Source organism: Sorangium sp. So ce834, from assembly GCF_051521425.1.
GTDB classification, from domain to species: domain Bacteria; phylum Myxococcota_A; class Polyangia; order Polyangiales; family Polyangiaceae; genus Sorangium; species Sorangium cellulosum_D.
In genome coordinates this window covers 3,343,732-3,401,402 of the sequence record NZ_CP150351.1, presented here as the reverse complement: position 1 = coordinate 3,401,402, position 57,671 = coordinate 3,343,732, and the positions used below count along the sequence as shown (strand labels likewise).

The window sequence follows — 57,671 nt, the reverse complement described above, 5'->3', positions numbered from 1 at the left end:
TGCACTTCCCTCCGCAACGCATCCAGCTCCGCCTCCAGCGCCACGGTCTTCTGCTGCTCGCTCATCGCCTCCCGGGGGATTTTATCCCAGATCCGTACTGCGGTGGATCACAATTTTCCTCGAAGCACAGAGTTTCGCGAGCAGCGCTGGCGCGCACGGCGCACAGTCTGGGGAAATTCAATCGTTGCTGAGACATCGATCCCATCGATCCCATCGATCACATCGATCACATCGATCACATCGATCACATCGATTCCCAACTGCGCGACCTGCCCGGGGCTGGCAGAGCCTCATTTCGGATCGAGGAAGTCGCACGCGGTGAGATTGCGCCCGTGGGTCCAGCGAAAGCTCGCCATCCATCCGTCGAGCACACCGCGCGCATAGGGATCGCCGTAGGCCTGGATGAACACGATCGATCCCGTACCGGCGCAGATGGGGATGAGCACGAGCCGGAGCTCCACCCACGTACCGCTGACCCGCCACGTCCGCTCGATGCCCGCGCCGAGCGCCGTCGTCACCGGGCCGCCGCCGAGCGCCTCGACGCGCATGGAGAGCGCGGCGACCTCGCGGGCGAACGACTCCTGCACCTCGCCGAAGGTCTTCTCGTTCTCGACGTCGCTGGTGATGCGCGTGGACACCGACATTCCGCCGCGCACCAGCGTGCCGGGCCGCTCGATCACGAAGTCGACATCGCCGCCCAGGCGGCCGAGCATCCCCGGCGGCACGCGGCCGACGACGTCGAGCCATTCGTTGCGGTACACGTCGCCGTCGAGGCGACCCGGCTCCGGCTCGGGGAGGCGGACGCGCGGCGGGATCGGGAGATCGGCGAGCGGCGTGGGGACCGGCTCCGGCCCGGCGAGCGTGAAGAGGTGCGACGCGAGCGCGGCCTCGGCGCGCTCGGGAACGCCGCGCACGAAGGCGACGAGCTTGCCCCGACGGCGGACGGCGATGTTGGCGCCGATGGTGTAGTCGCCGCGCTCGAGGCCGAGCGCGTTCTCCCGCCAGCAGGCCGCGCTCCGGCCGAGCGTGGCCTCGAGCTCCTCCGCGTCCTTCTCGGTGTCCCACGCGCTGATCCACGCCGTCGCGAGGCGCCGATCCGGCCCGACGAACACGCCGAAGCGATCGCCCGCCCAGCCGGCGGCCGCGCGCTCGGCGACGTCCGGGTCGACGCAGCGCTCGAGGAGGACGCGCGTGCTGAGCTCGCCGAGCGTGTCGGCGGTGGACAGCGCGTACCCCGGCGGCGGCCTCGGATCGGCGAACGGCCGCGGGGGCTCGCCCGCGAGGTATTTCTCGGGGTGCAGCACCTGCTCGGTGCTGCGCGGGAAGCGCGTGTACATCTTGTCGACGAGCGGGAACCCGCCGGCGCGGTACACGTCGGTGACCAGCAGCATCCCGTCGCGGTAGGGGAACTCGAGGCGCTTGCGCGTCAGGTCGAGCGCCCTGTCGAGCTTGGTGCTCGCCTCGCCGCGCGTGACGCTCGCGAGCGGGACGCGCTTCGTCACCTCCACGATCCGCCGCAGCGTGCGCCCCACCGGCGCGCCGGCCTCGGCGCCGAGCCACGCGCCCATGGCCACCATCGCGTCGCCCTCGATGAGCGCGAGCTGCGCGATGGCCTCGTCCGCGCTCGTCGCCTCGGGCGGGCGGGAAAAGCGCTGCGCCTGGAGCGCGTGCTGCACCTCGTGCGCGAGCACCGCTCGCTGCTCGAGCAGCTCGTCCTCGGACGCGAGGGGCACGTCGGGGATGAAGACCTTGTCGGTCGCGCGGCTGTAGAAGCCGACGACCTGCTCCTCCAGCACCTCGTCGACGGTGGAGAGCCCGCCGCGCTCTCCAGGCTGCGGGAGGAAGTCGAAGCCGAGCAGAAACGCGGCCTCGGAGCTGAGCGCGTCGCCCGGCGAGGGCTCCGCGTCGCGGCTGCCGAGCAGGCGCTCCACGAAGCGCGCGCGGCCGAGCCGCTCGACGGCGACCGGCCTCCGCGGCGCGAGCTGCCGCGCGGCGCTCACCGCGCGCACGACGTCCTCGATGGCGCGATCGCTGAGCGTGAACGCCTTCCGTGGCGCCGACGCCGCGGGCTCTCCGGGGCTGCGCGGCGGGCCGGCGGGCGCCGCGCCGTTGCAGCCCGCGCCGAGCCAGAGCGCGAGGAGCCCGTGGAGTCCGCGCCAGCGCATCAGAACTCGCCCAGCCAGTAGCGCGGCTTGACCTGCGCCGCCTTGCCAGCCGGCTTCTCACCGCGCTGCTCGAGCGTGACCGACGTGCCCGACGTCGCGTACAGCACGATGCCGCCGACGAGCGCCGCGCCGCCGCCGATGAGCGAGACGATGCCCACCGTCTTGAGAGCCCCGCCGTCGTCGTCGTTCGAGGGGTCCGAGTCGACGTTCTCCGCGCCGGTGCCGCTCACAAGCCACAGGGTGCCGCCCGTGACCGCGGCGGTAAGGCCCAGAATGCTCAGCCAGGACCCGGCGCTGCGGCGCCCGTAGCTGCCGGGGTCCACGTGAAGGGTGACGTCGCCCGTCATCTGCCCGAACGTGAACGGATCCGGCGGCGGTACGTCCTCCGATACGAGCGAGAACCGGCGCCCATCGGTGCCGTCGACCACCTTGTCGCACGGCGAGGCGCAGACGTGCCGGATCTCCTGGATGGCAAAACCGTAGCCTCGAACGGCGCCGTAGGTCGTGGCGCCTTCCGTGACCACCCGCACGGGCTGCGGGCTCTCGACATGCAGCCTCACCACGCCGGGCGCGCCGAGCGCCGGCTCGGGGGCCGGGACCGGCTGCGGCGGCGGTGCGGCGCCGTAGCCCGGCCCCGCAGCGCCGGGCTGCGCGGCGCCCTTCTCCGCGAACTTTCCGCGCTCCACGTCCGACACCTGGGACCACGGGATGACGCGCACCTCCTTCTCGCCCAGCTCGATGATCTTCACGCTCTGCCCGGGCTCGGACGCGACGACGGTGCCCCGGACCGTGCCGCCGTTCTTGAGCGTGACTTCGTCCTCTCCGTCGGCAGCGCGGGCGCTCGCGCCGAGCAGCAGCGAAACAGCGGTCAACGTCGCGATGATCGGGAACCGATGGCGCATGAAGGCTCCTGTAGCTTAGGTTACGCAAAGGTCGCCGAATCCAGGATCCATCGTCAAGCGCGAAGGCGCGTCACGAACGTGCGCAGCGCGCGCGGCGCTCGCCGGCGCCGGCTGACGTGCGCGCGGGCCGCACCCCCGCGGCCCGCGGGCGCGCGACACGGCGGCTTCCCTATGCAGGGCGCTCCGCGCCGCGGGCACAGGAGCCGTAGTCACTCCCTATCGGGGCTATCGTGATCACCACGAATCTCTCCTGAAGCACCGATATCCAGCTCGTGCCGATGACCAGACGTGGACGGCGTTGACCCAGTCGGCGCGCGCATCATAAAGATGCAGCTCGACGCGAACAGCGCGATGCTGCGTTGTTCCACGCCTCGAACGCGGCCGTTCCAGATCGCCGCCTGGCATCGCTCCGGGTGACGCGGCATGCTCCGGACGTGATGAATGATGTGGAGGCAGGATGAAGAAAAGGGAACTTGGCAATCAAATTGGCATCGTGGTCTGCGCCGGCGCCGCGCTCGGCCTCTCCTCGGCTTGCTCGATGGAAGCCGCGTCGGACGAGCCGCTCGAGGCGCCGGAGTCGCACTCGTCCGCGATCGTCGGCGACGAGGTCGTGCTCTATGAGCGCTCGGACTTCTCCGGCGTCTCGCAGGGCTTCGGGGTCGGCCGGTACAACGTCGAGGACCTGACGATCATCGGCAACGACCGCGCGAGCTCGATCAGGGTCCCCGCCGGGCTCCGGGCCACGGTCTTCTTCAACGCCAACTTCGAGGAGGGGGCGTACGTCTTCACCTCGGACACGAACCTCGCCGCGGGCACGAACGGCGTGTCCGTGAGCGCGAACGACATCATCTCGAGCATCGTCGTCTCGCACGCCTCGGACCCGCAGCTGGACGTGGTCACCTTCTACGAGAACGCCAATTTCTCGGGCCAATCGTTCGTGTACAGCGTCGGCGGCAACTTCTTCTTCAACGGCCCATGGGACTTTCGGGTCAGCTCCGTCCGCGTCCCCCCCGGCTTCAAGCTGACGCTCTACGACGGGTACTTCTGGACTTCGCCGGAGTCGCGCGTCTTCACGGCAGACGCGAACCTCGCTCCCCACGGCTTCGACGACAAGGCCCGAAGCTTCATCATCGAGCGCTTGTAGGCCAGCTCCAAGCTGCTGCCGCCCCCGCACGAGAACAACGCCTGGATGGCGGAGTGCGACAGCTCCTCCGCGTAGGCGTGGCCTCGCCGATTGCGGATGCGCGTCTCGACGCTCACGGCCCATTGTGAGTTGTCGACGTTGGACGCGCAGCGCCACTTGCCCTGGATCACGTAGCGCGCTGGCTGCATCCGCCGAAAGAAGCCGGCGCGATGGAAGAATTGGCTCGCTGGCGCGCTCAGATCGGTTCACTCGACACCATTTTCCGGATGGCCTCCGCTGGGGGCCATGAGCCACGTGTAAGGGGGCGGGGCCCAATGGCGCACGAGCTGCGCCTCCCGGATCCCGGGGAGATCGGCATCGTCGATGGCGGCCCACCGCGCGGATCGCTGTGAGGAGCGGCGCCACGCCGGCCCCGCCACGCTTAGGATCACGTCCGGAGTGTGCGAAGATGCCCGCGGCGGCGCCAGATGGCGTCCCGGAAAGGCCGCGTTCGAGGAGTGGAGCATTGAGGGAGCCCGATGATCTGTCAGGTCTGTCGATGTTCGTGCGCATCGTCGAGGAAGGCTCGCTCAGCGCAGCCGGCCGGGCGCTCGGCCTGCCCAAGGCGACCATCAGCCGCAACCTCGCGCTGCTCGAGAAGCGGCTCGGCGCGCCGCTCTTGATCCGCTCCACGCGCGCGCTCAGCCTGACGGATGCGGGCAGGCGCTTCTTCGACAGGGTCCAGCCCATCGTTCGAGACGCGCAGCAGGCGACCGCCGAGGTCAAGCGCCGCCATGCGACCCCCGCCGGGCTGCTGCGCGTCACGGCGTCCGTCGCCTATGGCCAGGCGGCCATCGCGCCCCGCGTGTTCTCGTTCATGAGGCGTTATCCGGCGGTCCGCGTCGACCTGCACCTCGATGACGGGCGCGTCAACCTGGTCAACGACGGCTACGACCTGGCCGTCCGCATGGGGCCGATCGAGGACAGCGCGCTGATCAGCCACAAGCTGGCCGACATCGCGATGGTCATCGTCGCCTCGCCGAGCTGGCTGGAGCAGCACGGCGTGCCCCGGAGGCCCGCCGATCTCGCCCGGCACGCCGCCGTCGTCACGCGGCCCAACATCAGCCAGTGGAAGGTCGGCGGGGAGACCGTGCGCGTCCCCTGGCGCATGAGCACCAGCAACATGATCGTCACGCGGGACGCCGCGAGGGCCGGGCTGGGCATCGCTTTCGTACCCGAGTTCCTCGCGTCGCGCGACCTGGAGCGAGGATCGCTGGTACGCCTGCTCCCCGACGTCGAGCTGCCGGTGATGCAAGCGACCGCCCTGTATACCCGGGCCGCCCGCCAATCGGTGGCGCTGCGCACCTTGCTGGACGACCTCCTGGCCAGCCGGCCCATCGAGGTCGATGCCGCGCCGTCTTGACCCATTTCGCGACGGCCACGACCCGATGAGCGGATCGCGACGACTCGGGGACGTACAAGGACGGTCGGATCTGGATACCGCGATCGCCACGAATCTCGCCGGAATCACCCGACTCCAGCGTATGCCGACGGCCAGGCCGTGGCTGGCGCCGACCCATTCGGCGCGCCCATCATAAAGATGCAGCTCGATGCGAACAGCGGGATGCCGCCTCGTTCCACGCCTCGAACGCGGCCGTTCCAGATCGCCGCCTGGCATCGCTCCGGGTAACAAGGCATACTCTGGACGTGATTCTTGAGCGGTCGCGGGCGGATTTCGTACGCCCGCCTCCGGGCTTCCCGCTCCGGTGGTCCCTCCACCGCATTCGGCCCGGAGCGTCGTCGCCGAGCCGGGCATGCCGCCATCACAGGCCCCGTCGCGCGCTGGTCGCTGACGAACGCTGGCTTGACCTCGACGGCGCTGGCAGCCGCCCGGCGGAGGCGAACTCCCTCGGAGCGAACGATCGTCTGAACAGAACCATGATGTAGAGGCAGAATGAAGAAGAGAGAACTTGGTCATCAGCTTTGTCTCGCGATGTGCGCGGGCGCCGCGCTCGGCCTCTCCACGGGCTGCTCGTTCGAAGGCGCGTCGGACGAGCCGCTCGAGGCGCTCGAGTCGCAGTCGTCCGAGATCGTCGGCGGCGAGGTCGCCGAGGCGAGCCCCTGGGCCGTCCAGGTCTTCGACGTGCGCGGGAGCACCGGCGACTTCTTCCAGTGCACCGGCACGCTCGTCGCGCCGCGCTGGGTGCTCACCGCGCAGCACTGCATCGCGGACGAGGGCGAGACGTCGGCGGTGCGCGTCGGCAGCAACACGTACCTCGCGGGCCAGCGCATCGCGGTCGACGCCGTCGAGGTGCCCTCGGCCGTCGCCGACATCGTGCTGCTCCACCTGACCGAGGCCGCCAGCGGCCCGGTCGTCCAGCTGGCCGAGGCGACGTCGGTCGCGATCGGCAGCGACGCGACGGCTTACGGCTGGGGGAGCGAGGGCACGCCGCTGGTGATGGCGCCGTCGCTCAAGAAGGCGAGCATCCACATCGACAGCTGGTACTCCGACGAGGAGCTCCTGGCGACCGGCGTGACGGGCTCGGGCTGGAACGGCGACTCCGGCGGCCCGTGGTTCGTCGACGGGCGTCAGGTCGCCGTGTTCTCGGGCGTGAACGGGCAGGACGGCACGAACCTGCACGCGAGGCAGCTCGGCGTCTCCGTCGCGCGCCACCGCGCGTGGATCGACGCCACGATCGCCGGCGGCCCCACCGTCCACCCCAGCGGCCAGGTGGTGCTCTACGATCTCTCGAACTTCTCCGGCATCTCGCAGGGCTTCGGGCTCGGCCGCCACGAGCTCTCGAATGCGACGATCATCGGAGACGACCGCGCGAGCGCCATCAGGGTCCCCGCCGGGCTCCGGGTCACGGCCTTCATGCACCCCGACGCCGGGGGCGAGGCGCGCGTCTTCACCTCGGACACGGACCTCGTGGCCGCGGGCTTCGACAACACCATCTCGAGCATCGTCGTCGCGCAGGCCTCGGACCCGCAGCTGGACGTGGTCACCCTGTACGAGAACGCCAACTTCTCGGGCGCCTCGGTCGTGTACGGCATCGGCAACTCCCTCTTTTACAGCACCCCATGGGACCAGAGGGTCAGCTCCGTCCGCGTCCCCGCCGGCTTGAAGCTGACGGTCTACGACGGGCTCTGGCGATACTCGTCCGAGTCGCGCGTCTTCACGACGGACGTGACGAACCTCGCCACCCACAACTTCAACGACAAGACCCGGAGCTTCCTCATCGAGCGTTTGTAAGAGCGAGCGCGCGGCGCGGCCAGCGCGCCTCACCCCGGGCGCGCCGTCGCGCGCGCGGCGGCGTGCCCCCGGCGGTCGGTTCTGGGCTACCGTGATCGCCATGAACCTCGCCGGAATCGCCCATATCCAGCTCTCGGTCACCGACTTCCCGCGCAGCCGCGCGTTCTACCGCGCGCTCTGCGAGCACTTCGAGATGCAGTGTCAGTACGACGACCCGGGCAGCGAGACCGAGAGGCCCATGCTCTATTACATCGGCGGAAAGACCGGCCTGCTGATCCGCCCCGTGAACCCGGAGCACGCGGACGCCCGCTTCCACCAGTACAAGCCCGGCCTGCACCACCTGTGCTTCCGCGCCCGCAGCCGCGAGGACATCGACGCGTTTCACCGGTTCTTCGAGGGCACGCTGGCCGCGCTCGGCGGCAAGCTCGTGCACGCGCCCGAGGAGGGCGCGTGGGCCTCCGGCTACTACTCGATCCTGTTCGAGGATCCGGACGGCATCCGGCTCGAGATCAACCACGTCCCCGGCAAGGGCAACCTGTCCGAGGGCGTCACGCTGCCGCTGCCTCCCGTCCGGGGAGGCGTGCCCGAGCAGGCGTGACGAGGCCCGCGACCTCGCTCCCCTCCCCCGCTCACGCCTGCAGCACCCGCAGCGACCCCCGCACCACTCCATAGCTCCCCTCGACCCGCAGCCCGCGCGCGACCTCCGCGGGCGCCACCTCCCCGGCGAGCAGCCGCCGGTACGCCTCCACCACCCGCCGCGCCCCCTCCGCGTCCTCGCGCACGAGCTCGATCCGGAACCGCCGCACGCCGCCCTTCGCGAGCTTCGGCACGAGGTGCGCCGCGCTCTGGGGCGCCGCGTGAAACACCGTGTTCCGACACCCCACGTCCGCCTCGAGCGGGTGATCCACCCCCGCTCGAGGCGGACCTCGCGCGCGCCGGCCATCGCCGCGCGTCAGTTTTCGATTGACGCCTGCCATGTGAACGCTCGCAGCAGCTGGGCTCGGCTGGGATGACATCAGGGCGCGCTCCACGTGCGGCGCGCTCCACGTGCGGAACGTCTGGCAACCACCTAAGCTCGATCGCCAGCCCCGCGAGCGAGTGAGGCCATTCGCCCACGGGGTCGACCTACTCGGCGGCTGCCCGGAATGACGGCGTACGCGTGACGGCGATGAAGAGATCACGGATCATGTTCGTGCGCGCCGCTTCGGCGGCAGCAGTTTCGAAGCTGGCGCGGAGTTCCGGAGTCAGACGAACGAATCTGCTGTGTTCCGCGTTTCCCGGGTCAGGCGACGGGTCCAGCGCATAGGACAGCAGCCTCCGCGCCAAGCAGCGTCCCGTCTCCGGGCGATCCATGAGCTGGCGGATCAGGTCTGGCTGTCCGGTGAACGACAGCTCGCTGCTGTCACCGACCGGCAAGGCGCCCGAGGGGTCGACCGGGCTTTCTCCGTCCGTGGACACGGCTCGCCCCAGAGCGTCGAATCCGACGAACGCGAATCCAAGTGGATTCACGGCAAAATGGCACACCATGCAGTCCGGAGACGCCGTCACTTCGATCATCTGCTGTCGCGCGGACCGCATCGGAACGGCGGGGGTCCCCAGCACGCTCGGGGCCGGTGGCGCAATGGGCAGCATCTCGCAGACCAACGTGTCGGAGAGCAGCCAATACCGCCGCGCGGGCCAGGGCGGCTGATACCGTCCGGAATAGCGGGTCAACACCCCGGCGGCTCCAAGCAATCCGACCCGATCATGCGTCGGGAATTCGACGGGCTGCCAGGCTGCGTCCGGCGCGAGGTCCACGCCGTAGTGTCGGCCGAGTGCCCCATCCATCATCGTGTATGGCGCCAGAAACAGCGTATCGATGCGGCCATCCCCATCGAACGCGACGTGCTCGGCAAGCTTCACCGCCTCGCTCGCCATGCTCGCGCGGACATCAGGCAGCAGCTCGACCGCTTCTTTGGTCTCGGTCGCCAAGTCGTCGAGCCGGAGCAGCCACCGGAGCCACGCCTTGAGGCCCATGCGCGCGCGCGGATCATCCAACATCTCGGCGGCGACGGCCGCCACCCGGGACGACGACCGGTCGTCATCCAGGCGCGCGATCAGAGCAGCCTCGGGCTCGGCGTCCCATAGCAGGCGAGCCAGCCGGACGGCCACTGTCTGGGCAGAAGCGAGGCTAGCGGGTTCGGGCTGCGCGTCGTTCGAACTCGCCTCGCCGCCGATTCCGCCGCCAACACCCGTCTCACGGTCGGCGTCTCCACCGCCGGCACCGGCGTCGGCAGCGGGCGTCACCGCGGACTCCGCCTGGACGCAGGCAGTGGCCATGCCCAGTGCTATGAAAGCGATGGTCGCCCACGACGTCCGACGCCTGCGCCCAAGCGAAGGTCCTTCCTCAGAATGGCGGTGCTGCAAAGTCATGCCCAGCGGCGCTCGGTCCCTACGCCAGGTCGCGCCAAGCCCCAGGACACGGATTTTGTCAACGTCTGTGGTCATGCGGACCTGCGATCATAGGCGAGCCTGGGTACAAAGTGTACAGCAATTATGTCCGGGAGTGTTACCGCGCGCGCTCTTTGATGGGCGTGCGATCCGGCGATGTGATGGCGTGCTGAGGGTCCCCAACCATATCGAGGCCCTGCGACCGCCTCCGGCGGTGCCCCTGCGGGGCAGCCTTGACACGGCCGGGGGATCCCCAGCGTGAGGCAACTACGCGTTCGGGCGGGGGGATCCGCTCGAACGCGAGCCCATCATCGAAGGTAGCACCCGCCGATCCACTTCGACCGGGTGTCGCGTATTTACGCGCCCCTCCCATCGAAGGACCGGATCGCCGAGGGCCTCCTGTCCGTCAAGCACCGTGCTCGGTAACAGGGAGCTTAGCTTCCTGGGGCCGACACGCCCAGGTCGATGATGTGGATCGGCCCTGGTTCATCGTCAATATCCCAAAAATGGTTGTAGTCCCACAGCTGAACCCATGGCGTGTTGCTGACGTCCAATTCGTGATAGCCCGGCGTCAGGGGCCCGGACGCTCTCAGGTTCGTTCCATCGAACCAAACCAGCTCGACCGTCTTGTCACCGCCGATCGTGATGTCGAACAGATCGAATGTGCTGCTCCCCAGAGCGGTATTGTCCACTTCTATGTTAATGGCGTCTGCATTCGTGTGGGGAAAGGTGCCCGCGCGTGGCTCGTTCGCCCAGTCCGGGCACGTTGAGCTGCAGACGTTGTTCACACGGTAGCCGTAGCCGAGTCCACCTCCATCTCCAGGATCGCAGCCGCACAGGGGCTGGAGGCTAGGGTTGCTGAAGGGAAGGTGAAGATGGTCTGGATTGTAAGGCCCGGCCGGATACACGTGAACGTAGTAACGGGAGAAGCCACAGCGGGCCCGATACAGCCAGCAACCCACTGCTCCCGCAGGGTTGCTGCACGGCACCACGGTCCCGCCTGCGCCCACGGTGCTCCACGTCCCGAAGTGTGTTCGCGCCTGGTCGTGCACATTCGAGAGCGCAAAGGAGTCCGAGAAATCCTCGATGCAGAGACCGCCTGGTTCCTGCGCCTGCGCCGGCCGCGCATTGCCGAGCGTGAGCGCGCCCAAGACCAGGGCGCCGAGCACCGACGTCCTCCGAGACGTTCTCCAGTTGTGAGTCTTCACCGTGGTCATTTCCGTCCTCCTTCTTGACCGGTAACGAGCGCAGCGAAGGCAGGATTGCGCGCCTGGAGTTGGCGTATCTCCTCGGCAGTCAGGACGCGGCTCCGCGCGATCCGCTCCGTGCCTCGGTTAGCGAGCCGGCTTCGCGCCGCTTCCGAGGTCGACCGAGAAGACTCTCTGTCGTCTACCGGAAGGCGTACGGCAGGGGCGCTCAGCGCATCAGTTTGCGTCTGTATCGGCCCGTCCTTCGCCGGCGGCTCACCTCCGCATCCCACGATTCCAGCTGCCACGATGAACCCGGCCAAAAGTGCCGGAGCTAACAGAAGCGTTTTTTTCATCTTCAGATTTCTCCCGTTGAAAGAGCCCTGGAGAGCACATCCGGAGCGCGTCACGAGACCATCGCGCGATCTCTCGCGAGCGGCGACCACCGTGGAGCCTGGGCTGGAGCCCCGCTCGGGTGGCGAGGAGCTACAGGCAATCCTCGGGCCAAAGGTCTCACCGCAGGATTTCCCGGCGAATTCGACCGACGGTCGGCCGTCGAGAGATCGCCATCGTGACATGTCACGTGACATGTCGCCGATTAGCGTGACGTGTCACGTGACATGTCACCGATTAGCGTGACGTGTCACGTGACATGTCGCCGATTAGCGTGACATGTCGTCCGCGCGCCTCGCTCGAGTTCAGCGGGCTGGCGTTATGGCGCCCGGTCGCAGAGGGCGGCCTCGAGCGGCAAGGCGCCGCCTCGCGCTGGCGCGGCGCACGGATCTCTCCGGTGTGAAGAGCTTCCTCGACGCCGCCGGCGGATCGGGCTGCTTCTGCATCGCTCTCGCCCTCCGGCACCCCGCGATGCACCTCACCCTCGCCGAGCGGACCGCGGTACGCAAGGTGGCGAGGATACTGCGGGCTCGGCAGGACCGGCGCGAGCTGCCCGGTAGGGGTGGTGAAGGGTTTATAGACCCCTACCGTAATTTTTCGACGCGTGACACGGCCGGATATTCAGGGTAATGTATCCATATGAATTTCATCAGTGCTTTCACGGGTGTGCGCCTTGCGTCGCTGATGTCATCGATAGCGATAGCAGTTTGTATGCCCATCGCGGCGTGCGGCGACCAGGCGAGCGGCCAAGGCGGCTCCGAGCAAGGCAGCGCCGGTTCAGCCGGCATGGGCGGCGATCTCGGCGTTACCACCGGGAGCGGCGCGGGGAGCGGAAACGGCTCAGGGAATGGCGGCGGCGCAGGAGGGATGAGCGGCGGCGCAGGGGGGATGAGCGGCGATGCAGGAGGCGGCGGCGCAGGAGGGATGAGCGGCGATGCAGGAGGCGGCGGCGCAGGAGGGATGGGCGGTCCCACCCTGCCGCCGATCGCCGATTACTCGGACGAGGGCCCCTTCGATACAGTCGTGGAGCGGAACGTGGGGCCGAACGGAGCCTATACGGTGTTTAGGCCCGAACCCTTGGGTACGGACGGCTTCTTGCACGCTCCGATCATTTTCGGCCCCGGCATCGGCCAGCAGGTGGCGGTGCACACGACCATGCTGACGAACTTTGCTTCTCACGGTTTCGTGGTCGTCGGGTGCCCCGTCCTCAATGGCGGCCCCGGCGACGAGGGCAATCGCAAGAAGATGGAGGATGGTCTCAACTGGATCCTGGAGCAGAACGACGCGCCAGGCAAATACCAGGGCAAGCTCTACGTCGATCACGCGGTCTCGATGGGCTTCTCGGTCGGCGGCACCTCGGCCGTGCAACTCGGCGGTCACGAGGCGGTGGCCACAGTCGTCTCGATCCACGGCCACAGGGCCTCGGCCGACCTCCACGGCCCGATGCTGCAGACGACTGGCACCCGGGATACTGTCGGCATGCCCCTCCAGCAGGCCACCTACGACATGTCCGAAGTGCCGACATTCCTGGCAACGCTGACGGGCGCGCCTCATCCATACATCGAGAGCGACGGCGGCGGCGAAGAGCGGCCCGCGATCGTCGCGTGGATGCGCTACTGGATCTACAACGACATGGGCGCGCGGGACTATTTCTTCGGCGATGATTGCGTGTTGTGCAAGCCGCCTTGGGAGAATCCCCAGCGCAAGAACTGGGAATGACCTCGCGTTGAAGGTGCTGGAGCGCCCGCTCCCCTCCGCGCTCCCGGCCCGCCTCCGGCCCGACCTTCGATCAGGGCTGCGACCTCGCTCACGCTGGCGCTGGCAACGTCGGCTCCGCCGACACTCGAGGGCATCAAGCGTCCGCTGCCCGCGCGCGTCCCGGGGGGAGCGCCCTCCAAGTCACCCCCGCCGCCGCTCACGCCTGCAGCACCCGCAGCGACCCGCGCACCACTCCATAGCTCCCCTCGACCCGCAGCCCGCGCGCGACCTCCGCGGGCGCCACCTCCCCGGCGAGCAGCCGCCGGTACGCCTCCACCACCCGCCGCGCCCCCTCCGCGTCCTCGCGCACGAGCTCGATCCGGAACCGCCGCACGCCGCCCTTCGCGAGCTTCGGCACGAGGTGCGCCGCGCTCTGCGGCGCCGCGTGAAACACCGTGTTCCGACACCCCACGTCCGCCTCGAGCGGGTGATCCATCCCCGCCCGATCCCGCAGCGACAGCGCGTGCTCCTCGCACGGCCGGCCGCAGGTGCGATGATCCTTCCCCTCCGAGAGCGCGGCCGCGATCACGCAGTGCTCCATGTGGAACAGCGGCATCGGGTGGTGCACCACCACCTCGGCGAACGGCGCGAACGGCGAGTCGAGCAGCGCCACGAGCTGCGCGGCGTCGAGGTCGAACGACGGCGTGAACGCGGCGAGCCCGCGCGAGAGGACCTCGCGCGCGGCCAGCTTGTTCGTGACGTTCAGGGAGAAATCGCCGATCCGCGGCACGCCCGCCGGGGCGTCGAGCAGCGCGCCGAGGCTGCGGACCAGGATCGCCGCCGGCCCGAGCGAGAGGAGGTACCGGTCGATCTTCTCCTCGCCCGGCTTGCGGATCCGCGGCGGCGCGACCGCCACCCAGGCCCCCGCCGCGACGAGCTCGCGCGCCGCGGCCCCGAGGCCGACCATCTCCAGAAAATCGAGGTAGACGCCGCTCGCGCCGGCCTCGAGCGCCGCGCGCGCCTGGCGCGCGTTGCGGCACAGCACGAACAGGCCGGGCGGCGGCGGCTCGAGCGCCGGGGGGACGGCGCCGGCGAGGAGCCCCTCGGCCGGCGGCGGAGCGCACGCGTGCGGGCGGTGCGACGCCTCGAGGAGGGCCGCGACGAGCGCGCGGCGGGCGCGGTTCAGCGCCGACGGCGGCACGAGCGCCGGCCCGTCGAGCGACAGCGCGACGCCGCGCAGGACGAACGGCGTGTCGCCCAGCCGATCGAGCTGCCGGCGCAGCGTGGCCTCGTCGAGCGGCGACCGATCGGCGCGGCCGAGCGGGGCGTCGACCTCGACGGCGGCCGACGCGCCGCCCTCGGCCGCCGCCGAGAGCCGCGGGCGCTCGCCGAGGCGGCCCTCCAGGCGGACGTCGATCGCCACGCGGCGCGGGGCGCGCTCGAGCGCCTCGCGGACCGCGCGCGCGCCGGCAGGGTCGCTCGTGCGGAAGACCCGGCGCCCGCGCAGCGTCCGTGCGCCGCGCAGCACGTCGTCGGGCAGGCGCCGGTCCGGGCCGAGCCACACCTCGACGTCGCCGCCCGCCGGCGCGCGCTCGACCTCGCGGCCTTCGGCCCACAGGCCCCAGATGCGGCCGCCGATCTCGCCCTCGCCGGCGAACCCGCCCTCCACGAGGATCCCCTCGCCGCGCGCGAGCGGCCGGGCGGCGCGCACGACCACGACCTCGTGGCCGCGCCGGCGCGCGGCGCCGCGCGCCTCGCCGACCTCGATGCCGCGGTGATCGCAGGTGCGGCCGTCGACGAGGCGCTGGTGGTCGACGCCGCGCAGGAAGCCGGGCCCCGAGCCGCGCGAGAACGCCTGGAGCGCCGCCTCCCGGTCGAGCGCGCCGGGGCCGGCCCCCTCGCCGAGCGCAGCGTCGATGGCGGCGCGGTACAGCCGCGCGGTGGCGCCCACGTACTCGGGGCCCTTGAGGCGCCCCTCGATCTTCACCGAGGCGACGCCGAGCGCGACGAGGTCCGGGATGACGTCGGTGGCGTCGAGGTCCTCCGGCGAGAGGAGGTAGGCCGCGTCGCCGAGGTCGCGGAGCGCGCCGTCGACGACGAGGCGGTACGGCAGGCGGCAGGCCTGGGCGCAGGCGCCGCGGTTGGCGCTGCGGCCGCCGATGGCCTCGCTCGTCAGGCACTGCCCCGAGTAGGCGATGCAGAGCGCCCCGTGCACGAAGACCTCGAGCTCGACGTCGGTCGCCCGGCGGATGGCGGCGATGTCGTCGAGCGAGAGCTCCCGCGCCAGGATGACCCGCGCGGCGCCGAGCGATCGCGCGAGCTCGACGCCGGCCGCGTCGGTGCAGGTCATCTGCGTGGAGGCGTGCATCGGGAGCCCGGGCGCGAGCGCGCGCACGAGGCGCATCACCCCGAGGTCCTGCACGATGACCGCGTCGACGCCGGCCGCGGCGCACGCCTCGATCGCGCCGCGGACCGCCGGGAGCTCGTCGTCGAACACGAGCGTGTTCAGGGTGACGTAGCCCTTCACGCCGTGGGCGTGGAGGAAGCGCATCGTCTCCGCGAGCTCCGCCGCGTCGAAGTTCGCGGCGCGGGCGCGGGCGTTGAAGGGCGAGGCCGCCGCCGCGCCGCTGCCCGCGGCGCCCCCCCGGAGGCCGAAGTAGACGGCGTCGGCCCCGCCGCGCACGGCGGCTTCCAGGGCGGCGCGATCGCCGGCCGGGGCGAGGACTTCAGGGCGCGCAGGCCGCATCATCCGCGCCGTTCTAGCAAGCGGTGGCGCGGTTGTCCCCCTCTCGCACGAGCGGCCGCGCGATCAACCGATGAGCCGGCTCGCAGGCGCGCGCCGGCGGGCCGCGCTCCGGCCGGCTGCGCGTGCCGCGACCTCCGCGCAATGTCGGCGGCACGATCGCGTGTCCGCGATGCCCCGCGAGCGCCTGCGCCGCTGCGCTCGCGCGACGGCGAAGCAGCGAGCAGGAAAGCGCCTTTTCCGGCGGGCTCCGCGCGCCGGAGCGCCTTGACCTGCCTTCCCGAGGTGGGGCACGATCGGCTAGCAGCCCACCCGACCGATATGTCATCCGATCCTCGCCGGCCGGCGCGGCGAGGCCCCGGCGGCAGGGTCGGATGCGCGGAGCGACGACAGCCATCAACCACCAGCGCGGAACTCGGGAGCTGAACGTCGGAGAGGCGCTTGCATTTCCCGCCCGCCCATGCGCCAGGGCGGCGCATGCCGCAGAGGGATGCCGATGAACAGAGACGGATTTCGCTTCGGGTACGCGCTCTCGCCGACCGTGCTCTGGCTGCCAGCCGCGCTCCTCGCGGCGACCTCCGCGTGCGCCGGCGACGTGAGCCCGCCGGCGGCTCTCTGCGATCCCCCCTATTCGGCCTGCGACGGGGTCTGCGTGGCGCTGCGGTCCGACCGCGCGAACTGCGGCGCGTGCGGCGTGGCGTGCTCGGCCGATGAGGCCTGCGTGGCCGGCGCGTGCGAGGTCCGGGGCGGCGAGGGCGGCGGCGGCGAGGGCGGCGGCTCCGCGGGCGTGGGCGGCAGCGGGCCGGAGTGCGGCGGCGACCGCACCATGCAGCGCTGCGACGGGGAATGCGTCGACACGCGCACCGACCCGCGCCATTGCGGCCAATGCGGCTCGGCCTGCGAGCCGGGCCGGGCGTGCGTCGGCGCCCTGTGCCGGCGGACCTGCCTGGAGGGCCTCACCGAATGCGCCGGCGCCTGCGTCGACCTCACCGCAGATCCGCTGCATTGCGGCCAGTGCGGTCGCGCCTGCGACCCGGGGAGCCCGTGCGAGGGCGGCGCCTGCGGGTGCAGCGCCGAGCCGTCCCAGGACATCGGCTCCGAAGTCCCCCAGCGGGTGAGCGGCACCACGGTCGGCGCCGACGACAGCCGCTCGCTGAGCTGCGCAGGGTCGGGCGCGGCCGATCAGACGTTCCTGTTCACCGCGCCGCGCGCGGGGACCTACCTGTTCGACACCTTCGAGGCCTCGCACGACACCGCGCTCGGGGCGCTGCGGGCGGACACGTGCGCCGAGCTGGCCTGCAACGACGACGCGGGGAGCCTCCAGTCGCAGATCGCCGTCGATCTCTCCGCGGGCGAGCCCATCCTCGTGGTGGTGAGCGGCGCGGAGGGCGACTTCACGCTGCGCGTGGCCGAGCCGGGGCCGGTCCAGTGCACGCCGACCGCGCTCGAGCCGGTCGTCCCGCAGACGGTGGTGGGCTCGACGGTGGGGCTCGAGGACTCGGTGTCCGCCACCTGCGACTACACCTCGAGCCTGGACGCCACCTACACCTTCACGGCCCCCGAGACGGGCCTGTACGCCTTCAGCGCGCGCTCCGCCGTGTCCGAGCTGCTCGTGGAGGTCCTCGACGGCGGCACGTGCACCGGCGATTCGCTCGACTGCAAGTTCGGCCTCGGCGAGTCGACCGCGGTCGCGGAGATCGAGGCCGGGCAGACGGTGCTCGTCGCCGTGGCGAGCCCGGTCACCGCCATGCGAGAGTTCACGCTGGACGTGTTCGAGGCCCCGGCGTGCCCGGGGGTGAATCTCGGCTCGACGGTCCCGCAGACGGTGACCGGGAACAACGAAGAGCTCCCCAACGTGCGCGCGGCGTGCTTCTCGTCCACGAGCGGCGGCGAGGCGACCTTCGGCTTCACCGCGCCGCGCGACGGCCTGTACCTGTTCGACGCGACGGGCTCGAGCTTCCCCGTCCTCCTGGAGGTGCGCCGCGATGGGTGCGCGGGCGAGGTCGTCACGTGCCTCGACGGCACGTTCCAGCCCGCGCGGGCCGCGGTCCCGCTCGCGGCCGGCGACACCGCGGCCATCATCCTCGACAGCTATGGAGATGCGGGCGACTACGCGCTCGAGATCACCGAGGTCGCGTGCCCCATCATCGATCTCGGCTCGACGCCGCAGACGGTGACCGGCACGACCGCCGACTTCAGCGATGTCCTCGCGCCCGAATGCGGCTACTTCGGGGGCCCCGAGGCGACCTACCTGTTCACCGCCCCGGCCGACGCTCTCTACACCTTCGACACGGAGGGCTCGACGTTCGATACGATCCTCGACGTGCGGGACGGCTCGTGCTCCGGCCGCTCGCTCAAGTGCAACGACAACGCCGATCCCACGGGGACCCTCACCCACTCGCGGCTGAGCGTGCTCCTCACCGCCGGTCAGTCGGTGGTCGTGTCCGTGGACAGCTACGAGGCGAGCGGGGAGTACACGCTGAACGTCACCCAGCGGGACGCGCCGCCCTGCCCGCTCTTCGATCTCGGCGACTCGGTCCCTCAGACGGTCACGGGCAACAACGAGGGCTATGCCGATATCCTGACGCCCGAGTGCGGCGCCGGCCCCGGCGGCGAGGCGACGTACGCCTTCACCGCGCCAGCGGACGGATATTACGACATCGACACCGCCGGCTCCACGGTCGAGACGGTCCTGTCCGTGCGCGACGGCGGGTGCCGGGGCGACGAGATCGCCTGCGAGAGCGACGGGCGGAGCTCGCGCGCTTTCGTGTGGCTCGACGCCGGCCAGACGGTCCTGATCAGCGTGGAGGCGAGCGGTGAGGGCGGCGACTTCACGCTCAACGTGAGCCGGCTCGACGGCCCCGGCACGTGCGCGGCGCCCGTCGCGCTGGAGCCCTCCGTCCCCCTGAGCACGGCGGGGACGACCGCGGAGGGCCGCAACGTCGCGGAGTCGAGCTGCGGCGGCGAGGACGCGCCCGACGCGGCCTATTCGTTCACCGCGCCGGAGGCGGGGACCTACACGATCGACACCTACGGCTCCGAGTTCGACACGGTCCTCGCCGTCTTCGACGGGAGCTGCGAGGGCGAGGAGCTCGCCTGCAACGACGACGTGGTGCTCGACGACTGGTTCGACGCCGCGTCGGAGCTCACGGTGTCGCTCGAAGCAGGGCAGACCATCGTCATCGTGGTCGACGGCTACTTGGAGTCCGGCCATTTCGAGCTCAACATCCGGCGTTGATCCGCGCTGCGCCGCGCGGCCGGGCGGCTCCGGGGTCGCCTGGAGCTCGGCGTCCCGCGAACAGGCGGTTTCCTGCCGTCGCCCCGCGGAATCGTATACGCTGCACGCATGAGCCACGTCGTGATGCAGGCAGCGGAGTTCTCGACGGTCGCCGCGGCGGAGCAGGCCGCGGCGGAGCTGCGGCGGCTCGTCGCGGACTCATTCCCCTCGACACGCTCGGTCCGCTCCGGGCAAGCTGCGTTGGCATGAAGGCCGCGATCTGTCCGAGCTATGGCCCTCCCGAGGTCCTCTTCATCGGCGACGTCCCGAAGCCCACTCCAAAAGCCGACGAGATCCTCGTCAAGGTCCGCGCCTCCTCTGTCAACTCGAGCGACTGGTTCATTCGCAGCGGCCTTCCCACGGCGCCCTTCTACATGCGGTGGATGATGAAGGTCGCGCTCGGCTTTCGAGGACCCCGCCGTCGCATCCTCGGGCTCATCGTCGTCGGGGAAGTCGCCGAGGTCGGGAAGGCCGTGACCCGATTCCGTGCCGGCGACCGAATCTGGGCATTTACCAGGCTCCGCTTTGGGGCCTATGCCCAGTTTACCTGTCTCCGTGAGTCCAGCGCCGCAGCGCTCTCCCCGCGAAACCTCGCCTATGAAGAGGCCGCCGCCATTCCCTACGGCGGCCTGCTGGCGCTCCACTGCCTCCGCCGCGCGGCGCTCGAGCCGGGCCACGCTATCGTGATCTACGGGGCTTCGGGCGGCGTAGGGACTTCGGCCGTCCAGCTCGCGCGCCACATGGGGGCCGAAGTCACGGCGGTGTGTGGCGCGGCCAATGCGGAGCTCGTCCGCTCTCTCGGCGCGGCGCACGTGATGGACTACACGACGGAGACGTCACCTCCCGAAGGAGCTCGCTACCATGCCGTGCTCGACGCGGTCGGTAAGCGAAAGACCTCGCCGCTCCGCTCCGCGTGCGAGGACGCGCTCGCCCCCGGTGGCCGTTCGATCTCGGTCGATGATGGGACACCGGAGTTCGTGGCGCGCGATCTCGAGGAGCTGGGCGAGCTCGTCGACAACGGGTTCCTGCGGCCCGTCATCGATCGGCGCTATCCACTCGATCAGATCGCCGAAGCCCACCGGTACGTCGAGCAAGATCACAAGAAGGGCGCCGTCGTCATCACCGTCGCGCACGACGACTGAGCGGGGCTACGCAGGGCATCCGGCCCTTTCGCCTGCGGTAGGCCTGGGAGGCGCGCGCTCCGCACGGACGCTCAAACGCTATCCTCTCACGCGCGATCGGTTGGCGATCAGGGGGTCGGCATAGATCCCGCGGATCTTCGACGGAGGCGCCGCCTCCCGGTGCGCCGCGGCGCTCACCTCCTCGCCGACTCCAGCTCGGCCTCTGCAGCCAGGAACACCGGGGATCGCAGGAGCGCGCCCATCAGCTGCAGCGCCTCGCGGGGGTGAGCCGCGGAGACGTCCACCTCGTCCGGATCGGGCGCGCTCAGATCGTACAGCTCGGGGGCGCCCCACTCGAACGGCAAGACGAGCTTGTAGCGCCCATCGAGGATGCCCACGCGCGCGATCTGCTGGTCCGATACCGCCGTCGCGAGCAAGGGCAGCCGGCGCGGGGGCGGCTCGGGATCGAGGAGACCGAGCAGATCCTCGCCGTGGTATCCGTTCATGGGCGGATCGGGGGTGAGCAGCCGGGCGATGGTCGGCGCCACGTCGATGAGCGAGACGCGCTCCTCGACGACCATGGGTGGGATGCCCGGGACGCGCAGGACCAGCGGCACCCGCAAGAGCGACTCCCACAGGAAGGTCGAGTGCGGCCAGAACCCGCGGTAACCGAGCGCCTCGCCGTGGTCCGACACGAAGAGCACGAGGGTGCGGTCGGCGAGATCGAGCTCCTCTAGGCCGCGGAGCAGCCGCCCGAGGTGCTCGTCCAGGCTCCGCGCCACCACCCGGTAGCGCCAGTTCCAGCGGCCCTCGGCGGGCACGTGGTAGCGCTCGGCGGCGCCCTCGACGTACGTGCCGTCGAGCTCGTGCCAGTTGTGGACATCGAAGTTGAAGAGCCACGCGAAGAACCGCTGCGAGCCGCGCTGGGCGAGCCAGGACAGGGCTTGGTCCACCATCGGCCCCGCCGTCGGCTGGTCGGCGCCGTAGCCCCAGACCCCCCCGCGGGCGTGGTCGGGCAGGCGATACGTCTCATCGAACGCGAACGTCGGCAGGAGCAGGGAGATGAAGTCGGCCGCCGACGCGGGGATGAACAGGGTGGTGGGGATCTCCAGGCGCTTGGCCAGGTCCAGCAGGCTGCCCGGGCTGCGCGCCAGGCCGTCGTAGCTGCCGCCGAGCAGCCCGGGTAGCGCGCGCAGCGTGTCGGAGCCCGTCGAGTACGCGCGCTCGAATCGGACCGCCTGGCGCGACAGCGCGGCGGCGTTCGGCATCACCTCCTCGTCGTAGGCGACGTCGCCGCGGAGGCTGTCCACGTAGAAGACGAGGACGTTGAAGTCGGCCGCGAGCGCGCGCCCCGCCGAGCCGGTCGCGCCCGCGCCCGGCCGATCGCTCCAGCCCGCGTCCCAGCGGGGGTCGCGCGTCGGCTGGTCGACGTCGTACCGCTCGCGCAGCGCCTCCACACGGCTGGCGCGCATCCCGGCGACGTCATCGCCGCGCAGGATGGCCTGCGCCAGCTCGATGCGGCGCAGCATCCTCCCGACGTAGACGGGGTCTCGGCCCGTGTGCGCCAGCGCCTCCTGATGCCAGCCTCGCAGCCTGGGCGACGACGCGAGGAAGAGCACCCACACCGCGGCGGCCACGGCGGTCGCCCGGATCGCGGCCCGCGCCCGCGCGCGCCGCGCGGCGAGCGTCAGCCCGGAGAAGCAGGCGCACCCGAGCAGCACCGCCCCGCAAAGCTCGAGGGCCGTGTGCACGCGCCTGTAGATGGCCACGAGCACGGTGAGGTCCACGATCACGAGCGCGCCCCCGAGGATCGCGAGCGCGGCCGCCGTCGCCGTCGCCACCCCGGAGCCGCCCGCGCGCCCGGCGTCCGCCCCGCGCAGGGCGCGGCTGTGGACGAGCGCGACCGTGGACGCGGCCAGGCCGACGGCGGTCAGCGCGAGGTAGGGGCCGAGGGTACCCAGCGCGCCGGCGTGCGCGAGGCGCCCGGAGAATACCCAGAAGGTGGTGCTCGAGAGCGCCGCGACCGCGATCGACCCGTAGGCCGCCGCCCGCGCGACCTCGGCGGCCCGCGGCGCCCGCCGCTCGAGCGGCGTCGCGAGCAGGCGCACGAGGGTGACGAGCGCCCAGGCGGCCAGCCCCAGGCCCGCGCCGACGGCGACGTAGAGGCCCACGGCGGCCCTGAGGTGCCCAGCCAGCGCGACGCTGGCAATGTCGTGGCGCACGGCGGTATCGGCCGCCACGGCGCCGAGCCCGACCGCGACGCCCGCCGACACGCACCGCGCGAGCTCGTCGCCCGATCGCCCGCGCCGCACGGGAAGCCGGGCGAGCCGCAGAATCCAGCGCAGGGCGGCGTGTAGTGATGTCCGAGGCACGCCGTCGCGAGCCTAGGAAACGGCGCCGGGTTCATCAAGCGGGCTTCGCCTCCTCGGGCGGCGTGCGCTCCCCCTGCTCTGCACGGTGCCGCCCGGTCGCCCGGCGTTCGCGCGCGCCGCGCCGCGCTGCGCTGTTCGGCGCTCGGCGCGCTCCCTGTGGCCGCCGCGCGCCGAGGTCAGCGCGCGACCCAGTAAGCCTGCGTCCAGGCGCGGGACCCGTCCGGCGCCGTCACGCGCGCGCGCACGTACTGTTCGGGGCCGCGGAGCCGATAGCTCGCGCGGTAGGCCGCGCCTGACATCTCGGCCTCGGCCGTCGCCGGCGCGGCCTCGAGCAGCACGCCCCACCGATCGATGAACTCGACCATCACGTCGGGGGGCTCGACCCAGAGCGTGAACGTGTCCGACGTGACGGCGAGGCGCGTGAGCCTGGGCCCCGACGAGGCGTAGAGCCGACCCGCGCCCAGGGCAGCGCAGATCGCCGCCTGCGACGTCTCCTCGGCGAACACCTCGACCCACCCGCTGCCAGGTCCCACCTGAGGCACCTGCTTGTCCGCGCCGGCGAGCGAGTGCATGTCGTCGACCGCGACCGCGGCGATGGGCTGGCCAGACGACAGCGCCTGCTCCCACTTCTCTTCCGCGGAGGTGTGGGTGGCGTCGCCGTCGCTCCGCACGTGCGGATGACCGCTGAATATCTCGACGAGCTGGGCGCCCTCGGCGTCCGCGATGTCTTCGGCCTCGATGGCCCAGTGGAAGTTCGGGTGATTCACGAGCGCCACGCCCCCCTGCGCCAGGATCTCGGACGTCGCCCAGGCGAGCGCGGCCCGCGCGGTGCGGAAGGTCCCGCCGCCGATCCGCCGCTTCGTGCAGAGCGCGTTGACGTGCACCGGCTGCCCCGCGGCGGCCATCGTCACCTCCTCGCCGGGGATGACCAGGAAATCCTGCACCTGCGAGGCAGGAGGGCGCGTCACGTCGAGGTAGTTGTTGTGATCCGTCAGCGCGAGGAACTGGTAGCCGTGGTCGCGATACCAGGCGAACACGAGCTGCGCCGGGCTGTCACCGTCGGAACGGGCGGAGTGCGCATGGAGGTTGCCGCGCTGGAAGACGCTGACGTCCAGCTGCTCGACGAAGCGCGGCGACCGCGAGGGCAAGGGCTCCCGCGAGATGTCGAGCGCTCCCGTCGGAGCCACGTCCTGGCTCGTCCCCGCGCGCCCGAGCACCGCCGCGAGCGCGGCCGCGACCGTCGCCACCGCGGCCCATCGCGCGCATCGCTGCGCCATGGCGGGCTTCACCACCACGTCGGCCATCCTCGGCGTCGGGTCGGAGCCGCGCGACATTGGGCCTCATTGTAGCACGGGTCGTGCAGCGTGGCCCATGCAGAGGCAGCAACTTATCCATGCCTCGAGTTGGTCAGGTCAGTCAGGGGTCAGTCAGGTCAGCCGCCAGCCCGCGCGGAGCCGCCGCGAAGCGGCGCCGGAGTTCGGCCATCCCTGGCCGGGCTTCCGGTCGGGCGGAGCTAGAACGGAACGAAGTCGTGATCGCCCGAGGCGTGCGGGGCGCGCCCGTTGCTCGATGCGCCGCCGCTCGGGCGGCCCTTCTGCGGCGGCCTCCACAGCGCCTTGATGCCGTGGCGGTCCGGGAGACGCCCCGGCGTCGCAGGCCTGTGGCCCAGGTCGCCGTCGCTCTCCTGCGAGAGCCGGAACGACGCCATCACGTTCTGGAGCTGCTCTGCCTGCGCCGAGAGCTCGGCGGCCGTGCTGGCGAGCTCCTCGGCGATCGCCGCGTTGCGCTGCGTGGCCTGCTCTATCAGCTCCACCGCCCCGCTGATCTGGCCCACGCCGTTCGACTGCTCCTTGGATGCCACGGCGACGCCCTGCACCAGCTCCGCGGTCTCCCGGATCGACGGGACGAGCTCCGCGATGAGCTGTCCCGAGCGCTCCGCGACCAGGATGCTCGACGCGGCGAACGAGCCGATCTCCTTCGCCGCGTCCCGGCTTCGCTCGGCGAGCCGCCGCACCTCCGTGGCGACCACGGCGAAGCCCTTGCCGTGCTCGCCCGCGCGAGCCGCCTCGATCGCGGCGTTCAGGGCGAGCAGGTTCGTCTGGTACGCGATCTCCTCGATGATCACGATCCGCTGGGTGATCGCCTTCATCGCCTCGACCGTCTCCCGGACCGCCTGACCGCTCTGCTCCGCGTCCCTCGTCCTCCGGTGCGCCGTCTCCTCGACCTGCTTGCAGTTGGCGGCGTTCTTCGCGATCGTGCCGCTCAGCTGCTGCAGGCTGGTCATCGTCTCCTCCACGGACGCCGCCTGCTCGCTGGTGCCCTGCGACAGGCTCTGCGCTGTCGCCGAGAGCTGCACCGAGACCGAGGAGACCGAGACCGCGCCGCTCCGGACCTCGCCGATGAGGCCCGCCAGGCGCTCCGACATGGCCTTCACGGCGCCGAGCATCTGGCCGAACTCGTCGGAGCTCTTCACCGTGACGTCGCCCGTGAAGTCGCCGCCGGCGATGCGCTGGTGGAGCGACACCGCCTGGTTGAGCGGCAGCAGGACCATCCTGCTGAAGACGATGGCGAGCACGACGGCGACGACGAGCGCGAGCAGACCTCCTATCTGCAGCGTCACGTACATCGTCCCGACGAGCGCGTTCGTCGCCGCCTGCCGCTGGCCGAGGAGGGCGATCTCCTCGTCGTCGATCTCCTTGAGCGTCGCGCGCATCTGGTCCATGAGGCCCTTCCCGCGCCCCTGCCTGACGTCCTCGGCGGCGCGATCCGGCGGCACCTTCGCCTCGTCCGCGCTGCGGCGGTGCCGGATGGTCGGCTCCAGCACGGAGGAGAGCCACTCGTCGTGGTCCTTGTCGATCTTGTCGAGGCGCATCTGCTGGCGCGGATTGTCCCTGGTGAGCTCCCGGGCACGGCTCAGGCTCTTCTCGAACCGGTCGCGCCCGCTGCGGTACGGCTCCAGGAAGGACTCCACCCCGGTGATGACGAAGCCGCGCTCCCCTGTCTCGGTGTCGAGCAGCGACTCCGTCATATCGCTCACCACGAGCATCACCTCGTAGGTGTGCTGGTCCCATGAGCGGGCCTCGTCGAGCTCCGCGAACCTCTTGTAGGCGATGCCCGCCAGTCCGAGGACGATGACGACCATGGCGGCGAAGCCGAGGTAGAGCTTCCGGCCTACTCCGATATGCGCAAGCATGATGCATGCTCCGGGCTAGATGTGGTGCGGCTCCCGTCGAGCCCCGCCGGGGGCTGGAGCCGATAAACGGATGGCGCGACGCATCGCACGCGGTGGTCCGCCCCGTGGAGGCCCTCGGCGTGTCCGAGAAACAGGTATCCTCCAGGCGCGAGGCTGGCGATGAGCCTCGCCACGATCGACGCCTTCGTCGCGGCGTCGAAGTAGATGAGGACGTTCCGGCAGAAGATCAGATCGAACAGACCGAATCGCTTGGGTGCCGCGTCGAGCAGGTTGAAACGACGGAAGGTGATGAGCCTGCGCAGCTCCGGCCGGGCCTTCATGAGGCCCGCGCTCGCGCCCGTCCCGCGGAGCATATACGTGCGCAGGCGCTCCTCCGGGATCTCGGAGGCCCGCTCGAGCGGCCAGACCGCGCGTTGCGCCTGATCGAGCGCGCGGACGGACAGGTCGGTCGCGAGGATGCAGAGCCCCGGAGCGCCCGCCGACGCGGCGCCTGCCCATGGCGACGCCTCTCCCGCCGCGGCGCCGCGATCCGGGGAGGGCAGGCTGTCGAGCAGCGTCATCGCGATCGAGTAGGGCTCTTCCCCGGTCGAGCAGGCTGCGCTCCAGGCGCGCAGCGGGCGGCCGCCGCGCCCCGAGGGCGCTCCGTGGCCCGCGCTCTCGCGCCACGCCGGGAGGATCTCGCGCTCGAGGAGCTCGAACTGCTCGCGCTCCCGGAAGAAGTGCGTCTCGTTCGTGCAGATGCAGTCGAGCATGTGCACGAGCTCTCCGTCGTCGCCCGCCGCGGTCACACGGCGGTAGTACTCGCCGAAGCTGCGGAGCCCGAGCGCGCGGAGCCGGGGCCCGAGGCGGCAGAGCAGGAGCGGCTTCTTCTGCGGGCCCAGCGCGATGCCCGAGAGGCGCTTGACGAGCTTCTGGAACAGCGCGAACTCCTCGTCGCTGAGGGTGCGCGGGCTCAGCTCGGCGAGCGAGATCATCGCGTGTCCCCTTCACCGGCCGGCGCGCCGTGGCTGCCCGGGAGCGCGGGCGGGGCCCCCGCGGCCGAGGGGCTGAGCGTCGTCGAGGCCAGGAGCTCCGCCGGCGAGAGGATGCGGTCGATGTTGAGCAGCAGCACGAGCTTCTCACCCACCTTCGCCAGCCCCAGCAGCTGCTCCGCGCGCACCTGCATGCCGAACGCGGGCGCGGGCTCGATCTCGTCCTCGGAGAGCGTGAGCACGTCGCCCACGCCGTCGATGAGCAGGCCGAGGCGGGTGTTCTCGCCGTCGAGCTCGGTCTCGACGATGAGGACGCAGGTCCACCGGCTCACCCTCGTCGGCGGCAGCCCGAGCTTCACCGCGAGATCGACGACCGGCACGACGCGGCCCCGGAGGTTCATGACGCCGACGATGCACGCCGGCATCATCGGGACCCGCGACGTGACGCTGCGCTCGACGATCTCCCGCGCCCGGAGGATGTTCACCGCGTACTCGTCCCCCGCGATGATGAAGGAGATGTATTGCGACACGGGGCTCGACGCGTCCGAGATCATGACGCCTCCATGGAGAGAGATGGGGAACGCGCGCGCTGCGCGCCGGAGCGCCGGCTCATCCCGGGCTGCCTCCGGCGGCCGATGGCGCTGACCTGCGCTCGTCGAGGGCGTCGGCCGGGACCGCGTCCCTGACGACGCCGCCGAGCAGCGCGTCGACGTCGAGGATCATCGCCACGCTGCCGTCGCCGAGGATGGTCGAGCCGGAGATGCCCGGAACGCGGCGAAAGAGCTGGCCGAGCGGCTTGACCACCGTGCGCCCCTCGCCGTCGAGGGAGTCGACCACGAGGCCGGCCTCGAAGCCGTCGAGCGCGACGATGACGACGCGCTCGTCGGGCGGGGGAGATCCGCCGAGCCCGAAGAGCGCCCGGAGGCGGACGCACGGCAGCGCGCGCCCACGCCGGACCATGAGCCCCTGGGCGCCGCCGTGCGCGAGCGAGCCGCGGGGCAGATCGCAGCAGGCGAGCACCGCGCGGAGCGGGATCACGTACCGCTCGTCGCCGATCCCGACCGAGAGCCCTTCGATGGTGGCCAGGGTGAGCGGGAGCTGGATCAGCAGCGACGTGCCGTGCCCTTCGCGGCTCTCGATCCGGATCGTGCCCTGGATCGACTCCACGCGGCGCCGCACGACGTCCATGCCCATGCCGCGCCCCGCGAGGTGGGACGACTCCGTCGCCGTGGAGAACCCGGGCTCGAACACGAGGCCGAAGAGCTCATGATCGGGGAGCGCGTCGGGCGCGGGGTGCCTCCCCAGCGCCCGGACCCGGGCGGCGATGCGCTCGCGGCGCATGCCGGCGCCGTCGTCGGAGATCCGGAGCGCGATGCCGCCCCGCTCGTGCGCGGCGTGCAGGGTGATCGTGCCGCAGGGGTCCTTGCCCGCGGCGCGCCGCGCCTCGGGCGCCTCGATGCCGTGGCAGATGGCATTGCGCAGGAGGTGCGTGAGGGCGTCCCGGAACCGCTCGACCACGGCCGTGTCCACCTCGACGTCGCCGTGCACGACGACGAGGCGCGCCAGCCTGCCGTGCGCGTGGGCGAGGTCGCGCACCGTGCGCTCGTAATGCCGGAACCAGGGGCCGACCGGCACCATGCGCGCGGCGCGCACCGCCTCCTCCAGCTCCCTGCAGAGCCGATCTTGCTCCTCCATCTCGTCGCGCAGCGCAGCGCCGGCCTCCCCGCGCACCGCGCGGAGCGTCCGCACGATCCTGTTCCGGCCGAGGGTGAGCTCTCCGATGAGATCCGCCATCCGATCCAGCTTCTCGACGGCGACACGGATGCTCTTGATGCTGGTCGCTCCCTCCGCGTCGTCCTCGGTCGCGCGGCGCGCGCTCGTCGCCCACGCGCCCTGCGGCTCTGCTGGCCCTCCGCGCCGCGCCTCCTGGAGGCGCGCGATGACCTCCTGGTGAGAGGTGCTGCGCTCGACCTGCCCCCGCTCGACCTCGGCGACGAGCCGGCGGGCGGCGTCCACCGTCTCGAGCAGCAGCGAGACCACGGGCGTCGTGAGAGGGAGATCTCCGCGGCAGAGCGCCTCGATGACGTCCTCCGCGGCGTGCCCGAGATCGCTGAGGCCGCCGAGGCCCACCGAGCCGGCGCTCCCCTTGAGCGTATGGGTGGCGCGGAAGACGCGCTGGAGCACGTCGTAGACGTCGCGTCCGGTCTCGAGCTGCAGCAGCGCGCGCTCGATCTCGTCGAGGATCTCGTGCGCCTCTGCCACGAACGTGTGGAGGAGCTCGTCGCGCTCGCTATCCATGCGGCTCACAGGGGCCATGCGGCTCACAGAGGCTGGATGGAGATGGCGCCGTCGTGGGTCCGGAAGACGATCTTGCGCCCCCGGTTGCCGCCCGTGTCCAGCTGGGCGATGCGTATCCCCTCCGCGCGTAGGAACGCGAGCCCGGCATCGACGTTCTGGGCGCCGAGGTGGGTGCCGCGCTCCCGGAACGCGGAGATGAGGCAGGCGCCCCCGACGACGCGCGCTTGCAGCGCGCGGCTGGTGGCCCCGAGCTCCATGAGCTGCTCGAGCAGATGCTGGCATGCGACATCGGCGAAGCGGACCGAGGCCACCGCCGGACTCGGACATTCCGGAAGCACGTAATGGTTCATCCCGCCGACGCCGGTGGTGGCGTCCCAGAGGCAGATCGCCACACATGATCCAACGATGGTGGTCACCGAGGTCGGCTCGGACGAGGCGAACAGCTGGCCCGGCATGACGTGGAGCGACCTGGTCGGCAGCGAGCGCCAGCTGGGCGGTCCGACAGATAAGGACCGTGGCGTCGGGTCGGACGGCCTGGCCCTGTCCTCTCCACCACCATCGTCGTGCGCAGGCCCGGCTCGATCGCCGCTGAGAGGCGCGCGATGTCCGTCCTCGGATGCCCTAGCCGCTGTGTCAGTCGCCAAGGCAGTTCCTTACCTTTTCCAGCAGCTCCATCGTGTCGATGGGCTTCGTGACGAAATCGGAGCAGCCGCACAGGAAGCCCTGTTCCATGTGCGCGACGTCGCTCCGGCTGGTGACGAGCAGGATCGGCGTGCCGCGCGTCGCCTCATCCTCTCGCAGCCGCCGGCAGGCGTCGAATCCGTTCATGTGCGGCATGACGACGTCGAGGAGAATGAGATCGGGCCGCTGCTCCATGGCCACGGCGACCCCCTGACCGCCGTCGTTCGCCGTGATGATGTCGTAGTGCTCGCGCAGCGCCATCTGCTCGATGCGCAGGATGGTTTGAGAATCGTCGACCAGCAGAATCTTCTTCCGCGACACCGTTCCACCCCCTCCACCCGACGCAGCGGACACGGCCGCGGCCGTACCCTCACCCGTGGCAGGCTAGACGCCCTCCTCGTCCACCTACGTACAGGGCGTTTCCTCCTGGGCAGAATCACCTTACCACGGGAGTGCGCGAAACCTCACGTAGAAATTTGCGGCACCCACACACTTCCTCTCCCTCGTCACTGCTCCCTGCCGGTCACGGCGGTTTGCCGGCGCACCCGGAGCGTCGGTGAGGTCGAGAGGCACGACTCCGGCGGCTCGCAGGCGGGCAGGCGCTGACGCTGGGATGGTCGCGCCACCTGCGGCGATGGCTCGATATGCCCGGGGGAGTGCGATCACTCCGCAGATCGTCCTCCCCTGTAGACAGTGCTCCCAAGGGTGGTGCCCCGAACGCACGCGCCGATCGAGGGGGCTGCTTCACGCTGCCGGGGAGCCGCGACCTCGAGGCTGACCAGCGCCGGACGCCGTCCGCTTTCGGCCGCGCCGCGCGGGTTGCGCGGCTCGTCCGGCAGAACCTGCAGCGGATCGCCGAGCGCTCGCGTACACTCCCGGCGCTCGGCATGGATCAGCCCGCCCACGGGGACAGCAGGGCGCAGCAGGCAGACGTCGCGGGCGCGCTCGCGGATCGGGCCTTCGGCGCGCTCGGCGTCCTGCTCCGCGGCTTCGAGGAGGCGGCCGAGCGCGACGGGTCGGACGCGCTCGAGGGCGCCCTCGCCCGCGGCCCGGAGCACCTCTACGGCGGGCTCCTCACCGCGCTCCTCCGGCTCGTGTTCCTGCTCCACGCCGAGGCGCGCGGGCTCCTGCCGGTCGATGACCCGCGCTACGCGGCGCACCTCGGCGTGCACTCGCTGTTCCGGGAGCTCGCCGCGGAGCACGCCGCGCGCCCGGCCGCGATGCGGCGGCGCTCCGGCGCGTGGGCGCGGCTCGTCGCGCTGTTCCGCGCCGTCTTTGACGGGCTCAGCCGCCCCGAGCTGACCCTGCCGGCGCGGCGCGGCCAGCTCTTCGACCCCGAGCGCTACCCGTTCCTGGAGCGGGCGGGGGCCGGCGCGCCGCCTTTGGACGACGCCGCGGTGCACGCGGTGCTCGAGCGGCTCCTCGTCCTCGACGGGCGTCCGCTGTCGTACCGGGCGCTCGACGTCGAGCAGCTCGGCGGCCTCTACGAGGCGCTCATGGGCTATCGGGTCGAGCGCGCCGCCGGGCCGACGGTGTGCCTCCGGCCCGAGCGGGTCTGGGTGGGCGCGGCCGAGGCGCTCGCGCAGCCGAGGGCGCGGCGGGCGGCGTGGCTCGCCGAGCGGGCGGGGCTCTCGCGGCGCGAGGCGAAGCGGTTCGGCGAGGCGCTCGCCGCCGCCAGGACCGAGGCCGAGCTCCTCGCGGCGCTCGGGCCGCTGCGCGCCAGGGACACCGAGGTGCTCGCGGCGGGGCGGCTCTTCCTCCAGCCGGGCGCCGAGCGGCGGCGGACGAGCTCCCATTACACCCCGAGGAGCCTGTCCGCGCCCATCGTCGCCCGGACCCTCGAGCCCCTGCTCCGGCAGCTGGGCGAGGAGCCGCCGTCGGCGCGGCTCCTCGGGCTCGCGATCTGCGACCCGGCGATGGGGTCGGGCGCCTTTCTCCTGGAGGCGTGCCGGTACCTGGCCGACCAGGTGGTGGCCGCCTGGACCCGCGAGGCGGCGGCCGGCGACGCGGCCGCGGCGGAGCGGCTCGCCCGGGGGCGCGAGGACGCCGTGGGCGAGGCGCGGCGGCGCGTGGCGCGGCGCTGCCTGTACGGCGCCGACAAGAACCCCTTCGCCGTGGGCCTCGCGAGGCTGTCGCTCTGGCTCGTGACGCGCGCGCGGGACGAGCCGTTCACGTTCGTCGATCACGCCCTCCGGCACGGCGACTCGCTGGTCGGGCTCGATCTCGACCAGCTGCGCGGCTTCCACTGGAAGCCCGCCGCGCCGGCGCCGCCGCTCTGCGACGCGATCGACGCCGCGCTGGCGCGGGCGCTCGCGCTGCGGCGAGCGCTCGCAGCGGCGCCGCCGGGCGGGGACGGCGGCGCCGCCGGCGGGCGGGAGCGGCTCGCGCGGGAGGCGGACGAGGCGATCGGCCGGGCGCGGCTCCTCGGCGACCTCGTGGTGGGGGCGTTCTTCGCGCACGAGAAGGACCGGGACCGCCTGCGGGAGCGCGACCGGCGGGCGCGGCTCGCGATCGCGTGGCTGCGCGGCGGGGGGCCGCCCCCGGAGGAGCTCCTCGCCATGCAGCGGGCGCTCCGGGAGGGCGCGCCGGGCGGGGCGCCGCCGCTGCCGGCGTTGCACTGGCCGCTGGAGTTCCCCGAGGTGTTCCAGGAGGCGCGCCCGGGCGGGCCGGGCGGCGATCGCGCGCCGGGGCCGGCGCGGCTCGACGCGTTCGTGGGGAACCCGCCGTTCCTCGGGGGAAAGCGGATCTCGACGGATCACGGGGACGTCTACGCCGCGTGGCTCGAGCAGCTGCACGGCGCCACGAAGAACACCGATCTCGCCGCCCACTTCTTCCGCCGCGCGGCCGCGCTGCTCGGGGGCCGCGGCACGGTGGGGCTCATCGCCACGAACACGATCGCTCAGGGCGACACCCGGCGATCCGGCCTGAAGCCGCTCGTCGAAGCGGGGCGGGCGGTCATCTACCACGCGGTGCGCAGCGTCCCGTGGCCCGGGGACGCGGCCGTCCACGTCGCCGTCGTCCACCTCGCCGTGGGCATGTCGCCGGCCGACGGGGTGCCGCCGCCCCGGCTCGACGGCGTCCCTGTCCGCCACATCAACTCCCACCTTCGCGCGATGCCCGAGCGGCCCGATCCGAGGCCGCTCCAGGCCAGCCGGGATCTCTGCTTCATCGGCTGCTTCCTCCGCGGCGACGGCTTCGTCCTCACCGACGGCGAGGCGCGGTCGCTCTCCGCGGGCGACCCGGCGGCCGGCGAGGTGCTCCGCCCCTTCCTCGGCGGCGAGGAGGTCAACTCGTCGCCTTCGCACAGCCCGCACCGCCACGTCATCGACTTCGGCGAGCGCGGGCTCGAGGACGCAGCGCGGTGGCCGGCGCTCCTGTCGATCGTGCGGAGTCGGGTCAAGCCGGCGCGGGATCGCCTGAAGCTCACCGGGATCGACGCGGGCCACCGGGCGCGATGGTGGCAGTTCGCCAACCCGCGGCCGGAGCTCCGGCGCAGGGTCGCGCCGCTCGCGCGGTGCCTCGTCGCGGCGCGGGTGACGAAGCACCTGTGCTTCGCGTTCCAGCCCGCGGGGCGGACGTTCTCGGACCAGCTGTGCGTGTTCGCCATCGACGACCACGCGCGCTTCGCGGTCCTCCAGTCGCGAGCGCACGAGTCGTGGGCGCGCCTGCTCTCCTCGACGATGGGAGAGGGCCTGCGGTACGCGCCGTCGGACTGCGTGGAGACGTTCCCCTTCCCTCGCCCGGAGCACCTCGCCGCGGGCGGGCCCCTCGAGGCCGCCGGCGAGCGCCTTTACGCGGCGCGCGCCCGGCTGATGGTCGAGCTGGGAGAGGGCCTGACCGCGATGTACAACCTCCTCAAGGATCCTGCCTGCGCGCGGCCGGGCGTCGTCGAGCTCCGCCGGCTCCACGAGGAGATGGACCGCGCCGTGCTCGCCGCGTACGGGTTCGGCGACATCGAGGTCCCGCCGTACGCCGCGCCGGTCACGCCCGGCGAGCGGAGCGCGGCGGGCGCCTTCGAAGATCGGGTGATCGACCGGCTCTTCGCGCTGAACGAGGCGCGGGCCGACGAGGAGGAGCGGCGGCGCGGAGAGGCCGAGCGGCGCGGCCCGGGGCCCGGCAAGCGGCCGCGGGCGGCGGGGCAGAAGGCCCCCGATGGCGGGTAGTTACACGCGGCCGTCGATCGTCACGATCGAGCCGTCCGGCCGATGGGTGAGCTCCGCGACCTTCAGGTTGCGCAGGTTCGTCTTGCCGCCGGAGAGCTCGCAGTCGTGATAGAAGAGCCACCACTTGCCGCCGAAATTCACGATGGAGTGGTGCGTCGTCCACCCCAGCACGGGGGTGAGCACGACGCCCTGGTAGGTGAAGGGGCCGTACGGGTTGTCGCCCGTGGCGTACACGAGGAGGTGCGTGTCGCCGGTGGAGTACGACAGATAGTATTTGCCGGCGTGCTTGTGCACCCACGGCGCCTCGAAGAAGCGGCGCGCGTGGTCCGTTTGCAGGAGGGGCTCGCCCTTCGCGTCCAGGATGCGGATCTCGCGCGGCGTCTCGCCGTACTGGAGCATGTCGTCGCCGAGGCGCGCCACGCGCGGGCCGATGGCGGGCTTCGCCTCCGTGGGCTCGGGCGGCACGGTCGGGTCGTACTTCCCGCTCTGCCAGCGTTGCAGCTGCCCGCCCCAGATGCCGCCGAAGTACATGTAGTGCGCGCCGTCGTCGTCCTGGAACGTGGAGCAGTCGATGCTGTAGCTGCCCCTCATGGGCTCAGGCTCCGGCTTGAACGGCCCCCCCGGCCGCTCGCTGGTGGCCACCCCGATGCGGAAGACGCCGCTCCGGTCCTTGACCGGGAAGTACAGATAGTAAGTGCCGTCCTTGTACGCCGCGTCGCCGGACCACAGCTGTCCCCCCGCCCAGGGAATGTCCTTGATGTCGAGCGCCACCCCGTGGTCCGTCACCTCGCCGGGGATGCTCGCCATGGAGAGGACGTGGTAGTCCCGCATATCGAAGTGATCCCCGTTGTCGTTCTCGGGGATGCCGCTCTCGACGTCGTGCGACGGGTAGATGTACACGCGGCCCTCGAAGACGTGGGCGCGCGGGTCCGCGGTGTAGATGTGGGAGACTAGAGGCTTCGCTCGCGACATGCTGCTCCGTGGGGGTGTCAGCTCGGCCCGCAACCGCGCATCGTCCTCCGAGGACGAGATCAGCGGCGCGGCGTCGAGCGACATCGCTCGGCCTCTAGCATCGCGTCAAAAATTCCGCCAGGGATCATCGACCCGGCGCCCGCCCGCGCCCGGCGCCGCCAGGCCTCGCGACAGGTAGGCCCGGACCTCCTCGGCGAGGCGCGCGGGCGGCGCGATACCGTCGTCGCGCGTCCAGCGCCCCTCGGCCGCGCGGCCGATGAGCGTGACCGGGGTGTGCTGCTCCGCGATAGGCGCGCGCCCACCCAGCGCGTCGAGCGGCCGGCGCACGCGCGCGCGGTCGCCGGTCAGGACCCCCCACCCCGGCCGCGGCGGGGCCTGTCCGCATCGACGTTCCGCCGCTCCGGCGTGTCCGTGGCAGCTCCAGCGAGCTGGAGACGAGCCGCACGTCGCGCTCCGGCGCGTCGCCGAGCTCCGCCTGGAGGCGGCCGAAGATGGCCGTCATCGGCGGAGCAGAGCGCGGCGCAGGTGGTGCGATCCGCGGCGGACGCCGACAGGGCCGCGTGGGACACAACGTACAATGACGAGCTCTGGCGATCTCGGGGTTCGTCTGCGCTGGCCCCCGCGCGCGCCGCGGAGGAGCGGCGACACGAGCGGGCTCCGCCGCTGCACCCCTGACGAGCCGCCTCTCGCGTTGCCCGGCGCCGGGATAGGCGGGAAAGACGGCGCGTCAGGCAGGACGCTCCTTGCGCGCTCGAGGACGCCTTTAACAGACGTGAAGACCCGCGCACGAGAGGCGGCGCAGCATCGCCCTGGGCGCAACGATATCAATCGATCAAAAACCAGCAAAGCAGACAACAATCAAATATTTCATACTGTAAACAAATCCACACAAAACATAAACTCATGGCGCGAGCCGAAGCCACATGTCAGGAATTCGGCCAATCGGGGGATCGCGCGCCGCGCGCGCTTTGGTCGGAAGCGGGGCGACGATTCGCGTTTCACCAGAGCGGCGAGGGGTCCACTCCCCGGAAAGAGGTGCCGTGAACATGAGCTCTCTTCTCGAACAAAGATTGTTGTCCATGACGACGCCGCCTGCCATCTCTCGCTATCTTTCCGGGGCAGATCAGGCGGACAGCCTCTCAGCTGACACCCTGGCGCGATACCACGCCGAGTCGCTCAGGACGATCGTCCAGCGAGCCTACCGCAAGTCATCGTTCTACCGGACGAAGATGGGCGAGGCGGGGATCGCGCCCGGCGACATCCAGAAGGCGTCTGACCTCGCCAAGCTCCCGTTCCTGACGAAGGACGAGCTCCGAGGGCACCCCTTCCGCCTCTTGACCTGCGACCGGAGGGACATCGCGCTCATCCAGGTCTCCACCGGGACCACCGGCGGCGAAGAGATCTACATGGCATACACGTGGAACGACTACCTGCTTTACGATCTGGCGCCCCGGTACTCCAGGCTGTTTCCCGTCGGCCCCGGCGACATCTGCCTGAACGCGCTCCCGTACGAGATGAGCACCGCGGGGCTCGCCTTTCACAAGACGTTCATGGATGGCTACCAGGCCACCGTCGTCCCGGCCGGCAAGGGCGGGGCCTATTCGACGCCGCAGAAGACGGTCAAGACGATGAAGGACCTCAGCCCGAGCATCGTCGTCACGAGCCCCTCCTGGGCCATCGCGCTGGCCGAGGAGGCCCAGAGGAGCTCGTTCGATCTGACCAGCCTGCGCCTGAAGAAGATGTGGCTCACGGGAGAGGGGTGCTCCCCCGCCCTCCGCGCGCGAATCCAGAAGATGTGGGGCACCACGGCCAATTTCTTCTACGGGTCGCTCGAGTGCGGCGCGCTCGGGATCGAGTGCGATCATCACGACGGCTATCACGTGCCAGCGGCGCACGTCATCATGGAGATCGTCGACCCCAAGACGGGCCGCGTCCTCGATCCCGGCGAGACGGGCGAGATCGTCGTAACAGGGCTGCTCCGCTACGACAGCCCGATCCTCCGCTTCCGGACCGGAGACCTCGGCTGCCTGAACCCGGCCCCGTGCCCGTGCGGGGTCGCGATGCCCCGGTTCCACATGAGGGGCCGCGCCTTCGACCAGATGCGGTTCCATGGCAAGGAGATCTCGCCCATCCACCTGGAAGAGCACTTGATGCGGATGCCGGAGGTCGGGAACTGGTTCCAGTTCGTCGTGCCGGCCTCGGACCAGGGGCGCATCAAGATCCGCTGCGAGCTCGCGAGCGGCGTGGAGCCCGGCGCGCCGCTGGCCGAGGCGCTCGCCACCAGGATGCAAGCCGCGACCTCCCTGCCCATCGAGTTCGAGTTCGTGGATGAGCTCCCGCGTACCGGCGTCAAGGCGGTGCGGGTCGTCCGGGAGTGACAGACAACCAGGTTAGAGATGGAGGCTATCCGATGATCATCGATGCGCACGCGCACGTCTCTCCGACCAGCTACGGCTCCGCCGAGAACTACCTGGAGCAGCTCGCGCAGGGCGGCATCCAGAGGGGCATCGTCTGCCCCGGCGGGATGCTGGATGTTCGGCAGTTCAACGCGTATATCACCGGCAAGAACAAGCCGGACGCGGTCCCGAAGAACGACTACGTCGCCGAGTCCGTGAAGGCGAACCCCGCGCTGCGCGGGCTCGCCTGCGTCGACCCGTGCGATCCGAAGGCCGTGGATGTCGCGGAGCGATATCTCGACAAGGGGCTCCGCGGGCTGATGGTCACGCCGCTGGTGCACAGGTTCTCGTTCTGCGATGACGTCATGAGCCCTCTGGCCCGCCTCTGCGGCGAGCGTGAGGTGCCCATCTATTCGCATGTAGCGTTCAGGCCGGGGGCGAACACGTCCGACTACGTGGAGCTCGCGCGGCGGTTCCCGAGGACGAACTTCATCCTGGAGCACATGGGGGCCGGTCACGTCGACAACGACGCATCGACCGCCGCGGCCAAGCTGGACAACCTGTTCCTGGAGACCTCTCTCAGCAGCTATCTGCAGATCCTCCTGTCGGTGCAGCAGGCCGGGGCGAGCAAGGTGATCTTCGGCTCCGAATACCCGCTGTCCCACCCGGCCGCAGAGGTCCAGAAGGTGCTCCTCTTGCCGATCCCCTCTGGCGAGCGCGAGAAGATCCTGGGCGGCAACATCCGCGAGCTGCTCCATCTGGAGAGCGCCTGAGCGAGGGAGCGGACCATGGTACTTCCGGATCGACTGGCGGCCGTCAATCAGGTGCTGGCGCACGCGCGGAGCGCCGACTTCCATCGGCAGCGCCTCCCCAGCGCTCCGCTCCGGACGTGGGAGGAGTGGGGGAGGATCCCGCTGATGACGAAGGGCGATATGCTCCAGCGATCGCCGCACGGCGTGGCGTGCGTCCCGAACCGCGAGCTGCTCCAGTACCACGAGTCCTCCGCGACGACTGGCGCTCCAGTGTCGGTGTGGTACAGCAGCCGGGACCTCGCGGAGATCCGGGAGCGGTTCGCCCGGTGGGGGGTCGGGTTCACGGACGAGGATCGGGTGCTCATCCGGTTCCCTTATGCGCTCTCCACCATCGGGCCCTTCGTCCAGATGGCGGTCCAGCAAAAGGGCGCGTGCGCGATCGCCGCCGACAGCCGCACCACGATCACCCCGCTCCCGCGCGTGGTCGATCTGATGCGGAGGCTCGACGTCACCGTCCTCGCCACGATCTCGCTCTCGGCGGTGATGATCGCCGAGGCGGCCGAGATGACGGGCCTCGATCCGCGCCGCGATTTCCCCCGGCTACGCGCCGTCTGCTGCGCCGGAGAGCCCCTCAGCCCGCACCGGCGGAGGCTCGTCGAGGAGATCTGGGGAGTCCCCGTGTACGACAACTTCGGGATGACCGAGACGGGGCCCCAGGCGATGGATTGCGCGGAGCGCAGGCTGCACCCGTGGCAGGACTGCTTTCTCATGGAGGTCCTCGACGACCGGCTGGAGAGGAGCGTGGCGCCGGGGGAGATAGGGCAGCTCGTCGTCACGTCGCTCACGCGGCGGGCCACTCCGATGGTCCGGTACGTGACGGGGGACAGGGTGAGGTGCGTCGGGGAGCCCTGCGCGTGCGGTGAGAGCACGACGCTCGAGATCCGCGGCCGGGCGGACGACACCCTGTGGGTCGGCGGCAAGCCGTTCGATCTCTGGGAGCTCGACGCCATCGTCTCCAGGCTGCCCAGCCGCCGGTTCTGGAGGGCCTCGCCGCGAGGTGACGGGCTCCACTTCATCGTGGAGCGCGAGCGGGAGGAGGACCGCATCGAGCCGGGCCTCCTCGATGAGCTATCGCGAGCGCACGGCGCCCGCGTGGGGGTGGAGCTGGTCTCCAAGGGGACGCTCTATGACAGGAGCGAGCCGGTCTCGTTCGGGATGATGGGCAAACCGGTCTATGTGAGCAAATCCGTCGCGCGCGCCTGAGCGCGATACGTATCAGAAGCGAAGGGGAGGATCGATCATGAGCATGATACCTACGAGCAACGGCAGCGGCGTCACCGCCAACGGCAACAACAAGAGCATCGCTGTCACCATGGAGAAGCGCGAGCGCATCCGGCTCGAGCGCGTCGAGGGAGATCGCAACCGGATGGCGGAGTCCGACGCCCTCGTCGTCTGGTTCGACTCGGCCAAGATCGCGACGCCGAGCGACTGCGACGGCATGATCGAGCGGGTCGTCAACCTCGCCTACACCGGCGTCGTCCTCTACCCGGAGAACCTGCATGCGCTCTCGCCTGCCGTCCCGTCGCGCATGCTCAAGGTCCTTCACGCCGAGCGCGCCGAGGATCTGGCGCGCCTCGCGCCGCTGCCGGGCGGCGGTAAGGACGTGGTGATCGCCAGCCCGGACGTGGAGCTCCTCGGGAAGGCCGCGGAGATGGGGCACAAGACCTGCTTCCGCGCCTACGTGGACGACGGTGAGAGCCTGCACAAGTCCATCGCGGAGGGGCAGCGCCACGCCTACCTGATGATCCGCTTCCGCGACCCCACCAACATCCCCCTCGAGCTCGTGATCGCCACGCTGCAGGCCACGAAGACGGTGCTCATCAAGGAGATCAACTCTCCCGCCGACGTCGACGACGCCATCGTCACGCTGGGAGTGATGGAGGTCGGAGCGGACGGGGTGATGTTCTCGCCGCGCTCCCACGAGGCGCTGAGCGAGTTCGTCTCGCGGCTCGGCCGGCTGGAGCGCGCGGCGGTGAAGCTCGAGGTCGCCACGATCGTGAAGTGCAGCCCGATCGGCATGGGCGAGCGGAGCTGCATCGACACCACCACGCTCTTCTCGCCCACCGAGGGCATCATCGTGGGGTCGACCTCGCAGGGCGGGATCCTGTGCTGCCCCGAGGTCTTCTTCCTGCCTTACATGGAGCTCAGGCCCTTCCGGGTCAACGCGGGCGCCGTCCACAGCTACGTCTACAACTTCGGAAACCGCACGGACTACATGAGCGAGCTCAGGGCGGGCTCCCCCGTGATGATCGTCGACCGCACCGGCACCGCGCGCCGGGCGAGCGTCGGGCGCATGAAGACGGAGGTCCGGCCGCTGCGCCTCATCGAGGCGGAGTTCCAGACGGGCGAGCGCATCAACGTCATCATGCAGGACGACTGGCACGTGCGCATCTTCTCGGAGGACGCAAAGCCGCTCAACATCACCGAGCTCCGGCAAGGCGACAAGGTGCTCGGACACCCGGCCAAGCCCGGCCGCCACGTGGGCATCAAGGTCGACGAGCACATCATCGAAACGTGAGCGCTCCAGCGAGCGCGATGTCAATACCCGAGAGGCTTGCGCCATGAATGGATTTCCCAAGAAGATTCGTTGGTCTCGATTCCTGGATCGGCGGTGCGGCCGCGGCATCATCGTCCCCATCGATCACGGGCTCACGATCGGGCCGGTGGAAGGGCTGGACAGCATCGCGCAGGTGGCGCGCTGGATAGGGCACCCCGGGATCACGGGCATCATCGCCCACAAGGGCATGGTGGAGCGGCTCGCGAGCCACGGGCTGCTCCGGGGCGCGGGCGTCATGATCCACCTCAACGGCATGACGTCGCTCGCTCCGAACCCGAACACCAAGGAGCGGCTGACGTCCGTGGAGGCCGCGCTGCGGCTCGGCGCGGACGCGGTCTCGCTGCAGCTCAACTTCGACGGGACCAATGACGCCCACAACCTGAGCCAGCTGGGCGAAGTCGTGGACGAGGCCCAGCGCTGCGGGGTGCCCGTGCTCACCATGCTCTATGACAAGGTCCCGTCCGAGGGAGACCAGCAGCGGCTGACGCGGCTGCGCCACCTGATGCGCGCGTGCGTGGAGCTCGGGACGGACGCCCTCAAGCTCGAGGCGCCCACCCAGTTCGCGCACATGAGCCAGCTGCTCGCGGGCGTCGTGGAGCACACCGCCGTGTTCGTCGCGGGCGGGGCGGTGCGCTCGGAGGACGAGGTGCTCCAGCTGGCCCAGGAGGTGGTGGCCCGCGGCGCGACCGGGCTGTGCGTCGGGCGCAACATCTTCCAACGCGAGTCGGCGTCCGCCGTCCTGACCCAGCTGCAGAGGGTGGTCCTCGGCGGCGGCGAGGCGCCGCCGTCCGAGCCCCCCCGGTCGTCCGCGCGCGCCGGCGCCAACGGCTCCGGTGCCAACGGCAAGCAGCCGCACGCCGCAGGGGGGGCAGCGAAGTGAGACCTTCATCCGATCGGCTTCCGAGCAGCGGCGTCCAACGCCCGCTGCTCGTCAAGAAGTTCGGAGGGACGTCGGTGGCGAGCATCGAGCGGATGCGCAACGTCGCGCGCATCTCGCTCGAGAGCCAGCGCGCGGGCAACGACGTGGTGGTGGTGGTCAGCGCCATGAGCGGGGAGACAGACCGCCTCTTGTCGCTGGCGCAAGGGGTCCTCCCGCTCCCGGACGGCCGGGAGCTCGACGTCCTCGTCTCGACGGGAGAGCAAGTGTCGGTCGCGTTGACCGCCCTCGCCATCCACGCCGAGGGGGGACAGGCCTGCTCGTTCCTGGGGCATCAGCTGCCCGTGCTCACGGACAGCGCCTTCACCAAGGCGCGGATCCAGGCGGTGAACGACGGGCCGATCCGGAGGGCGCTCAAGCGCGGGCAGATCGCGGTGGTGGCCGGGTTCCAGGGCGTCGACGGCTCGCAGAACATCACCACCCTGGGCCGCGGCGGCTCCGACACCACGGCGGTGGCGCTGGCGGCGGCGCTCGGCGCGCACGTCTGCGAGATCTATACCGACGTGGACGGCATCTACACAGCCGACCCCCGCATCTGCCCGGCCGGCCGGAAGCTGCAGTCCGTTCCTTATGAAGAGATGCTCGAGCTCGCGTCCCTCGGGGCGAAGGTCCTGCAGGTGCGCAGCGTGGAGATAGCCATGAAGTACCAGGTTCCAGTACATCTACGCAGCTCGTTCACGGACGAAGAAGGGACATGGGTGGTCGAGCGCGAGCGCGCGCTCGAGGGCAAGGCGCTGATGGGCCTGGCCTGCGCTGCGGATCAGGTGCGGGTCGAGCTCGTCGGCGTGGCGTGCCGCCCCGAGCTCATCGCGGAGGTGACAGGCATCCTGGCAGAGCTGAACGTCTGCGTGGACATGCTCTGCCACCCCACTGGCGTCCCCGAGGAGCCGCGCGTGGACGTCGCCTTCACGCTGCCCGCGGTGGAGCTGCGCCGGGCCCGGAGATTCCTGGAGCAGTTCGTCGCGAGCGCGGGGAAAGGCGAGCTGCGGGTGTCGGGCAGCCTGGCCAAGGTGTCGCTGGTGGGCATCGGCATCCGCTCGCATCCGGGGATCGCCGCCCACCTGTGCCGCAGCCTGGTCCAGCACGGCATCGCGGTGTCGGGCCTGACCGTGAACGAGCTGCGGATCAGCTGCCTCGTGGAGGAGCGCGCGGCGGAGCAGGCCATCAACATCCTGCATGAGGCGTTCGGGCTCGCGCCGACGAAGGAGCTCCCCAGGGCGCTCGGCCCGGAGGCGGCCCAACCGCCCTCCACCGCGAGCAGGTCCCGTCTGGCCGCGACGCGCGGGCTCAACGGCAAGCACGCCGGCACCGACACGCCGGACCAGTAAGCGAGACCGAGCCCGCGTCCCGCTCAGCTGATCTCCAGGGAGCGTCACGCCGATGCCCAGCGCATCGAGGAGCACGGTCACCGGGATGAATGCGACCTGGGCGCCGGGCTCTCGGCTCATCGGGCGCGCCCGCCGCGCGACGTCTCCAGCGTCGATTTGAGCTCGCGAAGGCCCTCATCGCGGCGGGACTGGCGTCGTCCCCCGCGCAGGCCCACGGCTCACGTCACGTCGCGAAGATCAGCGTCGCGGGCGTCTGCGTCGGCTCGATCACCACGTCCTTGAAGCCCGCCTGCTCCAGCCAGCTCCGGTAGTCGGCACGGCGCCACGCCCCGCCGGAAGCTGTGTAGAGGAGCATCTTGGCATGGAACATCAGCGCGAGCGGGCTCCCCGTCCGATCGTCGTTGAGGATCAGATCGCTGACGACGAGCGTGCCTCCCGGACGGAGCGCCGCGCGCAGCTTGCGGAACGTAGCCACGTTGCGCTCCGGAGAGTCATGGTGCGCGACGTGAGAGAAGATCGCGATATCGAACCTCGCGTCGCCGAAGCTCGTCTCGTGGAGGTTGCCGTCGATCGTCTCGAAGCGGTCCGCGACGCCGAACCGCGCGACGAACGCCCGCGCCACGCGGTTCACGTTGGCCCAGTCCACCTGCGTGGCCGTGGCCTCGCGGTTCGCGCCGAGCAGCACGGCGGAATAGATGCCTGAGCCTCCGCCCACGTCCAGGATGGCGAGCGGCCCCCGGCGGGCGGCGTCGAGCCGCTCGACCACCCGCCGCGCGAGAGGAGCAGACGTCGGCGCGATCGCCGTGACGAGCTCCTCCCAGAACGGATGGTCCGGTGTCTCGACCCGCTCCGTTGTCGGAGGAATACCCGTCTTCACCGCCTCCGGCAGCTTCGACCACAGGCGCATGCCGTCCGCGATCGTCCTCCCGATCCCGACGAGCGACATCGGCTTTCCGTCGACGAGATGCTGGGACGCCGCGGCGGAGTTCGCGTATCGCCCGTCGTTCACCGTGAGCAGCCCGAGGCCAACCAGCCCGTCCAGGAGCGCCTGCGCGCCGCGCATGGAGAGGCCCGCCGCCTCGGCGATCGACTCCACCGTTTGCATGCCCCGGTCGATGTGCGTGAAGAGGCTGTGCGTCGTCCCGGCGGCAAGCAGCGCCGACGCCCAGTAACCGTTTGCCAACTGAAAGATTGCATTCTCAGGAGAAAGACGAGCACCATCGGTTTCCATGGATAGCCCTCCCAGATCAAGCGCTGGCGAATCCAGCGACAATCGGCCGCTCTACATTGCCTGAGCAGCGGCGCCCACGGCTGCCCGAGCCGCGGGCGGCCTCCCACGCCCCGCGCAGCGCGCAGCGCGCAGCGCGGACGGGCGAAGCTCAGCAGGCCTCGATGAAGCTCGCGCGCGGAAACTCGCGCACGTACTTCAGGTACCTGGCCAGGTGCTTGTCGGCAGCGACCAGCACGCCCTGCCGGAAGCGCATCGTGGTGAGGACCCTGTCGTCCTCCTCCAGCAGCCTCGCGGTGTACGCGGCGATCGCGTCCAGCTTCCGCTCGAGGGCGGCGCGGTCCTCCTCGGACCGCGGGTGCGTGTTGCGCAGGCCGACCACCGAGAAGACCATGGTCTCGCCGGGCCGGAGCGGCGTCCCGCTGAACAGCGTGCCCGTCTCGTGGCCGCTGTCGTCGCGGTAGAGCGAGAACGTGTTCGTGCCCGTGACGAGGCCGTGCCGCTTCTTGTGCTGCTCGGTGATGGTGTATTCTATGCTGTACTCCTTCACGTCGATCCTGTCGGGCTCCGTGATCGCGATGCCGTGGAGCGCGCGGAGGTGCTGAAAGTCGAGCCCGTTGGACACCGGCAGCCACGGCTCGTACGACACGATGCCGTTCATCTGGGTCCGATAGACCATATCGGCCTCCTTCATCCTGGGGATGTACGGCAGCTCGAAGAGCGGCTTCTCGCCGGTGAACGCCCAGACGAGCCCCCACGCCTCGGCGCTGGGGTACGTGAAGATCCTGGCCCCGGGCGGGATCTTCCCCTCCGTGGGGATCCGGACGCATGTCCCCGTCGCGTCGAAGCTCCAGTGGTGGAACGCGCACCGGACCTGCCCGTCGCAGAGATCACCGACGGACAGATCGGCGCCCAGGTGCGGGCAGTAAGCGCTCTGGACGACGGCGTTACCCGAAGGGTCGCGGTAAAGGACGACGCGGCCCCCGAGGAAGTCCCGGCCGATCAGCGCCCCGACGCCCAGCTCGCTCGACATGGCCAGCGGATACCAGCCCTGATGATAGACGTGCTCCTCACCGCGGGCATGCCCGCGCCTGTTCAGATTCGCGCTGATGATGGTCATTCGTCCTCCCCCTGCAGGGACAGGCGCGCTCGTCGCCGCCAGCGCGCGCCCGCGATCGCTGGCAGCCCGAGCGCGCGGCACCTGTCCTCGATTCCACGGAAACAACCCGACCAGCGACGTCGACGTAATAACTGGTGAACGCCGCTCCCGCAAGACATTCATGACGGCTTTCGGGCAAGCAGGACGAGCTCGCAGAGAATGTCCCGCACGGGCAGATCGGCATATCGCTCGACCTACCGGCCTGGACGCGCAACAGGATGCAGGCTGGCGGGTGCGGCGCGCACGCCTGCGACGTGAAGGCGATCGCGCCGCAAAGAGAAAGGTCTTGCAGACCCGCATTGCGTTGCTAAACCGGCATATCGACATGACATGAAACACCCGCGGAGCGCGCTCGCCTGAAGGCGCTCGGCTGATCTCCGCGCAGCACGGCGCCTCCCGGACGCCGCGCCTCGCGACCCGGCCATCATGCGCCGGTACCGGGAGGGCGCCGTCGACGCAGCGCCGCGCCGCCGCTCTCGCGACGAGACGGACGCTCATCCTAAACCGGATTGTCCTGATGGTACTCGTCCTCGGGCTCCTCATCGGCGTCTCTGCCCGGGCTCCGACCATGCCGCACGCGAGCCTGCTCGGGAAGAGGTCCAATTCATCTCCTACCGGGGTGAGAATATCAACCTTGCGGTCGAGGGGAGCGCCCCGCCGTCGCCGGCGCTGGGTGGGTTGATCAATCCCGGGGGCGGCGGAGGCGACCTGGCTATCCTGCGGGCGGATGCCAGCTCGCTCGCCAGCGACGCGAGGTTCCATGAGCCGGCAGGCGCCGCACGTGAACAACACCGACCCGCTCGCGAGCGAGCAACGCCCGCGCTTCGCTCCTGATCGCAGCTCTCCAGGGACGAGCGCACATCCATGGCTTCGATGCACGATGGAAAATGCCTTCGAGAAAGGGTGCGATGTATGGCTTCCTCCAGGAACCGAAACATCCTGCTGATGCTCGCCCTCGGGCTGCTCATCGGTGTTCCTGCCTGGGCTCCGGTCCTGATCTCCACACGTCCGGTCGACCCGCTGGAGCTCGTTCAGCCGTTCCTCATCACCTACGATCGGCATGAGCACCACGTGGTCGCCTTCCTCGCCGATCACCCCGACTACAGCGCCGTCGAGGCGATGGTCACCCTGCGCCGCGGCCAGCCGCCGCTGATCCGGGTGAACATCAGCCTGCGCGGCGGCTCCCAGATCGATCACTTCAACGACGCGGAGCTCGCCCGCGACTGGGCGGGGTTCTTCACTGGCCGGCAGACGGTGGTTCGCCCTATCCATTTCGAGGCCAGGACGGTCCACGGGCTCCCGAGGGTGCGGCTGCGCCTCACGTCCTACCGCGGCGAGGACATCGACCTCTACTTCGAGGGGGCCGCGCCGCCGAGCCCCGAGCTGGGCGGGCTCATCAATCCGGGCGGCAGCTCGCAGAGCGCCTCCCTGCCCGTCATGTGGGCCAACGAGAGCTCTGCTCCGAGCGACGCGACGGTGCTGACCATCGACGATGTGCCGTTCACGCTCGGCGGCCCGGCGCCGGGGGTTCCGGGGGGCTTCTATACGAGAGACTTCCGCATCGGCGTCTTCCGCGCCGGCCACCTCGATCTCGAGCTGCTCAGCGCCCCGAGCCGCCTCGAAGCAGGGGAATACTGGGTGTACCAGGATCAGCTCGGGAATTTGCACCTCTACGAGATCCTCACCGTGGACGGGGATGCGCTCACGATCCGCAAGACCACGACATCGCCCGCCTTGACGGAGGAGGTCGTGACCGCCGCGCGGGTGGGAGGGCGGCTCGAGCTCCGCTCGGTCCGGGCCACGGGTCGTCGGGGTTATGAAGTTTCGGCGCCTCCCGCGCCCCCCGCGGGGCTCACGCTCGACCTGTCCACCCCAGGCCGATTCTCGGTGTCGTTCGACGAGCACGCCGACCTCGTGACGGGCACGCCCTCTCGAGACGAGCACGCCCCCGCGGAGGTTTGGACGCTCGAGCCGGTCGAGCCGTCCTGGGCCACGAGCCGCCAGGTGACGGCGGCGGCGACCCGACGCAGGGACGCCTATCTCATCGACAACGAGCTCGGCCAGCGCTGATCCGCTCGACGCGCCGACGCTGCCCGGTCGCCCTTATGACGGGGAGCGGCCGCGCTCACGCCACGGCAGGAGGCCTGCGCGCGGACAGCCGGAGCGCGAGCAGGAGCCCGACGGCGTTGATGCAGGCGCCGACGAAGAACGGCGCGCCGGGAACGTGGAAGTCGGCCGTGGCCGGGGAGAAGCGCGCGAGCAGCCCGGTGCCGAGCAGCGGACCGGCGATGGCGGTCAGGCTCGCCAGGCTGGCCAGCGCGCCCTGAAGCTCGCCCTGCCCGGAGGGGCCCACCTCGCGGGAGATGAGGGCCTGCGTGGCCGGCACGGCCATGCCCCCGAGCGCGCTCGGCAAGATGAGCGCGACCATGGCCAGCCCGCTCTCGGCGAGGCCGAAGCCCACGCAGCTCACGGCGGCGGCCGCGAGCCCGAGCACCAGGCAGCGGCGCTCGCCGAGGCGCGGCATCAGGAGGCGGACCAGCCCTCCCTGCACGAGGGCCATGCCGACGCCCGCCACCGCGAGCGATACGCCGATATCGAACGGCCGCCAGCCGAAGCGCTGCTCCGTGAACAGCGCCCATACGCCCTGCACGACCTGCTGCGCCAGGTAGCTGCACACCAGCGCGCCCGTGAGGCCGAGGACGACGGGAGACCGCCCGAGGCTCGCGAGCGACGCGAGCGGGTTGGCGCGGCGCAGGGAGAAGGGACGGCGGCGCTCGCGCGGGAGCGACTCGGGGAGCACGAGCGCTCCGTAGGCGAAATTGAGCAGGTTGAGCCCGGCCGCGACGGCGAAAGGCAGGCGCAGGTGCACGTTGCCGAGGAGCCCGCCGAGCGCCGGTCCGATGATGAAGCCGAGCCCGAACGCGGCGCCGATGAGGCCGAAGCCCTGCGCGCGCCGGCCCGGCGGCGTGACGTCGACCATGTACGCGCTCGCCGCCGAGAAGCTCGCGCCGGTGATCCCCGCGACGACCCGCCCGAAATAGAGCCAGCCGAGCCCCGGCGCGACCGCGAGGAGCGCGTAGTTGAGCGCGGCGCCGAGCAGAGAGCTCAAGATCACGACGCGCCGCCCGAAGCGGTCGCTCAGCCCGCCGAGGACAGGCGCGAAGACGAACTGCATCGCCGAATACACGGCGACGAAGGCGCCGTAATACCGCGACGCGGCGCCGAGATCGCTCCCGAAGAAGCTGCTCACGAGCTTCGGCAGCACCGGGAGCATCACGCCGACGCCCAGCGTGTCGAGCAGGAGGGTGATCAGGATGAAAGCGACGCTGGCGTTGCGGTCTCGGCTCATGGGGTGTGCTCGCAGCGACGCCGAGGACCGCGTCCTCGGCCTTGTCTCGAGGAGAAAAAAGAGACCTCGGCCCCGGAGGGCGCCCGCTAGGGCGCCGGGGGCGTCCAGGAGCTCACCGTCGCTCTACCGACGTCGCGGCGTCGCCGCCGGGACGCTCCTCGCCGTCCGCAGGGCCGCGGCGAGGCGCCGGTCACCGCGCAAGACAGGAGATCTGGGCGGCAGCGCTAGAAGCCGCCCGGATAGTCGGCCTCCGTCGGGTACCTGAAGGTGCCGCGCATGAAGCCGTTCGGGCACGTGTCGGTGCGCAGATCGATGTAGTGCTTGTCCGGCTCATACTTGACCTGTGTGGCCAGGGCTTTCAGGCTCATGGTGGCGGCCTCCGTCATGCTGTATCCGAAGCCTATCCGCCCGTCGCCTGCGGCGTCGGCGATGAAGGTCCCCGGCGGCTCCCCGACCGCCGGCCCGTCCGTCGCCTCGGAGAGCGAGCCGACGAGCATCGGCGGCTCGGTGGGGCTGGCCTCGCCAGGCGTCCCCTTGCGGATGTCCCCCTTCGTGAACGTGATCCTCATGTTCGGCAGCACGTGGAGATCGTTGAGGGTGACCAGTTGGGCGAAGTTACGCCTCGAGGTGTCCGTGATGAACCGGAAGGTGGCTTTGCCCGTGGGCGGCGTCGCCCCTGGCCAGGTGGCCAGACATTCATCAGGCATCGTGAGCTCCGCCTTGAGCTCGCTCGTCCTGCGCGCGGCGCCCTCCGCCGTGCCGACGAGCTCCTCGCCTTCTTCCAGCTGCTCCGGTCGCTCCGCGGCACACCCGCTCATCGTCGCGGAGATGCCGATACCCACCAGCGCGGCGAGCATATCGATACGAACGCTGTCCATGAAACCGCTCATGATGTTTCTCCTGACCGGTCAGAGACGGAACCGACGAGGGGCAATCTGCCCCGACTCGACCTCTCCCCCGCTCCCAACCCGGCTCACAGGAGCTCGCTGCCCGGACACGGGCGCGAGGCCGCGGGCGGACGACCAGTGAAGACCGGAAGCCAGCCGGAGGCTCGCGCCCCGTCTGATGACCGGGCCGCGGACTCCCCGTGAGTTGAGCTCAACGCCCCCCTTGTCGTCCCCGTGTCGTGAGCCCGTTCGGCTCGCCTCCGAGCTGCTGCCCGACCGGCGGCAGACAAAGGTCTAGTCTCGTGTACCGTGAAGTCAAGATAACGAAGAGGAGCTCACCGCATCTACCGCCGGAGCGGATGCCCCTTCGCGGCTCGTCGATCCACCACACCATCACGAGCCGTCCATGTGCCTGGAGCTGTCGCGGGACGGGCGTTATGGGACGACATCGATCCACCCGGACACGCGCACAGCGTCGCCCGACGCCGGGTCCAGGTGGACGAGGCTCGCTCCGAGGACGCCTGTCCGCCGGTTCCGGGCGAAGGTCACGGGCGGAGCCGGGCCTGCGTCGAAGTCGCGCAGCCGCTCGAGCGCCGCGATCAACCCCTCCCGCGTGGCGTGGGCGCCGGTGCGCTTCAGCGCCTCGATCAGGATCCGCGCCGCGACATAGGCGCTCGCCTGTGCCCCGAGCGGCCCCGGCGCCACGCCGCCCCGGCGCAGGAAGGCCCGCAGCGCGTCGCCCGACGCCCGCGCTCGCTCGCCGAGCGGGCCGGAGTACAGGAACAGGACGCGGCCGGAGAGGAGGCGCGGGAGGGACCCGGCGTGGTCGGCGATCGATCCCAGCGGGGCGTAGAGCGGCGCGGCGGAGCCGGCGGCGTCCAGCGCCGCCCGGGCGCTCGCGAGGTCCGCGCCGGAGCCCCAGAAGAGGATCGCCTGCGCCCCGTGCGCCTGCGCTGCGTCGGCGACGTCGCGCGGGGAGAGGCGGCCGGGTTCGAAGGACAGCGCTGGCGGCGCGGGGAGGCCGCGGCTCGCGGCCTCGGCGCGCGCCCCCGACGCCCATGCCTCGCCGGCGCGGTCGCGGGTGTGCACGATCAGGGCGGCGGCCGCCGCGCTCGGTGGAGCGTCGGCGAGGTGCTTGATCGCCACGCGGGCCAGCACGTCAGGCCCCGGTAGCACCTGGAACACCACGCCGCCGTCGCGCGCCGCGCCGGCCCCCGCGGCGTCCCGCGCTGGGTCAGGGGGTCCGCCGCCCAACCCGGGTCCGCCGGCCGTCGGCCCCACGAGCGGCGCCCGCTCCTCCTCCAGTCGCGCCTTCAGCGCCGGATCCCCGCTCCAGACGCTCCCCACGAGCGCCAGCACGCCCCGGTCCAGCAGGCGCGCCGTCGCCCCGCCCTCGCCCGCCGGCCCAGCGCTGTCCTCCACGCGGAGCGCGAGCCGCCGCCGGTAGATCCCGCCCTGAGCGTTGACGTCGGCGAACGCCGCCGCGAGCACGTCGCGCACGGCGGCGCCCACCGCCGCGTCCGGCCCGGTCAGCGGCAGCGCCGCGCCCAGCGCCACCGAGTCCGCCGTGACGCCCGCGTCCAGATCGCGCCCGACGCAGCCCAAATATGCAACGAGATCCGATAGATCCGCGTCCGCCAGCCGGAACCGCGGCATCGCCGGATTCAGCTGCCGGCCCGCGGGCCCACGCCCCTCGCGGATCGCGGCCGCGAGCGCCCGCGCGGTGGTGGCGCCCCGCTCGCGGCCGGCCGCGGCGAGCCGCTCGGGCGTGAGCGCCGGCGCCGCGATGCCCCCCTCGTTCGTCCCCTGCCCGCTCGGACCGTGGCAGCCGGCGCAGGCCGCGTCGCGGCCCGACAGCGTGACGGTCCCGTCGGCGATCGCCCCCTCGATGACGCGGCCGTCCGCGGTCGCGCCTCGCTGGTAGATGCGCTTGCCGCGCAGCGCGGACGGCGCGAGCTCGGCGCACGACGCCTCTTGTTCGCCACGCGCGCGGGGCGCGGGCGCGCGCTCGTCGCGGCCGAGCGCCTGCAGCGCGAGCGCGCAGAGCCCGATCGCCGACGCCGAGGCCAGCACGGTGAACCGCAGCCGCGGCTCACCCATCGTCCGCGCTCCCCGCCGCCGGCCCCCGTGGCCCCCGTGGAAGGAAGGCCCGCACCTCCTCGGCCAGGCGCCGCGGCGGCGCGATGCCGTCGATGCGCGTCCAGCGCCCCTCCGCCTCGCGGCCGATGAGCGAGATCGGCGTGTGCCGCTCCTTGATCGGCGCGCGCCCCCCGAGCGCACCCAGCACCCGGTTCACGCGCTCGCGGCTGCCCGTCAGGAAGACCCAGCCCCGCCGCCGGCCGAACCTCTCGGCGTATTCCTTCAGCCGCTCCGGCGTGTCCATCGCCGGATCCAGCGAGATGGAGACGAGCCGCACGTCCCGCTCCAGCGCGTCGCCGAGCTCGTCCTGGAGCCGGCTGAAGATGGCCGTCATCGGCGAGCAGATCGTGGTGCAGGTGGTGAAGATGAAGTTGACCACGAGCACGCGGCCCTTCGAGAGCTCGCGGAGGCGGACGGGCGCGCCGTCCTGATCGACGAGCTCCTCGTCGGGCACCACGACCCCCTGCGCCGGCGCCGAGCGCACCACCGCCGCGCCGTCCACGGTCGGGGGCGGCGGCGCCGCGGTGGCCTCCCCGGCGCGCTCGTCGCCGGCGCGCTCGCGGCCGCACGAGGCGACCGCGAGCGCGCCGGCGAGGAGCAGGGCCTTCGACGCATGCAGCGAGAGAGCGCTCATATCCACCTCACTCCGGATCGTTGATGTGCTGGGCGAGGTGCGCGAGGACCTCCGGCCGCTCGGTGGCGAGCGTCTTCAGCCAGGAGCCGGTCGACGTATCGCCGACGAGCAGCGTCATCGTGTGCTCGTCCGGTCTCCGCACCTGGCCGCCGAGGCGCCCCAGCACCGCGGCGACGTTCGCGGCGGTGCCGGTCAGGAAATACCAGCCTTCGCCCACGTTGAACTTCGCCGCATACTGCTTCAGCACGGCCGGCGTGTCGTTCTCCGGGTCGACCGTGATCGTCAGGATGGTCACCCGCTCTCCGCGGGCCCGGAGCAGCGCCTGCACGCGCGCGAGGTTCGCCGTCATCGTGGGGCAGGCCCCCTTGCACGAGGTGAAGGCGAAGTTGATGAGCACCTTCCGGCCCCGCAGCAATCCCTCGTAGAAGCGGTGCGCGCGGCCGTGCTGATCGACGAGCTCGACGTTGGTGAAGTACTTCTCCGCGGCGGCGTCGTCCTCCCGGGACACGCCCCCGACCCTCATCCGCTCGGGGCGAGGTGCCTTGTCCTGCGCGGGCGCCGACCGAGGTGCCTTGTCCTGCGCGGGCGCCGACCGAGGTGCCTTGCCCTGCGCTGGCGCCGACCGAGGTGCCTTGTCCTGCGCGGGCGCCGACCGAGGTGCCTTGTCCTGCGCGGGCGCGAGGCCCGCGAGCGAGAGCGCGAGAGCGCCCGCGACGACGGCCGCGCCCGGCCTCATCGCGCACCTCCCCCGGGAGCGCCGCCGCCCGCGCCGCGCGCGGACACGCGCAGCGGGACGAAGGGGAGCGCGCCGAAGGGCACGCCGCGCTGCGGCGCGGCGGCGAGGAAGCGGTACTGGCCCGGCGCGGGCGGGGTGAACGCGACCGAGAAGATGCCGTCTCCCTCCGGCCGCGGCGCGCCGCTCCACCGATACCCAGCTGGGAACCGAACGATCATGATCTCCATCTCCTTCGCGTCGAGAGCAGCGGCCGTATCCTTCGCGGTCGCCCTGAAGCGGAGCGTCGCCGGCTCGCCCGCCGCGAGCTGCAGGTCGGGCTCGAAGAGCGGCGAGAGCGCGATGCCCGGCGCTGGCCCCTCACCGCAGCCCCCCTGGTCGGCGTAGTCCCCGCCCTCGGCGCAGCGCGCGGGCGCCACCGTGGCCTCGAGGCACACCGCCGCGCGGGGTCGGTCGAGGAGGAGCTCGACGTCGTAAAGCCCCTCCGCGCCGAGCCGCACCGTCGTCGCGTACACGCCCTTCCGCACCTCCTTGAGCGCTCGATCCTCGACGAGGATCGAGCTCGGCTCGCGGCCGTAGGTCGAGAAGGTGCCGATCGGCGCCATCATGCCCTCCACGTAGAAGTAGAGGGCCTTGTCCGCCGGGCTCGCGATGAGGGCGCCGTTGCCCTCGGGCATCGGGGCGATGGGCGCGGCGAGCCCGCTCGGCCCCGTCGCTGGACCTCGGCCCGCGGCGGCCGGCGCGTCCTGGCCGACCGCGACGTGGACGACCGGCGGGGCCGCGGGGCCGCCGAGCCCCGCCCGATCGATGAGCGAGATCTTCCCCGCGCCGAGGTTGCGGACGTAGGCGAAGGCGCCGGTGAAGGTCACCGCGTCCGGCGCCGCAAACCCGGTGAGCGCGTGCGCCACCGCGCCCGTCGAGGCGTCGAGGATGGCGACCTCGTCCGCGGCCGGGTTGAGCGCGAACGCGAAGCGCCCGCCCGGCTCGAACTGCAGCGCGCCGAGCCCCGGCTTCAGGGCGACGCGCCCGGCGACGGCGCGGCGCGCGGCGTCGAGGATCACGACCTCGCCGCGCGCGCCGTTCGCGACGTAGACCACCCCCGCCTCGTCGCTCGCCGCGATGGACACGGCCCCTTCGCCGACGGGGATCGCTCCGAGCGGCTCCAGCGCGGCGACGTCCACCACGGTCACCGCGTCGCCGCGCTGGCTCGTGATCCAGGCGGCGCGACCGCCGCCGGTGAAGGTGATCTCGTGGTGGCCCGGGCCCACCTGCAGCGTCTTCATCACGTCGGTCGAGCGCGCGTCGATCACGCTCACGGTGCCGTCGCCGTCGTTGCCCACCCAGACCGTACGCCCGTCGGGCGCGACCGCGACGCGGGCCGGGTCTTGGCCGACAGGGACGTTCGACCGGACGAACCCCCGCCGCGTATCCACGACGGCGAGGCCTCGGCCGCCCCGGAGCGAGACATAGAGGGTGTCGCGGTCGGGGTGGAGGGCGAGCGCGACGCCGGGGCCCGCGAGGCTGACGATGCTCCGGAGCTTCGTCCTGCCGAGGGCGACCTGCGGGTTGATGGCCGACAGGGTGCTGTCCTGGTTGAGCGTCCAGAGGAGATAGGCGTTCATGTCCACCTCCGGGCGCGCCGACAGGAGGCCCCCCATGAAGCGCTTGATCCTCTCCCGGCAGCCCGCCTCGTCCGGCGCAGCGCCCGCCGCGCTCGCGGCGGCCCCGCCGGACAGGCCATCGGCTGCCCCGGCGTCCCCGTCGCGCCTCGACATCCACCCGAGCGGCGAGAGGCCGCCCAGCGGCGCGCCGGTCTTCGCGTCGGTGATCGTGAACTCGGCCACCACGTCGGCGAACGCCGCCGCCGCGGTCGACTCCGCGGCGGCGGCCGCGCCGCGGCCCCTCTCGATCGGGCGCAGGGCGAACGCGATGGAGAGCCCATCGCGCTCGACCCGGCTCGCCTGCAGGGCAGGCGCCTCCGGCTGCGCAGGCGCAGGCGCCGCGCTGTCTCCCTGCGAGACCGCGACGGACGCCCTTCGCCCGCAGCCGAGCGCCGGACAGACGACGAGACACGCCAGCGAGAGGCAGAGCCCGTGCGCGCGAGGGAAGGTCCGTCTCATCATCGATCTCCTGCTTTCGCTCACTCCGTGACGCGCACGATGCCCCAGAGCCCGCCGGCGAGCTGGAAGCTCGCCTGATCGAGGTACAGGCGGTCACCGGGCACCTCGTGCAACCCTCCTGCCCGGAAGAAGGGGTTCACGTTCCAGGCGGTCATGGGGCCGATGCCGCTCTGCGCGGCGATCGCGAAGGACGCCGGGTTCGGGCCCATGACCCGGGAGGACGAGCCCTGCGCCCACGGGTTGTGCGCCCACTCCGCGCCCCAGAGGCCGAACGAGTGCTGGCGCCGGTGCCCCGAGGGCTGCAGCACGCGGACGCGAAGGGTGTCGTAGCGCCCCACCGTGAAGAGCGGCGTCGCTGGATCGCCGTGCTCCATCGAGCTGAAGATGTCGCTGATATCGAGGTCCGGCAGCTCGCCGATCCGCCGCTCCGGGCGCACCCCGAGGCGCGCCCACAGCGGCTCGGCGAGGTAGTTGAAGGCCTTGTGGCCGGTGCCGTCCGCGTCGGTCTCGCCCACGATGTTCCGGAGCGCGGTGCCGCAGTTCAGGGGCGCGTCCGCGCACTGGAACCGCGGATCGTCGGAGTGCAGGGCCACCTCGTCCTGGTAGAAGAGCACGATCTCGCGGAACCACCGCTCGGCGCCGGCCTGGTCCGGGTACGACACGAACAACGACGCGCGCGTGTTCGGCTTCGGATACCAGGTGGCGTTCGCGGGCTCGACGATCAGCGCGCCGATCGCGCCCTGCATGCCGTGGTTCACCACGTCCGCCATGTCCTTCAGGTTGATCGCGCCGAGCTCCACGGGTTGCCACGTGACCTCGCCGAGGGGCGAAACGGAGACGTCGCCCGCGTACCACGTGTATGTTCGCCGCCCGCCCGGCGCGACCGTCTGGTCGGGGTTCTGGCCCACGTTGGCGCCGTCGCTCGCGTTCACGTCGTAGGTGACCAGCTGCGGGTGCAGCGAGACGCGGTTCGAGGTCTTCACCTGGTTGACGTTGAACCCCTCGACGATGGGAGGGTTGTAGTTCCAGTGAGGCGTCTTCGGCGGATTCTCGGGCAGGTCGTTGACGAGCGTGACCTTGACGCACTCGCCGGCGGCCGCGCGCAGGATGAGCGGCTCCGGCGCGAGCTTGCCCGCCCGGATGGCGCTCAGGTCGGCCTCGTGGACGAACAGGATGGCGTCGGGATCGTAGAGCCCGTATTCCTTGTTGTAGATGAGGCGATCGCCGGGCAGGTTGCCTGCCGCGGAGATCGCATGAACGACGTACTGCCTCACCTTCGCGTTCGGCGGACACGCCGTGAGCGGAGAGCTCGGGAGGCTCCGCGATGGAGCGCGCGGGAGCGGCAGGAGGTCGGCGACCGGCTCGCCGTGGACGCGCATGAGCCCCCACATCCCTTCCCACAGGTCGTCCGTCGTGGCGCTCTGGTACAGGTAGTCGGCGCCGCCTGCGCTGTTCTTCGCGAAGAGGGGGCTCTCGACGAGCTCGATATCCATCGCCTCCGAGACGCCGATCGGCTGCCCGTTCGAGAAGCCGCTGTCCGGATCCGAGCCGTCTCGGAGCCACTTCTTCCCGTGCAGGGAGAAGATGTGCTGCTCCGAGTGCGCGCCCTGCGTGAGGCGGATCACCGCGCGGTCGCCCTGGTAGGCGCGGAGCAGCGGCGTGAAGGGATCGCCGTGCACCTTCGAGCTGAAGACGTTGTGCATCTCCCCGGCGGCGCCGTCCTTCGGGGTGGCCGCGCCCGTCGCGCAATCGCGGTCGGCGATGCGCATCGGGATGGGCTCGTGCCGGTAATTGATGAGCCCCGCCCCGGGATCGCGCCAGGAGACGGGCTCGCGGAAGAGCCCTCCGTGGGCGATCGCCTGCGGCAGCGGCGCCGCGACCGTGGCCGGCGAGTTCACCGGACGGCCGCACTCGTCGTAGACGATGGCATAGTCGGCGAAGCTCAGGTTGAACTCGCGGAACGGCGTCCGCTTGTCCCCGGGCGGAAACAGGATGTCGGCGCGGTAGCTCGTCGGCCCGCCGTCGGAGCGCGCGCCGAAGAGATCCCCCGTCGTGGGGTCGCGCCAGATCGATCCGGCGGGCTCGACCACGAGGGCTGCGTACAGGCCATGGTGCTGGTGGGAGGAGGCGGAGAAGTGATCGTGGGTGAAGGCCGTGCCGAGGGGGCGCTCCTTCCCCGACGCGGTCACGACCGGATCGGCCCACCAGCGCTGCGTCGTGGTCTGCGCCCCGAGCGGCGCGCCGGCGAGGTGCGGGTGCCGCGTCGCCGCGAGCGTCACGCGCGCGCCCGACTCGAGCACCGTGCCGTCGGCGGCCAGCGCGCCGCCGAGGGCGTTGGCCGCGCTGATGCGCGCCACGACCTCCTGCGCGGCGAACGTCCCATCCTCGTAATTGAACCCGTTGGCCCCGCCGTCCGACGAGGTGATATCGTACTTCACGAGATGGATGTG

The 57,671-nt window shown here is 71.2% G+C and carries 43 protein-coding genes (2 of these 43 only partly in view); 16 read left to right on the top strand and 27 right to left on the bottom strand.

Translation table 11 applies throughout. The features are described from left to right. The 3 genes from WMF20_RS12325 to WMF20_RS12315 form a co-directional block, all read right to left on the bottom strand. A protein-coding gene (locus WMF20_RS12325; protein ID WP_437613467.1) for a PAS domain-containing protein crosses the window boundary here: on the bottom strand, window positions 1-65 show its 5' portion. It extends 1,219 nt beyond the left edge of the window; the window shows 65 of its 1,284 coding nt (coding positions 1-65); the start codon lies at window positions 63-65; its stop codon lies off the left edge, out of view. 225 nt (window positions 66-290) lie between these two features. Continuing rightward, the gene (locus WMF20_RS12320; protein ID WP_437613465.1) at window positions 291-2,165 is read right to left on the bottom strand and encodes a hypothetical protein; all 1,875 of its coding nucleotides are present in this window, start codon (window positions 2,163-2,165) and stop codon (window positions 291-293) included. Continuing rightward, window positions 2,165-3,067 (bottom strand): hypothetical protein, encoded by a 903-nt coding sequence (locus WMF20_RS12315; RefSeq protein ID WP_437613463.1) that lies wholly within the window; start codon window positions 3,065-3,067, stop codon window positions 2,165-2,167. Before WMF20_RS12315 ends, WMF20_RS12320 begins: the two co-directional genes overlap by 1 nt. Before the next feature lie 457 nt (window positions 3,068-3,524). On the opposite strand from WMF20_RS12315, the gene WMF20_RS12310 reads away from it, so the two are divergent. Then, complete coding sequence (locus tag WMF20_RS12310) at window positions 3,525-4,211, top strand: hypothetical protein (RefSeq protein ID WP_437613461.1); 687 nt, start codon at window positions 3,525-3,527, stop codon at window positions 4,209-4,211. On the opposite strand, the gene WMF20_RS12305 is transcribed toward WMF20_RS12310, so the two are convergent. Beyond that, window positions 4,097-4,399, bottom strand: coding sequence for a hypothetical protein (locus WMF20_RS12305; RefSeq protein WP_437613459.1), 303 nt, complete (start codon window positions 4,397-4,399; stop codon window positions 4,097-4,099). The two genes, WMF20_RS12310 and WMF20_RS12305, sit on opposite strands and share 115 nt — an antisense overlap. Window positions 4,400-4,659: 260 nt before the next feature. On the opposite strand from WMF20_RS12305, the gene WMF20_RS12300 reads away from it, so the two are divergent. The 3 genes from WMF20_RS12300 (at window position 4,660) to WMF20_RS12290 (ending at window position 8,041) form a co-directional block, all read left to right on the top strand. Next, window positions 4,660-5,613 (top strand): LysR family transcriptional regulator, encoded by a 954-nt coding sequence (locus tag WMF20_RS12300; RefSeq protein WP_437613457.1) that lies wholly within the window; start codon window positions 4,660-4,662, stop codon window positions 5,611-5,613. 531 nt (window positions 5,614-6,144) lie between these two features. Continuing rightward, window positions 6,145-7,443 (top strand): S1 family peptidase, encoded by a 1,299-nt coding sequence (locus WMF20_RS12295; protein WP_437613455.1) that lies wholly within the window; start codon window positions 6,145-6,147, stop codon window positions 7,441-7,443. A gap of 100 nt (window positions 7,444-7,543) precedes the next feature. Further along, a complete protein-coding gene (locus tag WMF20_RS12290) occupies window positions 7,544-8,041 on the top strand; it encodes a VOC family protein (RefSeq protein WP_437613453.1) in 498 nt (165 codons plus the stop codon). Window positions 8,042-8,072: 31 nt separating this feature from the next. Here WMF20_RS12290 and WMF20_RS12285 read toward each other — a convergent pair whose 3' ends face one another. From WMF20_RS12285 to WMF20_RS12275, 3 genes are all read right to left on the bottom strand, one after another. Continuing rightward, window positions 8,073-8,351: a hypothetical protein gene (locus WMF20_RS12285; protein ID WP_437613451.1), complete on the bottom strand. Its 279-nt coding sequence runs from the start codon at window positions 8,349-8,351 to the stop codon at window positions 8,073-8,075. Window positions 8,352-8,568: 217 nt separating this feature from the next. Then, the gene (locus WMF20_RS12280; RefSeq protein WP_437613449.1) at window positions 8,569-9,762 is read right to left on the bottom strand and encodes a DUF1592 domain-containing protein; all 1,194 of its coding nucleotides are present in this window, start codon (window positions 9,760-9,762) and stop codon (window positions 8,569-8,571) included. Between the two features lie 545 nt (window positions 9,763-10,307). After that, window positions 10,308-11,090 carry a hypothetical protein gene (locus WMF20_RS12275; protein ID WP_437613447.1) on the bottom strand — a complete coding sequence of 261 codons (783 nt, stop codon included), beginning with the start codon at window positions 11,088-11,090 and terminating at the stop codon, window positions 10,308-10,310. Between the two features lie 1,074 nt (window positions 11,091-12,164). On the opposite strand from WMF20_RS12275, the gene WMF20_RS12270 reads away from it, so the two are divergent. After that, window positions 12,165-13,172 (top strand): alpha/beta hydrolase, encoded by a 1,008-nt coding sequence (locus WMF20_RS12270; protein ID WP_437613445.1) that lies wholly within the window; start codon window positions 12,165-12,167, stop codon window positions 13,170-13,172. Window positions 13,173-13,368: 196 nt separating this feature from the next. Here WMF20_RS12270 and WMF20_RS12265 read toward each other — a convergent pair whose 3' ends face one another. Then, complete coding sequence (locus WMF20_RS12265) at window positions 13,369-15,900, bottom strand: DUF3656 domain-containing U32 family peptidase (RefSeq protein ID WP_437613443.1); 2,532 nt, start codon at window positions 15,898-15,900, stop codon at window positions 13,369-13,371. A gap of 490 nt (window positions 15,901-16,390) precedes the next feature. Between WMF20_RS12265 and WMF20_RS12260 the strand changes: the two genes are divergently transcribed. The 3 genes from WMF20_RS12260 (at window position 16,391) to WMF20_RS12250 (ending at window position 20,313) form a co-directional block, all read left to right on the top strand. Further along, window positions 16,391-19,132, top strand: a complete 2,742-nt coding sequence (locus WMF20_RS12260; protein WP_437613441.1) for an MXAN_6577-like cysteine-rich protein — start codon at window positions 16,391-16,393, stop codon at window positions 19,130-19,132. A gap of 108 nt (window positions 19,133-19,240) precedes the next feature. Continuing rightward, the gene (locus WMF20_RS12255; protein WP_437613439.1) at window positions 19,241-19,381 is read left to right on the top strand and encodes a hypothetical protein; all 141 of its coding nucleotides are present in this window, start codon (window positions 19,241-19,243) and stop codon (window positions 19,379-19,381) included. Beyond that, a complete protein-coding gene (locus WMF20_RS12250) occupies window positions 19,378-20,313 on the top strand; it encodes an NAD(P)-dependent alcohol dehydrogenase (protein WP_437613437.1) in 936 nt (311 codons plus the stop codon). The genes WMF20_RS12255 and WMF20_RS12250 overlap by 4 nt, the downstream gene beginning before the upstream one ends. Window positions 20,314-20,486: 173 nt before the next feature. Here WMF20_RS12250 and WMF20_RS12245 read toward each other — a convergent pair whose 3' ends face one another. The 8 genes from WMF20_RS12245 to WMF20_RS12210 form a co-directional block, all read right to left on the bottom strand. Continuing rightward, complete coding sequence (locus WMF20_RS12245) at window positions 20,487-22,565, bottom strand: sulfatase-like hydrolase/transferase (RefSeq protein WP_437613435.1); 2,079 nt, start codon at window positions 22,563-22,565, stop codon at window positions 20,487-20,489. Between the two features lie 275 nt (window positions 22,566-22,840). Continuing rightward, window positions 22,841-23,998, bottom strand: coding sequence for a CehA/McbA family metallohydrolase (locus WMF20_RS12240; RefSeq protein ID WP_437613433.1), 1,158 nt, complete (start codon window positions 23,996-23,998; stop codon window positions 22,841-22,843). A gap of 179 nt (window positions 23,999-24,177) precedes the next feature. Next, window positions 24,178-25,857 (bottom strand): CHASE3 domain-containing protein, encoded by a 1,680-nt coding sequence (locus tag WMF20_RS12235; protein WP_437613431.1) that lies wholly within the window; start codon window positions 25,855-25,857, stop codon window positions 24,178-24,180. Then, window positions 25,836-26,831 (bottom strand): CheR family methyltransferase, encoded by a 996-nt coding sequence (locus WMF20_RS12230; protein ID WP_437613429.1) that lies wholly within the window; start codon window positions 26,829-26,831, stop codon window positions 25,836-25,838. The genes WMF20_RS12235 and WMF20_RS12230 overlap by 22 nt, the downstream gene beginning before the upstream one ends. After that, window positions 26,828-27,382 (bottom strand): chemotaxis protein CheW, encoded by a 555-nt coding sequence (locus tag WMF20_RS12225; protein WP_129574529.1) that lies wholly within the window; start codon window positions 27,380-27,382, stop codon window positions 26,828-26,830. Before WMF20_RS12225 ends, WMF20_RS12230 begins: the two co-directional genes overlap by 4 nt. 55 nt (window positions 27,383-27,437) lie before the next feature. Next, window positions 27,438-29,126 carry a chemotaxis protein CheA gene (locus tag WMF20_RS12220; RefSeq protein ID WP_437613426.1) on the bottom strand — a complete coding sequence of 563 codons (1,689 nt, stop codon included), beginning with the start codon at window positions 29,124-29,126 and terminating at the stop codon, window positions 27,438-27,440. Between the two features lie 23 nt (window positions 29,127-29,149). Continuing rightward, window positions 29,150-29,518 (bottom strand): chemotaxis protein CheD, encoded by a 369-nt coding sequence (locus tag WMF20_RS12215; RefSeq protein ID WP_437613424.1) that lies wholly within the window; start codon window positions 29,516-29,518, stop codon window positions 29,150-29,152. Between the two features lie 241 nt (window positions 29,519-29,759). Then, on the bottom strand, window positions 29,760-30,128 hold the full coding sequence (locus tag WMF20_RS12210) for a response regulator (protein ID WP_437613422.1): 369 nt from the start codon (window positions 30,126-30,128) through the stop codon (window positions 29,760-29,762). 566 nt (window positions 30,129-30,694) lie between these two features. On the opposite strand from WMF20_RS12210, the gene WMF20_RS12205 reads away from it, so the two are divergent. Beyond that, window positions 30,695-33,970, top strand: a complete 3,276-nt coding sequence (locus tag WMF20_RS12205) for a DNA methyltransferase (protein WP_437613420.1) — start codon at window positions 30,695-30,697, stop codon at window positions 33,968-33,970. Here the strand turns inward: WMF20_RS12205 and WMF20_RS12200 are convergent, their stop codons facing one another. Together WMF20_RS12200 and WMF20_RS12195 are read right to left on the bottom strand one after the other, a co-directional pair. After that, on the bottom strand, window positions 33,971-34,942 hold the full coding sequence (locus tag WMF20_RS12200) for a glycoside hydrolase family 43 protein (RefSeq protein ID WP_437613418.1): 972 nt from the start codon (window positions 34,940-34,942) through the stop codon (window positions 33,971-33,973). 105 nt (window positions 34,943-35,047) lie between these two features. Then, complete coding sequence (locus tag WMF20_RS12195) at window positions 35,048-35,269, bottom strand: hypothetical protein (protein WP_437613416.1); 222 nt, start codon at window positions 35,267-35,269, stop codon at window positions 35,048-35,050. Between the two features lie 752 nt (window positions 35,270-36,021). Here WMF20_RS12195 and WMF20_RS12190 point away from each other — a divergent pair. Genes WMF20_RS12190 through WMF20_RS12165 form a run of 6 tightly spaced genes read left to right on the top strand, consistent with a single transcriptional unit; the run spans window position 36,022 to window position 42,972 of the window. Next, window positions 36,022-37,320 carry a phenylacetate--CoA ligase family protein gene (locus WMF20_RS12190; RefSeq protein ID WP_437613414.1) on the top strand — a complete coding sequence of 433 codons (1,299 nt, stop codon included), beginning with the start codon at window positions 36,022-36,024 and terminating at the stop codon, window positions 37,318-37,320. Between the two features lie 32 nt (window positions 37,321-37,352). Beyond that, complete coding sequence (locus WMF20_RS12185) at window positions 37,353-38,111, top strand: amidohydrolase family protein (RefSeq protein WP_437613412.1); 759 nt, start codon at window positions 37,353-37,355, stop codon at window positions 38,109-38,111. A 15-nt stretch (window positions 38,112-38,126) separates the two neighbouring features. Next, window positions 38,127-39,353, top strand: coding sequence for a phenylacetate--CoA ligase family protein (locus WMF20_RS12180; protein WP_437613410.1), 1,227 nt, complete (start codon window positions 38,127-38,129; stop codon window positions 39,351-39,353). Between the two features lie 37 nt (window positions 39,354-39,390). Then, window positions 39,391-40,668 (top strand): 3-dehydroquinate synthase II, encoded by a 1,278-nt coding sequence (locus tag WMF20_RS12175; protein WP_437613408.1) that lies wholly within the window; start codon window positions 39,391-39,393, stop codon window positions 40,666-40,668. A gap of 43 nt (window positions 40,669-40,711) precedes the next feature. Continuing rightward, entirely contained in the window at window positions 40,712-41,587 is an 876-nt protein-coding gene (locus WMF20_RS12170) for a class I fructose-bisphosphate aldolase (protein WP_437613406.1), read from the top strand. Then, a complete protein-coding gene (locus tag WMF20_RS12165) occupies window positions 41,584-42,972 on the top strand; it encodes an aspartate kinase (RefSeq protein ID WP_437613404.1) in 1,389 nt (462 codons plus the stop codon). Before WMF20_RS12170 ends, WMF20_RS12165 begins: the two co-directional genes overlap by 4 nt. 223 nt (window positions 42,973-43,195) lie before the next feature. On the opposite strand, the gene WMF20_RS12160 is transcribed toward WMF20_RS12165, so the two are convergent. Continuing rightward, a complete protein-coding gene (locus tag WMF20_RS12160; RefSeq protein ID WP_437613402.1) occupies window positions 43,196-44,203 on the bottom strand; it encodes a methyltransferase in 1,008 nt (335 codons plus the stop codon). A 148-nt stretch (window positions 44,204-44,351) separates the two neighbouring features. Then, window positions 44,352-45,320, bottom strand: a complete 969-nt coding sequence (locus WMF20_RS12155) for a Rieske 2Fe-2S domain-containing protein (RefSeq protein WP_437613400.1) — start codon at window positions 45,318-45,320, stop codon at window positions 44,352-44,354. A gap of 951 nt (window positions 45,321-46,271) precedes the next feature. On the opposite strand from WMF20_RS12155, the gene WMF20_RS12150 reads away from it, so the two are divergent. Further along, window positions 46,272-47,429 (top strand): hypothetical protein, encoded by a 1,158-nt coding sequence (locus WMF20_RS12150; RefSeq protein ID WP_437613398.1) that lies wholly within the window; start codon window positions 46,272-46,274, stop codon window positions 47,427-47,429. Window positions 47,430-47,484: 55 nt separating this feature from the next. Here WMF20_RS12150 and WMF20_RS12145 read toward each other — a convergent pair whose 3' ends face one another. From WMF20_RS12145 to WMF20_RS12115, 7 genes are all read right to left on the bottom strand, one after another. Continuing rightward, window positions 47,485-48,708 carry a TCR/Tet family MFS transporter gene (locus WMF20_RS12145; protein ID WP_437613396.1) on the bottom strand — a complete coding sequence of 408 codons (1,224 nt, stop codon included), beginning with the start codon at window positions 48,706-48,708 and terminating at the stop codon, window positions 47,485-47,487. A 224-nt stretch (window positions 48,709-48,932) separates the two neighbouring features. Continuing rightward, complete coding sequence (locus WMF20_RS12140; protein ID WP_437613394.1) at window positions 48,933-49,598, bottom strand: hypothetical protein; 666 nt, start codon at window positions 49,596-49,598, stop codon at window positions 48,933-48,935. A 432-nt stretch (window positions 49,599-50,030) separates the two neighbouring features. Then, entirely contained in the window at window positions 50,031-51,695 is a 1,665-nt protein-coding gene (locus WMF20_RS12135) for a cytochrome c/ABC transporter substrate-binding protein (RefSeq protein WP_437613392.1), read from the bottom strand. Then, window positions 51,688-52,368, bottom strand: a complete 681-nt coding sequence (locus WMF20_RS12130) for an SCO family protein (protein ID WP_437617105.1) — start codon at window positions 52,366-52,368, stop codon at window positions 51,688-51,690. The genes WMF20_RS12135 and WMF20_RS12130 overlap by 8 nt, the downstream gene beginning before the upstream one ends. 7 nt (window positions 52,369-52,375) lie before the next feature. Next, window positions 52,376-53,104, bottom strand: a complete 729-nt coding sequence (locus WMF20_RS12125; RefSeq protein WP_437613390.1) for an SCO family protein — start codon at window positions 53,102-53,104, stop codon at window positions 52,376-52,378. Beyond that, window positions 53,101-55,224 carry a YncE family protein gene (locus tag WMF20_RS12120; protein WP_437613388.1) on the bottom strand — a complete coding sequence of 708 codons (2,124 nt, stop codon included), beginning with the start codon at window positions 55,222-55,224 and terminating at the stop codon, window positions 53,101-53,103. The genes WMF20_RS12125 and WMF20_RS12120 overlap by 4 nt, the downstream gene beginning before the upstream one ends. 17 nt (window positions 55,225-55,241) lie before the next feature. Continuing rightward, on the bottom strand, window positions 55,242-57,671 hold the 3' portion of the coding sequence (locus WMF20_RS12115; RefSeq protein ID WP_437613386.1) for a copper oxidase. It continues 2,277 nt past the right edge of the window; only the last 2,430 of its 4,707 coding nucleotides appear in the window; the start codon falls outside the window, past its right edge; it ends in the stop codon at window positions 55,242-55,244.

Excerpts from the sequence above, each read along its gene's own strand:
- WMF20_RS12275 (WP_437613447.1), bottom strand. The coding sequence starts at position 11,090 with ATGACCACGGTGAAGACTCACAACTGGAGAACGTCTCGGAGGACGTCG.
- WMF20_RS12260 (WP_437613441.1), top strand. The coding sequence starts at position 16,391 with ATGAACAGAGACGGATTTCGCTTCGGGTACGCGCTCTCGCCGACCGTG.
- WMF20_RS12240 (WP_437613433.1), bottom strand. The coding sequence starts at position 23,998 with ATGTCGCGCGGCTCCGACCCGACGCCGAGGATGGCCGACGTGGTGGTG.
- WMF20_RS12230 (WP_437613429.1), bottom strand. The coding sequence starts at position 26,831 with ATGATCTCGCTCGCCGAGCTGAGCCCGCGCACCCTCAGCGACGAGGAG.
- WMF20_RS12160 (WP_437613402.1), bottom strand. The coding sequence starts at position 44,203 with ATGGAAACCGATGGTGCTCGTCTTTCTCCTGAGAATGCAATCTTTCAG.
- WMF20_RS12150 (WP_437613398.1), top strand. The coding sequence starts at position 46,272 with ATGGCTTCCTCCAGGAACCGAAACATCCTGCTGATGCTCGCCCTCGGG.
- WMF20_RS12295 (WP_437613455.1), top strand. The coding sequence starts at position 6,145 with ATGAAGAAGAGAGAACTTGGTCATCAGCTTTGTCTCGCGATGTGCGCG.
- WMF20_RS12280 (WP_437613449.1), bottom strand. The coding sequence starts at position 9,762 with ATGGCCACTGCCTGCGTCCAGGCGGAGTCCGCGGTGACGCCCGCTGCC.
- WMF20_RS12190 (WP_437613414.1), top strand. The coding sequence starts at position 36,022 with ATGACGACGCCGCCTGCCATCTCTCGCTATCTTTCCGGGGCAGATCAG.
- WMF20_RS12305 (WP_437613459.1), bottom strand. The coding sequence starts at position 4,399 with ATGCAGCCAGCGCGCTACGTGATCCAGGGCAAGTGGCGCTGCGCGTCC.
- WMF20_RS12320 (WP_437613465.1), bottom strand. The coding sequence starts at position 2,165 with ATGCGCTGGCGCGGACTCCACGGGCTCCTCGCGCTCTGGCTCGGCGCG.
- WMF20_RS12185 (WP_437613412.1), top strand. The coding sequence starts at position 37,353 with ATGATCATCGATGCGCACGCGCACGTCTCTCCGACCAGCTACGGCTCC.
- WMF20_RS12315 (WP_437613463.1), bottom strand. The coding sequence starts at position 3,067 with ATGCGCCATCGGTTCCCGATCATCGCGACGTTGACCGCTGTTTCGCTG.
- WMF20_RS12225 (WP_129574529.1), bottom strand. The coding sequence starts at position 27,382 with ATGATCTCGGACGCGTCGAGCCCCGTGTCGCAATACATCTCCTTCATC.
- WMF20_RS12255 (WP_437613439.1), top strand. The coding sequence starts at position 19,241 with ATGAGCCACGTCGTGATGCAGGCAGCGGAGTTCTCGACGGTCGCCGCG.
- WMF20_RS12130 (WP_437617105.1), bottom strand. The coding sequence starts at position 52,368 with ATGAGCGCTCTCTCGCTGCATGCGTCGAAGGCCCTGCTCCTCGCCGGC.
- WMF20_RS12250 (WP_437613437.1), top strand. The coding sequence starts at position 19,378 with ATGAAGGCCGCGATCTGTCCGAGCTATGGCCCTCCCGAGGTCCTCTTC.
- WMF20_RS12270 (WP_437613445.1), top strand. The coding sequence starts at position 12,165 with ATGCCCATCGCGGCGTGCGGCGACCAGGCGAGCGGCCAAGGCGGCTCC.
- WMF20_RS12220 (WP_437613426.1), bottom strand. The coding sequence starts at position 29,126 with ATGGATAGCGAGCGCGACGAGCTCCTCCACACGTTCGTGGCAGAGGCG.
- WMF20_RS12140 (WP_437613394.1), bottom strand. The coding sequence starts at position 49,598 with ATGAGCGGTTTCATGGACAGCGTTCGTATCGATATGCTCGCCGCGCTG.
- WMF20_RS12180 (WP_437613410.1), top strand. The coding sequence starts at position 38,127 with ATGGTACTTCCGGATCGACTGGCGGCCGTCAATCAGGTGCTGGCGCAC.
- WMF20_RS12200 (WP_437613418.1), bottom strand. The coding sequence starts at position 34,942 with ATGTCGCGAGCGAAGCCTCTAGTCTCCCACATCTACACCGCGGACCCG.
- WMF20_RS12300 (WP_437613457.1), top strand. The coding sequence starts at position 4,660 with ATGCCCGCGGCGGCGCCAGATGGCGTCCCGGAAAGGCCGCGTTCGAGG.
- WMF20_RS12135 (WP_437613392.1), bottom strand. The coding sequence starts at position 51,695 with ATGGGTGAGCCGCGGCTGCGGTTCACCGTGCTGGCCTCGGCGTCGGCG.
- WMF20_RS12145 (WP_437613396.1), bottom strand. The coding sequence starts at position 48,708 with ATGAGCCGAGACCGCAACGCCAGCGTCGCTTTCATCCTGATCACCCTC.
- WMF20_RS12235 (WP_437613431.1), bottom strand. The coding sequence starts at position 25,857 with ATGCTTGCGCATATCGGAGTAGGCCGGAAGCTCTACCTCGGCTTCGCC.
- WMF20_RS12155 (WP_437613400.1), bottom strand. The coding sequence starts at position 45,320 with ATGACCATCATCAGCGCGAATCTGAACAGGCGCGGGCATGCCCGCGGT.
- WMF20_RS12120 (WP_437613388.1), bottom strand. The coding sequence starts at position 55,224 with ATGATGAGACGGACCTTCCCTCGCGCGCACGGGCTCTGCCTCTCGCTG.
- WMF20_RS12205 (WP_437613420.1), top strand. The coding sequence starts at position 30,695 with ATGGATCAGCCCGCCCACGGGGACAGCAGGGCGCAGCAGGCAGACGTC.
- WMF20_RS12265 (WP_437613443.1), bottom strand. The coding sequence starts at position 15,900 with ATGATGCGGCCTGCGCGCCCTGAAGTCCTCGCCCCGGCCGGCGATCGC.
- WMF20_RS12125 (WP_437613390.1), bottom strand. The coding sequence starts at position 53,104 with ATGAGGCCGGGCGCGGCCGTCGTCGCGGGCGCTCTCGCGCTCTCGCTC.
- WMF20_RS12175 (WP_437613408.1), top strand. The coding sequence starts at position 39,391 with ATGAGCATGATACCTACGAGCAACGGCAGCGGCGTCACCGCCAACGGC.
- WMF20_RS12290 (WP_437613453.1), top strand. The coding sequence starts at position 7,544 with ATGAACCTCGCCGGAATCGCCCATATCCAGCTCTCGGTCACCGACTTC.
- WMF20_RS12170 (WP_437613406.1), top strand. The coding sequence starts at position 40,712 with ATGAATGGATTTCCCAAGAAGATTCGTTGGTCTCGATTCCTGGATCGG.
- WMF20_RS12310 (WP_437613461.1), top strand. The coding sequence starts at position 3,525 with ATGAAGAAAAGGGAACTTGGCAATCAAATTGGCATCGTGGTCTGCGCC.